The sequence below is a fragment of the uncultured Microbacterium sp. genome (genome assembly GCF_964244775.1).
GTDB lineage: Bacteria > Actinomycetota > Actinomycetes > Actinomycetales > Microbacteriaceae > Microbacterium.
On the sequence record NZ_CAXTJR010000001.1, the window covers coordinates 988,561 to 1,045,181 of the forward strand.

A 56,621-nucleotide genomic window follows, 5' to 3' on the forward strand; every position below is an offset into this window, starting at 1 on the left:
CACCGCGAGTGGACGGATTGACGCCGAGTGAACGGCATCCCGACGTCGTGGAAGCCGTGCGCTCGGCGTCAACCCGTGCACTCGGGGGTATCGCCTCGACTCGGGGGGGGTCGACGCGGGCGGTCGGGGACGGGCAGCGACGCGATGAGGGCCGCCCCGCATCGCGGGACGGCCCTCATCGAGGAAGTGCGTCGACTACACGCGACGGTACTGGGCGACCATGTTGCACTCGAACGGGTCGCGCGCCGCGAGTCCGACCTTGTTGAGGTACTGGATGACGATCCAGTACGACTTCAGCATCGTCGTCTCGGTGTAGGGCACGCCCAAAGTCGCGCAGTGTTCACGCACGATGTCACGAGCGCGGGCGAGATGCGGCCGGGGCATGTTCGGGAACAGGTGATGCTCGACCTGGTAGTTCAGGCCGCCCATGAGGATGGTCGCCCACCAGCCGCCCGAGATGTTGCGCGACGTGCGCACCTGCTTCGTGAAGAAATCGAGCTTGGCATCGGCGTCGATGATCGGCATGCCCTTGTGGTTCGGCGCGAACGAGGCGCCCATGTAGATGCCGAAGACGGCCATCTGCACGCCGATGAACGCGAAGGCCATGCCCAGCGGCAGGAAGAGGAAGATCGGGGTGAACAGCACCGCGAAGCGCAGCGCGATCAGTCCGAGTTCGACCCAGCGGCCCTTGACCTCGCCGCGCTGCGTCAGGTGGCGGATCGCGATCCAGTGGAGGTTCAGCCCCTCGAGCGTGAGCAGCGGGAAGAACAGCCAGCCCTGGCGCCGGGTGATCGCGCCCATGATGCCGGAGGTCTTGGCGGCATCCTCTTCGAGGAACCGGATCGTGTCGACCTCGATGTCGGGGTCGCGGCTGACGCGGTTGGGGTTCGCGTGGTGGCGGGAGTGCTTCGAATCCCACCAGCCGTAGCTCATGCCGACGACGCCGTTGCCGAGGATCATCGCGAGCCGCTCATTCGCCGGACCCGACGCAAGGATCTGCTTGTGCGCGGCCTCGTGCGAGAGGAACGCGACCTGAGTGAAGAGCAGACCGAGCGCTGCGGCGATCAGGAGCTGGAACCAGCTGTCGCCGAGCAGAACGAAACCCGCGGCCGCTCCGCCGAAGGCGAGCAGGAGTGCTCCGCCGACGAGGGCGTAGAAGCCCTGGCGCCTGTTGAGCAGGCCGGTCTCACGCGCGAGCTGCGAAACCTCGGTGTACGCCTTGGTCAACCGGGGGAAGTCACCGGTTCTCGCATACGTGGAGCGGACCGGGCCGAGGCGGCTTTCAGGAACATTGACAGCGACGATGAGACACCCACTTTTCTGCTAACCCGCTGAGGCGAGTCGGAAGCCGTAAGCCAAAGGCGTCTGCCGATCGCTGGGGCTCATCCTACGCAGGAGAACATGCCAGGGCGGGGATGTACGCCACATGTGCATACAACCCGCAGGCGACGCCCAGCCGGCCCGATGCCGGACTCAGGGTGCGGTCAGGGTGCGGTCACCTTGACCGTGAAGCTCACATCCTGGATACCGCCGTTGCTGTTGCTCAGCACGATCTTCGTCGTGCCGACGGCGAGAGCGTCCACGCCGGGGTTGAACGTCGTGTCGCCATCGACCCGGCCCTGCACGAACTCGGCGACCGTCGGTTCGTCGACGACGCCCGTGTAGCTGTCGACGGCGAGGTCGCCCGTGTTGATGTCGAGCACTTGGCCGACGCGGAGGTCGACGGTCGCGCCCTGCAGCGCACCGGCGTCTTTCACGACCGGCGTGATCACCGGGCTGACCGAGGGAGCGCACGCGCTCAGGCCGAGACCCAGCACGAGGACGGCGCTTGCGGCGAGCAGTTTCACGAGCTTCACGCCGCCAGTATCGCAGGCGGCCACCGCGGCGCATCACCCTCGTCTGTGGATAAGTCCGCAGCGACACGCGGGGCACGGCTACGGTGGTGGCGTGAAATCACGGCTCTCGATCGTCGCCCTCGCTCTGGCAGCGGTGATCATGAGCGGATGCTCGGGCCAGCCCGACCCCGTGGCCTCGACGCCCGCGTTCACGAGCGAAGAGCAGGCGTTCGCCGCGGCCGAGCAGACCTATCGCAACTATGTCGACGCGCTCAACCAGGTCGACCTCAGCGATCCGCAGACCTTCGAGGCGGTGTACAGCTGGACCACGGGCGATGCGAATGCTGCGGCTCGAAAGAGCTTCACGCAGATGTCCGCAGACCACTGGACCGTGTCTGGAAAGAGCGTGGCCAGCACCGTAGCGCCGATCCTAGCGGGGGATGAATGGATGGATTCCGTCGCGTTGGCCGTATGCCTGAATGTGTCTGACGTGGACGTCGTCGACGAATCCGGACAATCGAAGGTGAGCGCGACTCGAGGCGCCGTACAGAGCATGCGAGTTTCATTAACCTCCTCGCACGCCAGTCCAACTCGGTGGCTCGTAAGCACAATAGAAGGCCGAGAAGGTGATCCCGTTTGCGAGTCCTAAAGGGATTCGCAGTCGTCCTACTTGCACTCGCTGCTGTCGCCGTCGAGTCGACAGCCGCCCACGCGGAGCAATGCGAGGGAGTTGGCTGGACCGAATATTGCGAGGTGTCCAACTCGGGCACCAGCGTCGACATCGGCGGTTCGCTCACGAACCCGGGCAGCGGTGGCGGGGAGGACGACATCACGGCACCCGGTGACGAGGACGCCGCTCCCCCGCCCGCGACCGACGACTCGTGTCCGCTCAACCGCTGCAACATGCTGCTCGAAGTCGAGGTGCTCCGCGAGGTGACCCTCGCCGACCTGGCGTCGTTCGTGCCCGCCCGTCCCACGCTCACCGGAGAACCGGCCGGTCTCGGCGTCGTGGGGATGCCGACGAACCTGGTGGCGACAGCATCCACTCAGCTCCTGTCCGGCCGCCTGTTCGACCGTGACGTCGTGGTGCGATTCACTCCGTCGGCGTTCCGGTTCGACCACGGCGACGGCACCTCCGCGACGGCCCCCACGGGCGGCGCGAGCTGGGCGACCCTCGGGCAGGCCGACTTCACGCCGACCGCGACCACCCACGTGTACGCCGCGCGCGGCACGTACCCGGTGGCGGTGACCGTGCTCTACAGCGCGTCGGTCGACTTCGGGACGGGATGGCGCCCGGTCGCGGGATTCGTGCAAGCGTCGACGGGCGGCTATGACGTCAGGGTCGTCGAGGTGCGCACCGCGCTCGTCGACAAGACATGCCTGGAGAATCCGTCCGGCCCGGGCTGCTGACCCGCAGGCGGTGCTGGCAGGATGAGCGCATGCCCGACCGACTCATGCTGCTCGACAGCGCCTCCCTCTACTTCCGCGCCTTCTACGGTGTGCCCGACACCGTGAAGGCGCCCGACGGCGCTCCGGTCAACGCGGTCCGAGGCTTCCTCGACATCATCACGCGCCTGGTCACCACCTACCGGCCCACCCACCTCGTCGCCTGCTGGGACGACGACTGGCGCCCACAGTGGCGCGTCGATCTCATCCCGACCTACAAGACGCACCGCGTCGCCGAGGTCATCGAGGTCGGGCCCGACATCGAGGTCGTGCCCGACCCGCTCGAGGTGCAGGTGCCGGTGATCCGCGAGGCACTCGGCGCGCTGGGGATCACGATCGTCGGCGCCGCCGCGCACGAAGCAGACGACGTCATCGGCACCCTGGCGACGAAGGCCACTCTCCCGGTCGACATCGTGACCGGCGACCGCGACCTCTTCCAGCTCGTGGACGATGCGACCGGGGTGCGCGTGATCTACACGGCACGCGGCATGAGCAACCTCGAGATCGTCACCGACGAGGTCGTCGTGAAGAAGTACGGCGTGCTGCCCAGTCAGTACGCCGATTTCGCCACCCTCCGCGGCGACTCGTCGGACGGGCTGCCCGGCGTCGCGGGCATCGGCGAGAAATCGGCGGCCACACTGCTTGCGGCGCACGGCGACCTGCGCGGCATCATCGCCGCAGCCGAGGCCGGCGAAGGCATGTCGGCCGGAGTGCGCGCGAAGATCCTCGCCGGACTCCCCTACCTGGAGGTCGCACCGACCGTCGTCGAGGTCGTGAAAGACCTTCCCGTCCACGAGTTCGACGCGCGCCTGCGCCCCCTCACCGGCCACGAGCGAGCGGATGCTGTCGCCCTCGCCGAGCGGCGGGGCCTGGGCACCGCGATGGAGCGCATCCTCACCGCGCTCGACTCGGTCGGCTGAGCCGCACCGCGCTCACCGACCCGCCCGCGCCATACTCCCCCCGAAGTATCCACGCCCACTCCCGCGGTCAGACGCCTCCCCGCGGCCACCGGCGTACGATCGAGCCCATGCCGGGCGCCGAGTGGAACCGATCGGCGCTGGATCAGGCGCCGCGCTTCCAGCCCCCTCCGGCCATCACCCTCCTCGTTCCGGTCGCGATCGCGTTCATCGTGCAAGTGCCCGCGACCATCGCGGTATCGGTCTGGCAGCACGTCGGGCCGCTCAACGTCTCCATCAATGCGCTGCTGGCCGCAGCATCCGCTCTCGCCCTGCTCGCTGCCCGCCGCTGGCCGGGCGTCACGGTCGCGATCGTCGCGGCGCTGACCACGATCGACCTGTTCGTACCGCCCGATGCCGGCCCGCCCTTCATCGCCCTGGCGTTCGCGATCATCGGCGCTGTCGTGCGCGGAGCCCGCGCCTGGGCTCTGGTCTCAGTCGGTGCGGCGTGGGTCGTGGCGGTGGTGGCTGCGGGAATCGTGGGCGAGAGCTGGCACCCGTTCCGCATCGCCCTCACGACAGTCGGGCTCGCCTTGTGCTTCGTGATCGGCGAGGCAGTCCGCTCGCGCTCCGCGCATGCGGCCGCCCGTCGCGAGCAGCTCGCCGAGCGCCGGCGCGTGACCGAGCAGGAGGAGCGCGCCCGCATCGCCCGCGAGCTGCACGACGTGCTGGCCCACTCGCTCAGCCAGATCGCTGTGCAGTCCGGCGTCGGCCTGCACCTGTTCGACCGCGAGCCCGAGCGGGCCCGCGAGGCACTCGCCAGCATCCGATCGCTCAGCGCCACCGGGCTCGACGAGGTGCGTGGGGTACTGACCTTCCTCCGCGGCGACGACGCAGGCGCGCCGAACACCGCGCCCCTGACCCCCCAGCCGCAGCTGGCCGACCTCGCTCCCCTGGTGGCGCAGCGCTCGAGCATGGGCCTGACCGCGATCCTGGACGACCGCCTCGCCGGCGAGGTACCGCGCAGCGCCGTGCAGACCACCGCGTACCGGATCGCCCAAGAGGCGCTCACCAACATCGTCCGTCACTCCGCCGCTGCCACCGCCACCGTGTCGCTGTCCCGCAGCGGCACCGACCTGGTCGTCACGATCGAGGATGACGGCACGGGCCTGGACGCGACGCGCGGCGAGGGTGGCGGCATCCGCGGCATGCGCGAGCGCGCCGCACTCGCCGACGGCACCCTCGCGATCGAGCCGGGCGCGCGCGGTGGCACGATCGTGACCGCGCGGCTGCCGTGGGACGGACCCCGAATGAGAACAACGCCGTGATCCGCGTCGCCCTCGCCGACGACCATCAGCTCGTGCGAGCGGGCTTCCGCGCCCTGCTCGACTCCGAGCCCGACATGCAGGTGGTGGCCGAGGCATCCGGCGGCGAGCAGCTGCTCCGCGAGCTGCGTCGCACACCGGTCGACGTGGCACTCCTTGACATCCGGATGCCGGACGGTGACGGCCTGTGGACGACCGAGCAGATCGCGGCCGACGCGCACCTCGACGGCGTCAAGGTGGTCATCGTCACCACGTTCGAGCTCGACGAGTACGTCGCCCGGGCGATCCGCGCGGGCGCGAGCGGGTTTCTCCTCAAAGACACCGAGCCCGTGGAACTGATCCGTGCGGTGCGGGTCGTCGCCGAGGGTGATGCCCTGCTGTCGCCGCGCGTCACGCGCCGGCTCCTCGAGCGGGCCGCGATAGGGCTGCGGGATGCCGAGACTCCGCGCGAGCTCGGAGAGCTGACCAGCCGCGAGACCGAGGTGCTCAGGATGGTGGGGAGGGGGCTGACGAACGATGAGATCGCGGCCGAGCTGTTCCTGTCTCCCCTCACGGCGAAGACCCATGTGTCGCGCGTCATGCAGAAGCTGCACGCGCGCGACCGCGTGCGTCTCGTGGTCATCGCGTACGAGTCCGGCCTCGTCGCGCCGGGCTGGCAGTAGCCCTCTCCTGGCACTACTCCCGCGGAAGCATCCCGGTTCGCTCCCCGCGGCGGATTCGCGGATCCCGCCGACGGCGTTGACTCGAGGCATCTGATCGGGAGGCGACCGCCGCCCGGTCCTGACCGAGAGGATCAGCAATGTCATCGACTCTTGCCACCGTGGCGCCCACGATCGGCGCCCATTTCGGACCGTGGGGATGGGGGCCCGGACCCTGGCTGCTGCTCATCCCGCTCTTCTGGATCATCGTGTTCGGCATCATCTTCGCGATCTTCGGCCGCCGGTGGCGCCGGTCCGCCCGTGAGAACGGCTACGGCCGCGGGAGCGCGTCGGGTCAGGCGGAGGTCACGCTCGCAGAGCGGTTCGCGAAGGGAGACATCGACGAGGTCGAGTACCGCGCCCGCCTCGAAGTGCTTCGGGCGAACGCCGCGCGCTCGTCGTGATCCGCGGGGTACCGGGCATCCTCCGGACGCCCGGTGCCCGCGCCCGTGCACTCCCGGGGTCAGCGCGTGCGTCCGGTCCACTCGCGCAGGCGCTCGAGCGTCCACGTCGTGACGATGCGCTGCGCCGGAACCCCCGCGCGCTCTGCGCGCTCGGCGCCGTAGTCGATCAGTGACAGCTGGCCGGGCGCGTGCGCATCGGAGTCGACCGAGAACAGGCATCCCTCATCCAGCGCGATCGCGATGAGGTCGTCGGGCGGATCCTGCCGCTCGGGGCGCGAGTTGATCTCGACCGCCACGAGGTGCTCGGCGCACGCGGCGAACACAGTGCGGGCCTCGAGCGTCGAGGGTGGGCGCGTGCCGCGGGATCCCTCCACGAGACGCCCCGTCACGTGCCCGAGCACATCGACTTTTCCGCTGGAGACCGCTCGCACGAGCCGCCGGGTCATCGGGCCGCGCTCCATCCGGAGCTTCGAGTGCGCCGAGGCCACCACGATGTCGAGTTCGTCCAGGAGCTCCGGCTCCTGATCGAGCCCGCCGTCCTCGAGGATGTCGACCTCGATCCCGGACAGGAGGGTGAATCCTCCTCCGCTCATTCCGGCCACGATCTCGAGCTGCGACCGCAGCCGTTCGGGCGAGAGGCCGTTGGCCACACGCAGCCGCGGCGAGTGGTCGGTGAGAGCGAGGTACTCGTGGCCGAGCGCGCGCGCCGCCTCGACCATCAGGTCGATCGAGGTGAGACCGTCCGACCAGTCGCTGTGACTGTGCAGATCGCCGCGCAACAGGGGCCGCAGCGCCGACGCGCGCTGCACGCCGGCCCGTTCCCGCAGGTCGACCAGATAGGCCGGCACCTCGCCGGCGAGCGACTCCTGGATGACCGCGAACGTCGAGTCGCCGATTCCCTTACGGCGACGGAGGGATGCCGCATCCTGCAGCTGCTCGTCGCTCAGACCGGCGATCGCCTCGGACGCGGCACGGAACGCCTTCGATTTGTACCGCGACGACCGCTCGCGTTCGAGCAGTGTCGCGATCTCGTTGAGGGCGTCGAGGGGGTGCACGGCTCCAGCTTACGAAGGCGCTCCGACGCGGGTATCGGGTCGTGCGGCAGGCGGCTACGCGCCCGCGAGCTCCTGCGTGACCGCGACCCATTCGTCGAGCTTCGCCTCGGCCGCGCCGCCGTCGATCGCGGCTGCCGCAGCATCCTGCGCGTCGGCGAGCCGCTCGAGGATCGGCCGCTGCACCTGCGTCGCATCCTGCGCGAGCTGATACGCGACGAGGCCCGCCGCGGCATTCAGCACGACGATGTCGCGGACAGCGCCGCGCTCGCCGGCGAACACGCGCCGCACGATCGCCGCATTGTGTGCGGGCTCGCCGCCGAGCAGATCGTCGATGTCGGCGAGCGGGATGCCGAGGTCGCGCGGGTCGAGGTCGTGCTCGTGCACGTCACCGCGACTGATCTCCCACAGCCGGCTGTGCCCGGTGGTCGTCAGTTCGTCCAGGCCGTCGTCGCCGCGGAAGACCAGCGCGGTCGCGCCGCGGGTGCGGAAGACGCCGGTGATGAGCGGCACGCGGTCGAGGATCGCGACGCCGACCGCGTTCGCCTCAGCCCTGGCCGGGTTGCACAGCGGCCCCAGGATGTTGAACACCGTCGGTACGCCCAGCTCGGCCCTGGTGGGGCCGGCGTGACGGAACCCGGGGTGGAACGCGAACGCGAACGCGAACGCGATCCCGGTGCGCTCCAGGCTCGTCGCGACCGCCTCGGGCGAGATCGTCAGATCGACCCCGAGGGCGGCCAGCACATCGGACGAGCCGGACGACGAGCTCGCGGCCTTGTTGCCGTGCTTGAGGACGGGGACCCCGGATGCCGCGGCCACCACTGCCGCCATCGTCGACACGTTCACCGTGCCGAAGCGGTCACCCCCCGTCCCGACGATGTCGAGCACATTCGGGTCGACCGGCAGCGGCACCGCGGCCTCCAGGATCGCGTCGCGGAAGCCGACGATCTCGTCGACCGTCTCGCCCTTCGCCCGCAGCGCGATGAGGAATCCGGCGAGCTGCGAGGGGCTCGCAGCGCCCTGCATGACCTGTCGCATCGCCCACGACGACTCGGACACGCTCAAGTCGCGGCGGCCCAGAAGTGTGGTGAGAACATCCGGCCACGTGTACAGCTCTGCCATGAGCAACGATCCTACTCAGGGCCGCTGTCGCAGTTCTCCAAAGTCCGAATGGGGCCAAATCGATGTCTCGGAATGGGAAGCTCATGCTCCGAAGTCGGTCATAATGGCTAGTGTGACGACCACGCCAGCGACCTACTCCCAGGCGATGCGCTCCGTCAAGCGACCCGATCCGGTCGCTGTCGGAACCATCGTGTGGCTCGGCAGCGAGGTGATGTTCTTCGCGGGCCTGTTCGCGATCTACTTCACCCTCCGCAGCACGTCCCCCGAGCTGTGGGCTGATCAGTCCCAGCTCCTGAACGTGCCGTACGCGTTCGTCAACACGATCGTCCTGGTTCTTTCCTCGGTGACCTGCCAGATGGGTGTGTTCGCCGCCGAGCGATTCCAGCCGTACACGGTCAAGTCGAACTCGTTCTGGCAGCGCTGGGGCATGGTCGAGTGGTTCTACCTCACCTTTGCCCTCGGTGCGATCTTCGTGTCGGGTCAGGTCTGGGAGTACGCCCAGCTGGTGACCGAAGGGATGCCGATCGACGCGAACTCGTACGCGTCGGCGTTCTACCTCACGACCGGTTTCCACGCCCTGCACGTGACCGGTGGACTCATCGCCTTCCTCCTCGTCATCGGCCGCGCCTTCGCGGTGAAGAACTTCGGTCGCAAGGAGATGACCACGGCCATCGTCGTGTCGTACTACTGGCACTTCGTCGACGTCGTCTGGATCGCCCTGTTCGCCGTCATCTACTTCCTGAAATAGAGCGGAGCAATCCTCGAATGACACGAGAGCACAAGCGTCGCTCCGGCGGACGTCGCAGCCCCCTCGCAGCCGCCGCTCTGATCGGCATCGGTCTGCTCCTGACCGGCGGGATCTATGCCGGTGCGTCCGCGGCGATGGCCGCCACCAACGAGCCTGCGGTCACCTCGACGCTCACCGCCGGCGACGGCAAGAAGCTTTTCCAGGCGAACTGCGCGACATGCCACGGTCTGGCCCTGCAGGGCACCGAGAACGGTCCGTCGCTGTACGGCGTCGGTGAGCTCGCCGTGCACTTCCAGGTGAGCACCGGCCGCATGCCCCTGCAGAATCAGGGGCCGCAGGCGCCGCAGAAGCCCGTCCAGTTCACGGAAGACGAGATCGCCGCGATGGCCGCCTACGTGCAGTCGCTCGCACCCGGACCGACCTTCCCTGCCGCAGAGGTCACGGACGGCAACGGAGACGTCGCCAATGGCGGCGAGCTCTTCCGCGTCAACTGCGCGATGTGCCACAACGTCGCCGGCGCCGGCGGTGCGCTCACCGAGGGCAAGTACGCCCCCGACCTGCACACCGTCACGCCGCTGAACATGTACGCCGCGATGGTCACCGGGCCGCAGAACATGCCGGTGTTCAACGACATGAACCTCACGAAGGAGGAGAAGCGCGACATCATCTCCTACCTCGTATACCTGCAGAACAACGAGTCGCCGGGTGGATACGCGCTCGGATCGCTCGGGCCCGTGTCCGAAGGTCTCTTCATCTGGATCTTCGGGATCAGCGCGCTGATCGCGCTCACGGTGTGGATCACCGCGAAGTCCAACTGATCGACGACAACAGACCGGAACGCACGAGGAGCACCATGGCACACGAGGACGACGCACTCGAGCACGAGAGGGCTTCCTGGAAGCCCTCCGCGGGGCTCGCTGTCGCAGTCACCGATCCGGTGCAGCCGCCTGCCCTTCCGCCGCACCGGGAGCGGATCACCGATAAGGACCCTGCGGCGATGAAGCGTGCCGTGCGCACGGTCTACACGCTGTTCTACCTGTCGGTCGCCGCGAGCATCTGGGCTGTGGCCGCGTACATGATCTTCCCGATCGAAGACGGCCAGATCGTCAGCATCCGCCAGAACAATCTGTTCATCGGACTCGGGATCGCCCTGGCGCTCCTCGCGATCGGCATCGGCGCGATCCACTGGTCCAAGGCGGTCATGTCGGACAGGGAGTTCATCGAGCCCCGTCACGCCACCCGCGGTCGCGACACGACGCGCGCCGCGGTCGTCGAGGCCTTCAGCGTTGCGAACGAGGAGTCCGGCTTCGGACGCCGCGCGCTGATCCGCAACTCGCTGTTCGCCGCACTCATCGCCTCCGTCATCCCCGGAATCACGCTCTTCCGCGGTCTCGCCCCGCAGAACGAGAATCCCGTCGAGCTGCTCAGCCACACGATGTGGAAAGAGGGAATGCGCCTGGCGCACGACCCGTCGGGCGAGCCCATCCGCGCCGCCGACGTCACACTGGGCTCCGCCGTGCACGTCATCCCGGAAGAGCTCGCGTCGCTCGGTCACTCCGAGGGCTACCTCGATCAGAAGGCGAAGGCGATCGTCCTGCTCATGCGCATGCTGCCCGAGCAGATCACCGAGTCTGCGGACAAGAAAGACTGGTCGTACGACGGCATCGTCGCGTACTCCAAGGTCTGCACGCACGTCGGATGCCCTGTCGCGCTCTACGAGCAGCAGACGCACCACCTCCTGTGCCCGTGCCACCAGTCGCAGTTCGATGTGGCCGACGGCGCCGCGGTGATCTTCGGGCCCGCCGCACGTCCCCTGCCTCAGCTGCCCATCACGATCGACTCCGAGGGCTACCTGATCGCCCGCAGCGACTTCCTCGAACCCGTCGGCCCAAGCTTCTGGGAGCGCCACTGATGACCACCGCATCTGCCGCCGGCCCGGCCTTCACCACCGAGACCGGTACAACCCGCTTCCAGTCCACCGTCAAGGAGGCACCGCTCGGCGGGCGCTTCGTCGGTGCGACGGCGAACTACATCGATGAGCGCACCAGCGTGTCGGGGTTCGTCAAAGAACTCGGTCGCAAGATCTTCCCCGACCACTGGTCGTTCATGCTCGGTGAGATCGCGCTGTGGAGCTTCGTCGCGGTACTCCTGTCCGGCACGTTCCTGACGTTCTTCTTCCAGGCCTCGATGGTGCCCACGCACTACACCGGCGCCTACATCCCCATGCGCGGCATCGAGATGTCGGCGGCGCTGCAGTCGACCCTGAACCTCTCGTTCGACATCCGCGGTGGCCTCCTGGTCCGTCAGATCCATCACTGGGCTGCGCTCGTGTTCGTCGCCGGCATCGGCGTGCACATGCTGCGCGTCTTCTTCACCGGCGCCTTCCGCAAGCCTCGCGAACTCAACTGGGTGATCGGCTTCATCCTGTTCATCCTCGCGATGGGCGAAGGCTTCACCGGCTACTCCCTCCCCGATGACCTGCTCTCCGGCAACGGCCTGCGCATCATCGACGGAATGATCAAGGGCATCCCGCTCATCGGCACCTGGACCTCGTTCCTGCTCTTCGGCGGCGAGTTCCCCGGCGAAGCGATCGTCGGACGCCTGTACACGCTGCACATCCTGCTGCTGCCCGCGATCCTCGTCGGATTGCTCGTGCTGCACCTGATGCTCATGGTGATCAACAAGCACACGCAGTTCGCCGGGCCCGCCCGGACGAACAGCAACGTCGTCGGCTACCCAATGATGCCGGTCTACATGTCGAAGATGGGAGGCTTCTTCTTCATCACGTTCGGCGTGATCGTGCTGATCGCCTCGCTCTTCACGATCAACCCGATCTGGGCATACGGGCCATACGACCCATCGCCGGTCTCGGCCGGTACGCAGCCCGACTGGTACATCGGCTTCGCCGACGGGATGCTGCGCCTGATCCCCCCGCATCTGGAGAGCGTGTTCTGGGGTCACACCTGGTCGTGGAACATCCTGATCCCGCTCGGCATCATCGGCGTGTTCATCGTCCTCGTGCTGATCTACCCCTTCATTGAGGCATGGGTGACCGGAGACACGCGCGAGCACCACATCGCCCAGCGTCCTCGCAACGCCGCCACCCGCACCGCGATCGGTGCGGCCGGCGTCACGATGTACGCGGTCATGTGGGCCGCAGCATCCTCCGACATCATCGCCACGCATTTCCAGCTGACGATGGAGGGGGTCATCCACACCCTCCAGGTGCTCCTGATCCTCGGCCCGATCATCGCCTACTTCGTCGCGAAGCGCATGGCGCTCGCGCTGCAGAAGAAAGACCGCGAGATCGCGCTGCACGGCTACGAGTCGGGCCGCATCGTGCGCCTCCCTGGCGGGGAATACATCGAGGTCCACCAGCCCGTCGACGAGTACGACCGGTGGAAGCTCGTCGGTCACGACGCCAACGAGCCCCTCGTCGTCCGTCCGAACGCGCAGGGCCGCATCCCGTGGCACGAGAACCTGCGCGCGTCGATCTCACGGTGGTTCTTCGAGGATCGCATCATCCCGCTCACCCAGAGCGAGCTCGACGCGGCCGTGGCGCACCAGCACCACGAGCTGGAGCACATCGCGCACGATGAGGACGAGGAGCTGCAGGGCGCTCACGAGCGCGCCGGGGTACCGGATGCTCCGCACCACCCGATCGACGACGGTCACTCGTCCGAGACCGCGGTGCGGCCCTCGAACGTCATCATCTCGGACGAGAAGGACACGAAGCCGAAGGCCTGAGGTCGCATCGGCAGGAATCGAGCGACGCGTGACCGCGCGCGGTGCCCGGTCGAGGCGGCCCGGCCAATAGCCTGAACGCATGACCACCGCCCTCGAGTACTTCACCGCCAAGCTCACCCACGAGACCGACGCATCGGACGTCTACGCCGCACAGCGGGCCGGCGATGCGTTCGTGCGCGGCGACGAAGCCTGGGCGCAGGGCCGGGTCTCGGGCGCCATCCACATCCCGCACGCCGAGATCGCGCGCCGAGCGCCACTCGAGATACCCCGCGACATGCCCGTGGTCGTCTACTGCTGGAGCCCCGGGTGCAACGGCGGCGCACGGGGTGCACTCGCCTTCGCCGAGCTCGGCTACAGCGTGAAAGAGATGATCGGCGGCTACGAGTACTGGGTGCGCGAGGGCCAGCCCGTCGAGAACGACGAGGGCGCGCTCCCCCGCACGTTCGACTCCCAAGTGATGGTCGTCAGGGTGCCGACCGGCGGCTAGGCCGACTCGAGCTCCTCCCGGAATCGCACCGCCGCCGAACCGGCGAACTCCGGGCGGTCGCGGTCGGGAGCGCCCCGTTCGACATCGCAGACCACCGCCGTGACGTTGTCGCGCGAGCCCGCCTCGAGCGCGAGCCGCACGAGCGCGTGCGCCGCGTGCGCGACCGTCTCGGATCGCGCGAGCGTACCGGCGAGATCGGCCTCGGGAACGTAGTCCGAGACGCCGTCACTGCACAGCATCCACCGGTCTCCGACGAACGCGTCGTGCTCGGTGACGGTGACCGTATCGGTCTCACCGCCGTGGAGCGACGCGGTGATGATGTTGCGGCGCGGGTGGGATGCGGCATCCGCCGCCGACAGCAGCCCGCGGTCCACGAGCTCCTGCACGTACGAATCGTCACGCGTCTCCCGGGTGAGCACCCCGTCGCGCAGTCGATACCCGCGCGAGTCGCCGGTGTGTGCGACGATCAGCTCGGACTTCTCGCCGACGAACAGCCCGGTGAACGTCGTCGCCATGCCCGCCAGCGCGGGGTCACGGCGCGCATGCGCGCCCACGTCCCAATTCGCCTCGCGGACGCGGACAGCCAGGTGGAGCGCATCGCGGATGTCGCCGTTCCCGGCCACGAGCCGGTGCACGAGGGCCGCAGACGCCAGATCTCCGGCCGGACCACCGCCGACACCGTCCGCGACGCCGGCACCCCAGGTCGCGGCGAACGCCGCATCCTGGTTGACGTGCCGGTACGTCCCGGCGTCCGACGCGGCCGCCGCTCTCAAACGCAGCACAGAATCAGCGAGCGAAGTATCCGCGGTAGTACTCGTACACCCAGCCGACGATCGCGACGAGGAAGATGGCGATCCCGATGGGCAGCATCCACGCACCGACCGCGAGACCGATCATGCCGACTGCGGCCGAGAACGCGAGCACGATAGGCCACCACGACCAGGGGCTGAACTCGCCCAGCTCGGGATCGCCGTCATCGATGTCGGCGGTCAGGATGTCTTCCGGCAGCTCGCCGCCCTGCGCCATGTGCACGCGCTGCACGTAGAACGCGATCAGCGAGCCCATGAGCGCCGTGAAGAGCAGTGCGACGCTGCCGACCCACTCGATGCCGTGGTACCAGGGCACATCGGGGTGCGCAAGGATGCTCCACACCGTGTAGGTGACGAAGACCAAGAAGAAGAAGCCGCTCAGCAGCCACCACAGGCCCACATTGGTGCGCACTTACTTCACCTCTCCCGCGGCCACGTCGACGACGGGCGCATCCGGAGCGTCCTTGGCAGGCCCGACACCCACGGGGACGCCCGCCTCGGGGTGGTTGAGGTCGAACGCGGGACGCTCGCTGCGGATGCGCGGGATCGACGTGAAGTTGTGCCGCGGCGGCGGGCACGAGGTCGCCCACTCGAGCGACGCACCGTAACCCCACGGGTCGTTGACCGTGACTCGGGGCGCCTTGCGCGCGGTGATCCAGACGTTGAAGAGGAACGGGATCATCGATGCGCCGAGGATCATCGCGCCGATCGTGGAGAACTGGTTCTGCCAGGTCCACCCGTCTGCTGTCGAATAGTCGGCGTAGCGTCGCGCCATGCCGTCCACACCCAGCCAGTGCTGGATGAGGAAGGTCATGTGGAACCCGATGAACAGCATCCAGAAGTGCACCATGCCGAGGCGCTCGTTGAGCATCTTGCCGGTCCACTTGGGCCACCAGAAGTAGAAGCCGGCGAACATCGCGAACACCACGGTGCCGAACACCACGTAGTGGAAGTGCGCGACCACGAAGTACGAGTCGGACAGCGCGAAATCCAGCGGCGGGGAGGCGAGGATGACACCAGTCAGACCACCGAACACGAACGACACGAGGAAGCCCAGCGCGAACATCATCGGCGTCTCGAAAGTCACCGAGCCTCGCCAGAGCGTGCCTATCCAGTTGAAGATCTTCACGCCCGTCGGCACGGCGATCAGCATCGTCATGAGCGCGAAGAACGGCAGGAGCACCGCGCCGGTCACATACATGTGGTGAGCCCACACGGCAACCGACAGCGCGGCGATCGCGATCGTCGCGTAGACGAGCGTCTTGTATCCGAAGATCGGCTTCCGGCTGAACACCGGGAAGATCTCGGACACGATGCCGAAGAACGGCAACGCGATGATGTACACCTCGGGGTGCCCGAAGAACCAGAACAGGTGCTGCCAGAGCAGCACTCCGCCGTTGGCCGGGTCGTAGATGTGCGCACCGAGAACCCGGTCGGCAGCGGCGGCGAGGATCGCGGCGGCGAGCACGGGGAAGGCCATCAGGACGAGGATGCTGGTGATCAGCGTGTTCCACGTGAAGATCGGCATGCGCCACATGGTCATGCCGGGCGCACGCATCGTGATGATCGTCGTGATGAAGTTCACCGCACCGAGGATCGTCCCGAATCCGCTCATGCCGAGGCCGAGCATCCAGAGATTGCCGCCCGCACCCGGTGAGAACGTCGCACTCGCCAGTGGTTGATACGCGAACCAGCCGAACCCGGCGGCACCCTGCGGTGTGAGGAAGCCCGACACGGCGATCGTGGAGCCGAACAGGAACAGCCAGAAGGCGAACGCGTTCAAGCGCGGGAAGGCGACGTCAGGGGCGCCGATCTGCAACGGCATGATCACGTTGGCGAAGCCGGCGAACAACGGCGTCGCGAACATCAGCAGCATGATCGTGCCGTGCATCGTGAACAGCTGGTTGTACTGCTCCTTGGTCGGGACGATCTGCATTCCCGGCTCGAACAGCTCGGCACGGATGATGAGGGCCATCACCCCGCCGAGCATGAAGAACAGCACCGAGGCGATCAGGTACATGTACCCGATGGTCTTGTGGTCAGTGGAGGTGATCCACTTGACGATGATGTTGCCTTTCTGCTCGACGCGGGTAGCGCTGAGCAGGGCGGCCTGCCTCGGTGGCAGAGTGGTCGGCCGGCCGGAAGTCTTCTCCTGCAATGGAAGCGTCGTAGCCATCACTCGCCACTCTCGTTCGTCGTCGCCCCGGTGCCCGGCAGGTTCGTCAGGCGGTCATAGGCCTTGTTGATGTCGCCGGTCTGCCCTGCGGCGCGCAACGTGCCGAGGTACTTCTCGTACTCCGCGTCGCTCACGACCTTGACGTTGAAGAGCATGGCGGAGTGGTATTCGCCGCACAGCTCGGCGCACTTGCCGGCGTACGTGCCCTCTCGCGTCGGGGTGAACGACCAGTAGTTGTCGCGCCCGATGAACATGTCTTTCTTGTACAGGAAGTCGATGATCCAGAACGAGTGGATGACATCGCGGGACTGGAGCTTGATCTTCACCGTCTTGTCGACGGGCAGGTAGAGCGTGGGCAGCTTCGCCTGGTCGATGTCGCCGTTGGCGGCGGGGACGGCCTGGACGCCCATGGTCCACACGGTGTCGGAGGCGTCCTTCTGCGTGCCGTCGTACTGGAAGTCCCACGCCCACTGCTTGCCGATCGCGATGATGGAGACATCGGGATTCTCGGTCTGCGTCTCGAGGACGGCCTGATCTCGAGCGGTGAAGGCGAAGAAACCGATCACGAGGATCAGCGGCACGATCGTGTAGAAGATCTCGATCGGCATGTTGTAGCGCAGCTGCACCGGGAGCCCGGACTGGCCGCGGCGGCGGCGGTACGCGATGGCCGCCCAGCCCATGAGGCCCCACGTGATGATGCCGACGATCAGCAGCACGATCCAGGAGTTGACCCACAGGCCTGCGACCATGTCGGTGCGGTTGGTGGCGGGGACACCGTCGTCCGTGAAGCCGGGGAGGAAACCATGCAACTCCGTCGTCGAGCAGCCCGCGAGAGCGAGCGCCGCAGCGAGGCCGATGGGGAGTGCGGCCCAGCGGAGGCGGCGTGTGGAGGGCGCTCGATTCGAGGGCACAATGCACCTTTCCGGACGTGGAACTGACGCCCTCAGTCTAGAGCAACCTCCCACCGGATTCAGGCCATCCGCTCAGGTCTGCTCGTGTCGCGAACCCCTTCCGCGGGCCCTCCGCCGTGCGCGCACCGCGACGACGAACGGCGCCTCGCGCGATGCGCGGGCGCCGTCCGGGAGACGCGGAAAACCGGGTCTGTGAGCCTATGGAGTGTCAGTGGAAGCTGTCGCCGCAGGCGCAGCTGCCGGCCGCGTTGGGATTGTCGATCGTGAACCCCTGCTCGGAGATCGTGTCCTTGAAATCGATCGATGCGCCGTCGAGGTACGGGACGCTCATGTCGTCGATGATGACCTCGACGCCGTCGAAGTCGACCGTCTTGTCGCCATCGAGATAGCGCTCGTCGAAGTAGAGCTGGTAGATCAGGCCCGAGCATCCGCCGGGCTGCACGGCGACGCGCAGGCGAAGGTCTTCGCGGCCTTCCTGCGCCAGGAGGCTCTTCACCTTGGTGGCGGCCGTAGCGGTCAGCAGCACGCCGTGTTCGCGAACGGACGGGTTCGTCGACAGTGCGGTGTCGGTCATGGCTCTCCTCGAAGGCGTGGTCGTACTGGGGCTGCTTAGATTCTACGCCCGACCGCGCGGGATCGGCTCAGCGCGCGTTCAGACGGTGCGCGCGTCGAGCTTCTCCAAGAGCAGCGCCTCCGAGATCACCGCGTGGCGGAACGTGTCGATGTGCAGGGATTCGTTCGGGCTGTGGGCACGCGTGTGCGGGTCTTCCACGCCGGTGACGAGGATCTGCGCGCCGGGGAACTCGCGCACGAGATCTGCGATGAACGGAATCGAGCCGCCCACCCCGATATCGACCGAGTCGACGCCGTATCCCTCGCCCAGAGCATCCCGTGCCGTCTGAACGGCCCAGCCGCTCGTGTCGACGAGGAATCCGTCGCCGAGATCGACATCGGTGAACTCGAGCTGCGCGCCGAAGGGCGCGTGCGCCTCGAGGTGGGCCCTGATCGCGTCGTACGCGTCGCTCGAGGCCTGACCGGGGGCGACGCGCGCGCAGATCACCACCGCGATCGAGGGTGCGAGGGTGTTGGATGCTGCGGCCACGCTGGTCGCATCGATCCCGGTGATCGTGATCGAGGGCTTGTTCCAGATCCTCCCGAGGATCGCGCCCGTGCCGATCGGCTGCACGCCGCCCGGCAGGCCGGCCTCTTCGCGGAGCGTCGCTTCGTCGTAGGCGGGGGTCGCCGCATCCCGAGCATTCATGCCTGCGACGGCGACTGCACCGTCGGCGTCCCAGAGGGTCGCGAGCAGTGTGACGGTCGCGAGCATCGCGTCGGGCACGGCGCCGCCGAACATGCCGGAGTGCGACGCGTGATCGAGCGTGCGCACCGTGAGGGTGAAGCGAGCGTTGCCTCGGAGTGAGACCGTGAGGGCGGGGGTCGCGAGGTCCCAGTTGCCGGAGTCGGCCACGACGATCACATCCGACCGGAGCGCATCGGCGTTGTCGGCCAGGAACTGCGCGAAAGAACGGGATCCGTACTCCTCCTCGCCCTCGATGAAGAGCGCCAGCCCCAGATCGAAGTCGTCGCCCAGCGCATCCTTGAGCGCACGGATGGCGGCGATGTGCGCCATCACGCCCGCTTTGTCGTCGGCGGCGCCGCGGCCGTACAGCCGGCCGTCGCGGACGGTCGGCTCGAACGGCGGGGTCTCCCAGAGCGCGTCATCACCGGTCGGCTGCACGTCGTGGTGGGCGTACAGAAGCACCGTCGGCCGGCCGTTCCTCGCGGCCCGCGTGGCGAGCACCGCCGGCTGGCCGCGCTCGGCCGTGCCCGGGATCGCCGCCGTGGTCACCCTGACCCGATCGAAGACCCCGGTGCCCTCGGCGAGGGCCGCCACCGCTTCGGCACTGCGCTGCACCTCGGTCTGGTCGAACGCCGGCCAGGCGATGGACGGGATGCGGACGAGGGCGCCGAGATCGGCGAGGGCGACGGGGATGCCGGAGGCAGCGGCCTCGCGAACGGATTCAGTCCGGGACAGGTCAGAGCTCATGCGGGTAATCTTAAGCGACAGGCACTTTTGGCCTGCCTTTCCGCCCCGATCGAGGTTCCCCGTGGCCAAGTCCCCTGAAGCACCCGCATCCAACGATGCACCCTCCGAGGGGACGGTCCTGAACGGCGTCCCGGTCGCTCCCGCGACGAAGGGACGTGCGACACCGACCCGGGCCGAGCAGGAAGCGGCACGCAAGCGTCCGCTCGTCGCCGACACCAAAGAGGCGAAGGCTCGCGCTCGCGCCGAACTGGCCCGGCAGCGCGACAAGGCACGGGTGGGCATGGCCGCCGGCGACGACAAGTTCCTCCCCGCGCGCGACAAGGGACCGCAGCGGCGGTTCGTCCGTGACTACGTGGATGGCCGACTGCACCTCGGCGAGGCCGTGATGCCGGCGATGGTGCTCGTCATCCTCGCGACGTTCGTACCCCTGACTGCCGTGCAGTACTGGTCGTTCATCGGCCTGTGGATCTTCATCATCTTCGTCATCGGCGACATGGTTCTGCTCTCGATCCGGGTCAAGGCCGCCGCCCGCGAGAAGTTCGGCGCCGACCGCATCGAGAAGGGTCTCGGCTGGTACGCCTCGATGCGCACGATCCAGATGCGCTTCATGCGTCTGCCAAAGCCGCAGGTCAAGCTCTGGAACAGGGCCGCCTGATCGCTCTTCCCGCGTTCAGCCGGCGCGGAGTCCGCGGTTGATCTGACGGGCCCAGAGCGGGCCGCGGTAGATGAACGCGGTGTAGCCCTGCACGAGGGTGGCCCCGGCATCCAGGAGCGCCCGCACGTGGTCGGCGGTCTCCACTCCCCCGACCCCGATGATGCAGAACTGCGGATCGGGTGCGGCCGCACGGGCGAGTTCGACCACGCGCACGGCGCGCGCACGCATCGGCGCTCCGGACAGTCCGCCCGCCCCGGCGGCCTCGACGGTGGTGGCATCCGTGATCAGACTCTCGCGCGAGATCGTCGTGTTCGCCGCGATCAGTCCCGCGAGCCCCAGATCGACGGCGAGCCGCGTGATGGCCGAGATCTCGTCGTCGGCGAGATCCGGGGCGATCTTGACGAGCATCGGCGTCGACCCCGCCGCGTCTTTGACCGCCGACAGGAGCGGAGCGAGGGTCTCGACCGCCTGGAGCGTGCGCAGGCCCGGGGTGTTGGGCGATGACACATTGACCGCGAGATAATCCGCGAGGGGGGCGAGCAGCGTGGCGCTGCGCACATAGTCGGCGGTCGCGTCGTCGACATCGACCACCCGGCTCTTCCCGATGTTCGCGCCGACCACCGGGCGTTGCGTGCGCATGCGTAGCGCGCGCAGGCGGCGGGATGCCGCATCCGCACCACGATTGTTGAAGCCCATGCGGTTGATCAGCGCGCGATCCGGGACGAGCCGGAACAGCCGGGGCTTCGGATTGCCCTCCTGCGGGATGGCAGTGACGGTGCCGATCTCGACGTGACCGAAGCCGAGCGCGCCCAGCCCGTAGGCGCCGACGGCGTTCTTGTCGAAGCCGGCGGCGATGCCGAAGGGCGACGAGAAATCGAGGCCGAGCGCGCTCGTGCGCAGGGAAGGGTCGGGGCGGGTGAGCGCGCGCGCGGCCCAGGAGAACGGCCAGATTCCCACGAGGCGGATGATCAGCATCCCCGCGTGATGGGCGGTCTCGGGGTCGAACCGCGTCAGGATGCTGCGGAAGAGGAGGGGATACATCCCCGCCAGGCTATCGGGCGAGAGTGTCGGGCGCAGATTCGGGCTCGGGCGCGCTCGGGTGGCGCGCACGGTGGTCGGCGCGGAGCTGGCCGATCGCGGATTCGAAGTCGTCGAGCGAGTCGAACGCCTGGTAGACGCTCGCGAACCGCAGGTACGCGACCTCGTCGAGTTCGCGGAGCGGCCCGAGGATCGCGAGCCCGATGTCGTTCGTGTCGACCTGTGATGAGCCGGTCTGACGCACCGTCTCCTCGACGGTCTGGGCGAGGAGGGCGAGGTCGGCGTCGGTGACGGGGCGGCCCTGGCACGCCTTGCGCACGCCCGACATGACCTTCTCCCGGCTGAACGGCTCGATGACGCCCGAATGCTTGACGACGTTGAGGCTCGCGGTCTCGACGGTCGAGAATCGTCGGCCGCAGTTGGGGCACTGACGGCGACGGCGGATGCTGAGACCGTCGTCGCTGGTGCGCGAATCGATGACACGCGAATCGGGGTGTCGGCAGAAGGGGCAGTGCATAGCACCGACAGACTACCTCGGCCGTCCATGCGCACCCGGGCAATCGAGGGTGCATTGCGACGATCGAGGGTGCATTGCGGGTCAGGCGTCGAAGCGGGCCTGGACGGCCTCGCCGTGCGCGGGCAGCGCCTCCGCGTTCGCCAGCGCGACGATCCGGTCGCGCACCGCCGCCAGCGCGGCCCTGTCGTACTCGATGATCTGCTGCGGCCGCAGGAAGGTCGACGCCGAGAGACCCGACGAGTACCTGGCCTGCCCCCCGGTCGGGAGCACGTGGTTGCTGCCGGCGAGGTAGTCGCCGAGGCTCACCGGCGAGTTCTCGCCGACGAACACGGCCCCGGCGTGCACGAAGTCTTCGGGGCGGGGCTGGTCGAGGTGCAGTTCGAGGTGCTCGGGGGCATAGGCGTTGCTGAACGCAGTCGCCGCGGCGAGATCGTCGACGAGCACGATCGCCGACTGCGGACCCGAGAGCGCAGCGGCCACCCGCTCGGCGTGCCGCGTCAACGGGGCGCGCACGGCGGTTGCGCGCGCGACCTCGTCGGCCAGCGCGACCGACGCGGTCACGAGCACCGCCGCCGCCTGCTCGTCGTGCTCTGCCTGGCTGATCAGATCGGCCGCGACCAGGCGCGCGTCGGCGCTATCGTCGGCGACGATGAGGATCTCGGTGGCGCCGGCCTCGGCATCCGTTCCCACCAGACCCGCGACGGCGCGCTTGGCGGCCGCGACGAAGTTGTTCCCCGGTCCGGTGACCACGTCGACGCCTTCGAGTCCGATCGCCTCGACCCCGTGGGCGAACGCGCCGATGGCTCCCGCGCCGCCCATCGCGTACACCTCGTCCACGTCGAGCAGCCGGGCTGCGGCGAGGATCACGGGGTGCACGCGACCGTCGAACGCCCGCTGCGGAGGAGACGCGAGCGCGATCTGCGCGACACCGGCCACCTGGGCGGGTACGACGTTCATCACGACGCTGGACGGGTAGACGGCCTTGCCGCCCGGCACGTAGACACCCACACGCCGGACGGGCTGCCAGCGCTGCACGACGCGCGCGCCCGGCTCGAGCTCGGTCACGACCGATGGAGGAACCTGAGCGGCGGATGCTGTCCGCACACGCCGGATCGCCTCCTCCAGCGCTTCGCGGACGACGGGATCCAGCCCGCCAAGCGCCTCGTCGAGATGCGCAGCGGGCACCCGGATGGCGTGACCGCTCACGCCGTCGAAACGTTCGGCTTGGGCGCGGAGCGCCGCCTCGCCCTCGCTCGCCACATCGGAGACCAGCGCCGCGGCGGTGCTGAGAGCCTCCTCGCGCGCGGCGGTGGCGCGGGGAACGGTGGCGAGCAGCTCGGCCGGAGACAGGCCGCGACCGCGCAGATCGATCGTGCGAAGCATCCGTCCAGGGTACCGGTCCGGCGGAGGGCCCCGGTCGGCGTCAGCCTCGCGTGACCCCCGACACGTCGTGGAGGAATCCGACGGTGCCGTCTTCATGACGGACGACGAACGAGGATCCGCGGTCTTCGATCACGAGCGCCCACGCGGTGGGCCCCACCCGGAACAGCGGGGCGCCCTGCTCGTCGACGACATCGCGTTCGACCGGAGAGAGCGCCCAGAATGCCTGGTGGCTCACGGTCGGCTGCGGCTCGGTCCCGTAGACCGGCTCGTAGGTGCCGCGCGTCGATGCAGGGGTCCACTGCTCGTCCGCACCGGCGACGGCCTGGTCGAACGGGGCACCGGTGCGCGCGTCGACCGAGCGGTCGATGGCGATCGTGTCGGATTCGGCCGCACCGGCGGGAGCCGCGCCGTACGCGGAAGCGTCGTATGCGGAGCCGTCGTGGGCAGGAGCCGCCGCGGGCCGCGGAGCGCGGGCCGGTCGGGCTGTCACAGGACGAATCGGGCGGGCGTTGCGGTGCGCGGGAACCTCTCGGCGATCCTGGAAGTCCTCCTCGAACGGCGGGATGACCGACCCGAACACGGTGAGGACCACGCCGGCCAGCATGAGCACGAGCTCGACCCACATGACCCAGGAACGCACCCAGGGGCCGCCCGCGACGACGATCGCGACGGTCTCCCAGAGCAGCTGGACCCACAGCACCGCCGACACCGAGAAGGCGACCGAGGCGAACTGGTCGATGCCGAGCGAACCCACCCGCCGGATGCCGTCGGGCGAGAGGCGGCGCAGCACGATCAGGAACACGGCGGCCGTCGGGACGGCGATCGTGAGGATCCAGAGCAGCCCTGACGTCCACACGGAATCGAACCGGAGCGTCGTCACCGAGAAGAACGACACGATGAAGGCGATGACCCAGATGCCGAGGAGCGCGACCTCGCGGACCGAGAACGGCCCGACCCCGTACTGCGGCGGCGCGCTCTCATCCACCTGCCGCGAGTCCACCCCGAGTGCGGTCGATTCGGGAGTGGTGTCCTGGTCCAGTTGTTCGTCGGTCACGATCATCCTTCCGGCTCGGGCGCCATCGCGCACGATGTCCGATACTACCCGCGAGGGCTTTGCGCGTCAGGTGTCAGCCGAGGCACTGCGGCCCCAGCAGCCCCTTCAGCTCGCCGTACAGGTCGGCGGTCACGCGCACCGGGTGCGGCACGTCGAACACCTTGGAGGTCGACCCGGAGTGCAGCTTCACGGTGACCTCGGTGTCGCCCCTGTGTCGCTGGAGGGTCTGGAGCAGTTCGGCCACCAGAGTCTCGCTCGCACGCCGCTCGGGCATGACGAGCACCAGCGGTCCGGAGGCGTCCACCGCGCCCAGATCCGGCGTGAACGCCGACTGCGCGTGCAGGTTGAGACCGTCGTCACGCCGCGACACGCGTCCGCGCACGACGAGGATCGAATCGCCGACGAGGGAGGAGGCGAACTCGGTGTACGTGCGGCCCATGAACATGACCGTCACCTCGCCGTTGAAGTCTTCGATCGTGATCATGCCGTACGGGTTGCCGCTCTGCTTGGCCACCCGATGCTGCACGCTCGTGACGAGCCCCGCGACGGTGACCTGGTCGCCATCGCTCACGTCCTCAGACGACAGCAGGTCGTGGATGCTCGTGGATGAGTGCTTCGCGAGCGGGATCTCGAGTCCCGCCAGCGGGTGGTCGGACACGTAGAGCCCCAGCATCTCGCGCTCGAACGCCAGCTTGTCTTTCTTCGTCCACTCGGGGCGTTCGGGCACCTTCACCGGGACGACCTCTTCGGTCTCGTCGTACAGGCTGTCGAAGTCGAACCCGATCGCTCCGGTCGCGGCCTTGCGCTTGATCTCGACCGCGGCCTCTGTCGCGTCTTCGTGGATCTCCATGAGCGCACGCCGGGTCGCCCCCAGCGAATCGAAAGCGCCTGCCTTGATGAGCGATTCGACCGTGCGCTTGTTCGCGACGTTCGTCGGGACCTTGTCGAGGAAGTCGTGGAACGACGTGAATCGTTCGTCGGCCCGTGCCTCGACGATCGACTCGACCACGTTCGAACCGACGTTGCGCACCGCGCCCAGCCCGAAGCGGATGTCGTCGGAGACGGCCGCGAAGTACTTGATCGACTCGCCCACATCGGGGGGGAGCACCTTGATCCCCATGCGGCGGCACTCGTTCAGGTACACGGCGAGCTTGTCCTTGGCATCGCCGACGCTGGTCAGCAAGGCAGCCATGTATTCGGCGGGATAGTGCGCCTTGAGGTAGGCCGTCCAGTACGCGATGAGTCCGTAGGCGGCTGAGTGCGCCTTGTTGAAGGCATAGTCCGAGAACGGCAGCAGGATGTCCCACAGGGTCTTGACCGCAGCATCCGAATAGCCGTTCGCGTGCATTCCCGCTTCGAAGCCCTCGTACTGCTTGTCGAGCTCGGACTTCTTCTTCTTTCCCATCGCGCGCCGCAGGATGTCGGCCTGCCCGAGGGTGAAGCCGGCCACCTTCTGCGCGATCGCCATCACCTGCTCCTGATAGATGATCAGGCCGTAGCTGGTGCTGAGGATCTCGGCGAGCGGCTCTTCCAGTTCGGGGTGGATGGGCGTGATCTCTTGTTGGCCGGTCTTGCGCAACGCGTAGTTGATGTGCGAGTTTGCCCCCATGGGCCCGGGTCGGTACAGGGCGATCACGGCCGAGATGTCTTCGAAGTTGTCGGGCTTCATGAGGCGAAGCAGCGACCGCATCGGGCCGCCGTCGAGCTGGAACACGCCGAGCGTATCGCCGCGCGACAGCAGCTCGTACGCGGGCATGTCGTCGAGGGCGAGCTCTTCCAGGACGAGCGGGATCCCCCGGTTGGCCGCGATGTTGTCGAGGGCGTCGTTGATGATCGTGAGGTTGCGCAGCCCGAGGAAGTCCATCTTGATCAGGCCGAGCGCCTCGCACGACGGATAGTCGAACTGCGTGACGATCTGGCCGTCCTGCTCGCGCTTCATGATCGGGATGATGTCGATCAGCGGTTCGCTCGACATGATCACGCCGGCCGCGTGCACGCCCCACTGGCGCTTGAGGTTCTCGAGTCCGACGGCGGTGTCGAAGACTGTCTTGGCCTCGGGGTCCGTCTCGATGAGCATCCGGAACTCGGACGCCTCCTTGAAGCGCGGGTGAGCCTTATCGAACATGCCCTCCAGCGGCATGTCCTTGCCCATCACCGCAGGCGGCATCGCCTTGGTGAGCTTCTCACCCATGCTGAACGGGAAGCCGAGTACGCGACCGGCGTCTTTGAGCGCCTGCTTGGCCTTGATCGTGCCGTACGTGACGATCTGGGCGACGCGCGCGTCACCGTACTTGTCGGTGACGTACTGGATCACTTCGCCGCGGCGACGGTCGTCGAAGTCGACGTCGAAGTCGGGCATCGAGACGCGGTCGGGGTTGAGGAACCGCTCGAAGATCAGGCCATGCTGCAGCGGGTCGAGGTCGGTGATGCCCATGGCGTACGCGGCCATCGAGCCGGCACCCGAACCGCGACCCGGCCCGACGCGGATGCCGTTGTCCTTGGCCCAGTTGATGAAGTCGGCGACGACGAGGAAGTATCCCGGGAACCCCATCTCGGTGATCACCTGGGTCTCGTATACCGCCTGCGCGCGCACTTCGGTCGAGATGCCCCCGGGGTAGCGCTTCTGCAGGCCGGTCTCGACCTCTTTCACGAACCACGATTCCTCGGTCTCGCCGTCGGGCACGGGGAAGCGCGGCATGTAGTTGGCGCTCGTGTTGAATTCGACCTCGCACCGCTCCGCGATGAGCAGCGTGTTATCGCACGCCTCGAGGTTGCCACGGAAGATCTGGCGCATCTCGGCCGGGGTCTTGACGTAGTACCCGTCGCCGTCGAACTTGAACCGCTTCGGGTCGTCGAGGGTCGATGCCGACTGCACGCACAGGAGCGCCGCGTGACTCTGCGCGTCGTGCTGGTGCGTGTAGTGCAGGTCGTTCGTGCCGACGAGCGGGATGCCGAGGTCTTTCGAAATCTCCAGGAGGTCGGTCATCACGCGACGCTCGATGCTGAGCCCGTGGTCCATGATCTCGGCGAAGTAGTTGTCCTTGCCGAAGATGTCTTGGAACTCGGCCGCCGCAGCGCGCGCGGCGTCGTACTGACCGAGCCGCAGGCGCGTCTGCACCTCACCCGATGGGCACCCCGTCGTCGCGATGAGGCCGGCCGCGTACGTCTGGAGCAGTTCGCGGTCCATCCGCGGCTTGAAGTAGTACCCCTCGATGCTCGCCTTGGACGACAGGCGGAACAGGTTGTGCATGCCCTCGGTCGTCTCCGACAGCAGGGTCATGTGCGTGTAGGCGCCCGAACCCGAGACGTCGTCGCTGTTCTGCTCCGGCGTGCCCCACCGCACGCGTGCCTTGTCGCTGCGGTGCGTGCCCGGGGTGACGTAGGCCTCGATGCCGATGATCGGCTTGATGCCGGCGTCCTTCGCGGTCTTGTAGAACTCGTACGCGGCGAACGTGTTGCCATGGTCGGTGACGGCGATCGCGGGCATGCCCTGGCGCACCGCCTCCTGCACGAGCGGGCCCACGCGGGCAGCGCCGTCGAGCATCGAGTACTCGCTGTGCACGTGCAGGTGAACGAAGGAGTCGGATGCCACGGATCGAGGCTACCCGCCATCGCAGACACCCGGACCCGGGCGCGCGGATCGTCGGCCGGCCGAGGTGCGCGCCTCTACGGTGGAGGCATGGCGACCCCCGAATTCATCCTCGAACTCCGACGCCACGTCGGGCACACGCCGCTGTGGATCGCGGGAGTGACCGCGGTGATCGTGCGCGAGGGCACGGTGCTGCTCGGCAGTCGCAGCGACAACGGCGCGCTGACCCCGATCACCGGGATCATCGACCCGCGTGAGGAGCCGGCGGATGCCGCAGCGCGAGAAGCGCTCGAAGAGGCGGGTGTCGTGGTCCGCGTCGACCGGCTCGCCTGGACCCACGTGATCCCCCGGGTCGTCTACGAGAACGGCGACCAGAGCGACTACCTCGACATCACCTTCCGCTGCTCGTGGGTGCAGGGCGAGCCCTACCCCGCCGACGGAGAGATGACGGATGTCGGGTGGTACGCGCTGGACGAACTCGACGGCCTCGATCGCCTCGACGACGAGATGCGCGCCCGGATCGCCCATGCGCTGGCAGACGGCCCGGCGGCGTTCGAGGGCGGCCGCTAAGGTCCGGCGGTCAGTCGGCGCGCAGCACCTCGAGCGCGTGCGCCAGGTCGGCGGGATAGGGCGAGGCGAATTCGACCCGGTCGCCCGTCGCCGGGTGGGCGAAGGCGAGTCGGTGGGCGTGCAGCCACTGCCGCGTCAGGCCCAGCCGGTCCGACAGCGTGGGGTCGGCTCCGTAGAGCGGATCGCCGACGCACGGATGTCGATGCGCCGCCATGTGGACGCGGATCTGGTGCGTACGCCCCGTCTCCAGATGGATCTCGAGCAATGATGCGCCGGGAAACGCCTCCAGGGTCTCGTAGTGCGTCACCGAATCCTTGCCCGTGGGCGTGACGGCGAACTTCCACGAGTGCGTCGGATGGCGGCCGATCGGCGCGTCGATCGTGCCGGCGAGCGGATCGGGGTGCCCCTGCACGACCGCGTGGTAGATCTTCTCCACCTCACGCTCCTTGAACGCGCGCTTGAGCGCGGTGTACGCGTTCTCTGACTTCGCGACGACCATCAGCCCGCTCGTGCCGACATCGAGGCGATGCACGACGCCTTGGCGCTCTGCCGCGCCTGTCGTGGCGATCCGGAAGCCCGCCGCGGCGAGGGCCCCGAGCACGGTAGGCCCCTCCCACCCGAGGCTCGGATGAGCGGCGACGCCGGGGGGTTTGTCGACCACCACGATGTCGTCGTCGTCGTACACGATCCCGAGTCCGGGCACCGCGATCGGCACGATCTCGGGGTCGCGCTTGGGTTCCCACGACACCTCGATCCAGGCGCCGCTGCGCAGGCGATCGGACTTGGAGAGCGCACGCCCGTCCATGCTCACATCACCCGCGTCCGCGACCTCGGCCGCGAACGTGCGCGAGAATCCGAGCATCTTGGCGAGCGCAGCATCCACTCTCACCCCGTCGAGCCCGTCGGGCACGGGGAGTCCGCGGGACTCCACGTCAGTCCTTCGCGGGGTCTGCGGAGGCTGGGGCCTCGTCGGGTGCGGCGGCGTCGGGCGAGGCCTCCTCAGCCGGGGCCTCCTCAGCCCGGGCCCCCTCAGCCGTGGCGCGCGACTCGCGGGTTCCGTCGAAACGCAGGCCGGTGAAGACGAGGACCGCGACGCCGATCATCATGGTGACGATGAACATGTCGGCCACGTTGTAGATGGCGGGCATCATCCACGGCGTGTTGATGAAGTCCACCACGTGACCGACGCCGAAGCCCGGTGCACGCAACAGGCGGTCGGAGAGGTTGCCCAGCACGCCGCCCAGCAGCAGGCCGAGCACGATCGCCCACGCCCGGGAGCGCACGCGCGTGATCATCAGCCAGATGATGGCGATCGCCACTGCCGCAAGGGCCAGCGAGAAGATCCACGTGACGTCCTCGCCGAGCGAGAACGCCGCACCCGAGTTGCGGATCAGATAGAAGATCAGGAAGTCGCCCAGAATGTGGACCGGCTGTTCGGGGGGAAGATTCTGGATCGCGAAATGCTTGGACAACTGGTCGGCGGCCAGCACCAGGATCGCGAGAACCGCGATGATGGTGCCGGCCGCCGCCGCTCGAAGGGGGGCTCGGCGTGTCAAAGAGCCGGCCTAGAGGCCGATAGCCGAGACCGGCGTGGCACCGGAGGTCGTCGAGGTCGTCTCGAGATCGCGGAGCTTGCCCTCCATCCAGCTGCGCAGCTGGGTGCGGTAGTCGCGCTCGAAGTTGCGGAGCTCGGTGATGCGGGCCTCGAGGGTGCCGCGCTCCTTGTTGAGGCGCTCGAGCTCTTCGCGTCCGCGCGCTTCGGCCTCGGCGACGATCGATGTCGCCTGGGACTGCGCTTCGGAGATGAGCTGGTCGCGCTGGGCGATACCCTCGGCGACGTGCTCGTCGTGCAGGCGCTGAGCGAGCTCGATGATGCCGGCGCTCGCGGCAGCCGGCGCGGTAGCCGACTCGAGGGCCGGCGCGTTCTGCTCGGGCGCGGCGGCGGCAACCGGGGCGGCCTCGATGGCGGCGGGAGCGGGAGCGGCTGCCGGAGCGGCACTCCCGGACTCGAGCGCGGCCACCTTCGCCTTGAGCTCGTCGTTCTCGGCGATCGTCTTGCGCCACTCGACGACGATCTCGTCGAGGAAGTCGTCGACCTCGTCGGGGTCGAAGCCCTCCTTGAAGCGGACGTGCTGGAACTGCTTGGTGACTACGTCATCCGGGGTCAATGCCATGGTGTTTCCTCTTTCGAGAGTTCAGGTCGAGGACCGATGTCCGGGCTGATCGACCCGTTCCGGGCGACCGTACCACGCAAGCATAGTCGCCCGACTTTGAGGTCGCGAGAGACCGCGTCACACGCGGATCCGACTCAGATGAAGGCCCGTGTGATGCCGAGGAGCACGAAGCACAGCAGCATCGTGATCGCGAAGGCGAAGTCGATCGCGATCGCGCCCACACGGAGCGGCGGGATGAGACGGCGCAGGAGCTTGATGGGCGGATCGGTCACCGTGTAGACGATCTCGGCGACCACGAGCCCCGCGCCCCGGGGACGCCAGTCCCGATTGAACATCGGGACCCAGTCGAGGATGAGGCGCACCAGCAGGACCAGAACGAAGATCAGGATCAGCGCGTTGAGGATCTGAGCGACAACGCTGACGAGGTTCACCTGGTCAGTGCTGCGCGAACGGGACCGACTCGGGGTCGGCCTGCGCGACGGCACCCTCGCCCGATACCGCGACGTTCTCGGGCGAAAGCAGGAAGACCTTGCTGGTCACCCGCTCGATGCGCCCGTAAAGGCCGAGTGAGAGGCCGCTGGCGAAGTCGATGAGACGGCGCGCGTCGGCGTCGCTCATCTGAGACAGATTGATGATGACCGGGATGCCGTCGCGGAAGTTCTCGGCGATGACCTGTGCATCGCGATACTGCTTCGGGTGCACGGTCAGGATCTCGCTGATCATCGCGGGCGCGGGCTGGCGCACCACTGTGGGACGATGCAGCGGCACGACCGGTGCGGCCACCTTCTCGACCGCCTGCGCGCGTCGCCCGGTGGGCTGCGCAACAGGCTCTTCGTACACCTCTTCCTCGTCTGCGAGGCCCAGGTACACCATGGTCTTTTTGAGTGGGTTCGACATCGGATCCTCCGTTCGAGCGTCTGTTTCGAGATTAGTCGCGGGCGGGCCTCGGGCCCGTGATTGCCGAGCCGATCCGCAGGTGTGTCGCGCCGCATGAGATCGCCTCGGGGAAGTCGGCCGTCATCCCGGCCGAGATCCACTCCGCGCCGGGTGCCACGGCGCGCAGGCGCCTGGAGTACTCGGCCAGGCGCGCGAACGCAGCCGCCGGCTCTTCGTCGAGCGGTGCGACGGCCATGACGCCGCGCAGGCGCAGGGTGCGGCATCCGCTCACATGCTCCGCGAGCGCCTCCAGGCCATCCGGGCGGACCCCTCCGCGCGCCGGATCGTCTGTCAGGTTCACTTGGATGAGCACGTCCAGAAGCGGTGGAGCTTCTGCGTCGTCCGCGGTGCCTGCCGCCTCGAAGGCGTCGGCGATGCGCTCCCGATCGATCGAATGCACGACGGATGCGGCGGCCCTGATCGCGCGCGCCTTATTGGCCTGCGCCTGCCCGATGAAGTGCCAGCGCAGTGGCGCCTCGAGCACGTGCCGCAGTTCCGCTGCTTTGCTCGAGAGCTCCTGCTGCCGGTTCTCACCGACGTCGCGCACACCGAGCGCGGAAAGCTGTTCGACGAGCGACGCAGGATGGAATTTCGTCACCACGATCCGCGTGAGGTCAACGGGATCGCGACCGGAGCGCCGTGCGGCGTCGTCGATGCGGGCATTGACATCGCCGAGGCGAGCGGTGAGTGAGGGATCGGAGTCGACCACGCGGTCTCCGTGGGCTGCGACGGCTACTTCAGGAAGTCGGGGATGTCGAGATCGTCGTCGCCGAAGGCCGAGTCGTAGCTAGAATCGGGCAACGCCGCACCGACCGGCACCGATTCCTTCGATGCGGTCTCGGCATCGAGCTCGCGCGCCGCGTCCGCCGCCGGGATGACGGGGACGAGGGGCGCCGATGCGGCGCGGGCGGCCGTCACCGGGTCGATGCGCAGCGAGGGCTCGCCACCGTCGAAGCCTGCGGCGATCACGGTCACGCGCACCTCGTCGCCCAGCGTGTCGTCGATCACGGTGCCGAAGATGATGTTCGCCTCAGGGTGTGCCGCCTCCTTGACGAGCTGCGCGGCGTCGTTGATCTCGAAGATGCCGAGGTTCGATCCTCCCTGGATCGACAGCAGCACGCCGTGCGCACCCTCGATCGAGGCCTCGAGCAGGGGGGATTCGACCGCGAGCTCGGCAGCCTTGATCGCGCGGTCGGCCCCGCGGGCGGAGCCGATGCCCATCAGAGCCGAGCCGGCACCCTGCATGACCGACTTGACGTCTGCGAAGTCGAGGTTGATGAGACCCGGCGTCGTGATGAGGTCGGTGATGCCCTGGACACCGGCCAGGAGCACCTGGTCAGCCGTGGCGAACGCCTCGATCATCGAGATGCCGCGGTCGCTGATCTCTAGCAGCCGGTCGTTCGGGACGACGATGAGGGTGTCGACCTCTTCCTTGAGCTTCGCGACACCCGCCTCGGCCTGGCTCTGCCGGCGGCGGCCTTCGAACGAGAACGGCTTGGTGACGACGCCGATCGTGAGGGCGCCGATCGACTTCGCGATCTTGGCGACGACAGGCGCGCCGCCCGTGCCGGTGCCACCTCCCTCGCCGGCGGTGACGAAGACCATGTCGGCACCGCGCAGGGCCTCTTCGATCTCTTCGGCGTGGTCGTCGGCGGCGCGGCGGCCCACCTCGGGGTCTGCGCCGGCACCGAGGCCGCGGGTGAGCTCGCGGCCGACGTCGAGCTTGACGTCGGCGTCGCTCATCAGCAGCGCCTGCGCGTCGGTGTTGATCGCGATGAACTCGACACCCCGGAGGCCGAGGTCGATCATGCGGTTGACGGCGTTGACGCCGCCGCCACCCACACCGACGACCTTGATCACGGCGAGGTAGTTCTGGTTCTGGCTCATGCCGTCCTCCGTTGTGTCCGAACTCGTGTCATACCCTCCATCGAACCTTCAACCTCAACTAGAGGTGTAGAGTGTCGCCGAGTATGCAATTCCTGAGTCGAAAGTATGCGGCGGACGAGGCGCCGCCCGGAGAATCGCGGCGTGTCGCGATTCTGTGCGCGGAAGTCACTTCGACCCGAGGTTGAGAGTCTTCAGCGGACGACGATTGCGTGCGGCGACGAGACGTCGTAAAGGCTCACGGATGCCGGTGGCCGCGCGCGTATCGTCGTCTCGAGGACGACGGCCTTCAGTGCCGAGTCGTCGGCGTTACCCCACACGACCTGGGTGGTCCCACCGAGCGTGAGGGTGACATCGTCGGGGCTGGACGCGGTCACGGCCGTGACCTGCGCTCTGATCGCGTCGGGCAGGGCCCGAAGGACGCGGCCCGCCGCAGCGAACGCGGGCGCATCGGTGCCCCCGGTGATCGTCAGCAGGGGCAGGCCCGCGGGCATCGCCGCACTCGTGGACAGTGCGACCCCCGCCGCATCGACCACGCTGAACCCGGCACGCGTCTGGACGACTCCCACCGGAGTGCGCTCCACGATCCGCACGATCAGCTCGTGCGGGGGCCGTGCCTCGAGCGTGTAGGTCTCCACGAGCGGGAAGCCGATCAGCGCTGCCTTCACCGCACTCTGGTCGACGCGCGGTAGCGGCGTGCCCAGCTGGCTGCTCAGCGCGTCCTGCACAGCCTGCGGGTCGAGCTGCGAGGTGCCGACGACGCGGATCTCCTCGACGGCGAACAGCGGGCTGTAGGCCGCACCGAGGGTCGCGAGGATCAGCACGGCCATCGCCGAAGCGGAGCCGATCCAGATCGCGCGCCGCCGACGCTGGCGCCCGGTAAACCGGCGCACCTCCGCCCTGAGGGCCTTGCGGCGCGCGCGGGAGGCGCGCCACACGTCGCGCAGGCTCAGGGGCGGGTCGGGCTCGGTGCTCACCGGGAGCGCGGCTGTGCGGGGGGCGGGTGCGCGGAGCGCGGTCAGCACTCCCCCGGCGGCCGTTGCAGCGTGATCGACCGAGTCGGTCGCGACGCCGTCAGTCGCGGCATCCTCATCCGTGACGGTCGCAGGCGGGGGCTGCCGGCCCGGATCCGGTGCGGGAGGCGGTATGGGCAGCGGAGAGGGCCGACGCATCGGGCGCTACCCCCCGGCGCGAACGGAGGCGCTCGAGCGCTCGAGCGCGTCGAGCACCTGCGGGATGATCAGATTCACGTTGCCGCAGCCCAGGGTGATCACGAAGTCGCCGGGGACCGCCACCGATGCGGTGTAGTCCGCGGCCTCCTGCCAGTCGGCGACGAAGTGGACGTGCCCGGGATCATCGAACGCCGAGCTCACGAGCTCGCCGGTGACGCCGGGGATCGGATCCTCGCGCGCGCCGTAGACATCCAGCACGACCGTGTGATCGGCGAGCTCCTCGAGCACCGCGGCGAACTCCCCCGCCATCTGCTGCGTGCGCGAATACGTGTGCGGCTGGTGCAGCGCGATGATCCGGCCGTCTCCGATCACGGTGCGGGCGGCCACGAGAGCGGCGGCGACCTCGGTCGGGTGGTGCGCATAGTCGTCGTAGACGCTGACTTCGCGCTCGACGCCGCGCAGCTCGAAGCGGCGTGCCGTGCCCTCGAAGCCCTCGACGGCCCGCACGGCGGGCTCGAGTTCGTAACCTAGCGTGAGGAGCACGGCGACGGCTCCTGCGGCGTTGATCGCGTTGTGCGCGCCGGGGATCGAGAGGCGTGCCTCGACGGATGCTGCGCCCGCCGTGATCGTGAACCCCGCGCCGCCGTCGGTATGGATGTCGTGCACGCGCACGTCAGCAGCATCCGCCGTTCCGAAGGTGCGGACGTTAGGGTGCGACAGCCGCGCGGCGACCTGCGCAGCGCCGGGGTCGTCGGCCGAGATCACCACGGCATCGCGCGCCTCGTCGGCGAAGCGTGCGAACGCGTCGACGAAGGCGTCGTCGGTGCCGTAGTGGTCGAGATGATCGGGGTCGACATTCGTGATGAGCGCCACCGACGTGTCGTAGAGGAGGAACGTGCCGTCGGACTCGTCCGCCTCGATCACGAAGAGTTCGTCGGCGCCGCTCGCACTCGAGACGCCGAGCTGCGCGATGACGCCGCCGTTCACGAATGACGGATCGGCGCCCAGCGCCCGAAGCGCGGTGACGATCATCCCCGTCGAGGTCGTCTTGCCGTGCGCACCGGCGATCGACACCAGCCGGCGCCCGCCGATCAGCCAGTGCAGGGCCTGGGAGCGGTGGATGACCGGCATCCCACGCTCTTTCGCGGTGACGAACTCGGGGTTCTCGGGCCAGATCGCGCCGGTGTGGATGACGGTGTCGGCGTCGCCGAGATTCGCGGCGTCGTGACCGACGTACACGCGCGCCCCGAGCTCGGCCAGCTGACGCAGGCCCGCGCTGTCGGCGCGATCGGATCCCGACACCCTGATGCCGCGCGCGAGGAACATGCGCGCGAGCCCCGACATCCCGGAGCCGCCGATGCCGATGAAGTGCGCGGCCTCGATGTTCTCGGGCAGAGGAAGGCTGAGGTCGGGTCTGATCATGACCCGTCAATCCTAAGTTGGAGCGGTGCGGCGAGGGCTCCGGCGCGCTGAGGGCCGGGCTCGGAGCGACCCCGGCATCGACGAGCAGCTCAGGCGCCCAGCGCCTCGTCGATCAATCCGATGACGTTCGCGGTGCCCGAACGCGTGCCGACGGATGCCGCGGCCTGCGTCATCGCCGTGCGGCGGGGCTCGTCGGCCAGGAGCGCGACGATCTCGGCGCGCACCCGGTCGGGCGTGAAGTCGCCATCGGCGATGAGGACGGCCGCGCCCGCGCGTACGGCGGACGCGGCATTGAGCGCCTGCTCGCCGTTGCCGACGGCGTAGGGGACGTAGACCGCGGGAATCGCCAGCGCGCTGATCTCGCTCACCGTCGCCGCGCCTGCGCGGGAGACGATGAGATCGGCCAGCGCGAATGCCAGATCCATCCGGTCTACATAGCGCCTCAGCGCGTAACCAGGTGCACCGGGGTCGGCGAGCTCGGACCGCTCGCCCGTGACGTGGATCAGCTGCCAGCCGGCATCCAGGATGTCCTGCCACGACTCGGCAAGGGCCTCGTTGAGCCGCTGCGCACCGAGCGAGCCCCCGAAGACGAGCAGCGTCGGCACGTCGGCGTCGAGGCCGAAGTGGTCGGCGGCTTCGCGGCGCAGACCGGCGCGATCGAGTTCCACGATCTCCCGGCGAAGCGGCATGCCCACGACGCGTGCGCCGGCAAGCGGGGTGCCGCCGAACGCAACGCCCACGCGCGACGCTCTGCGCGCACCGAGGATGTTGGCCAGGCCCGGCTTGGCATTGGCTTCGTGCACGACGATCGGCACCCCCTCACGGCGCGCGGCGACGTAGGCGGGCGCAGAGGCGTAGCCGCCGAAGCCGACCACGACATCGACGGCGTGCGCGCGGATGTGCGCGCGGACCTGCGCCACGGCGCGCTGGAACTGGGTGGGGAATCGCACCGCGGCCGCGTTCGGCCGGCGGGGGAAGGGCACCTTGTCGACGAACAGCAGCTCGTATCCCCGCAGCGGCACGAGGCGCGCCTCTAGCCCTTCGCGGGTGCCCACGACGAGGACGTCGGCTGCGGCATCCCGTTCGCGCAGTCCGTCGGCAACGGCCAGCAGAGGATTCACGTGACCGGCGGTGCCGCCCCCGGCGAGCAGATACGTCGTCACCCTGAGACTTTACCGACCCTCCGTCCAGAGGCGCTCAGGATGCCGGGACGCGGGGCGCGCGCGTTCGCTCCCGTGGCACGGCTGAACGCGTGGGGAGGGAACGCGCGGGCAGAGATCTCGCGAACGACAGCAGCACTCCCGAGGCCACCAGCACGGACAGCAGTGACGTGCCGCCCTGCGACATGAACGGCAGCGGCACACCGAGGACCGGGAACACACGGAGCACGACACCGACGTTCAGGAGCGCCTGCCCGACGACCCAGACGGTGATGCCGCCCGACACGATGCGGACGAAGGGGTCGTTCGTCTTGCGGATCACGTGGAACGCTCCGACTGCGAACAGCGCGAACAGGGCGAGCACCACGGCGCAGCCGATGAGTCCCAGCTCTTCGCCGACGATCGCGAAGATGTAGTCGTTGGCGGCGGCGGGCAGCCAGTCGTATTTCTCCTTGGAGTTTCCGAGCCCGAGCCCGAACAGGCCACCGCCGGCGAGACCCCAGATCCCGTGCAGGGGCTGGTAGCAGTCGTTGTAGTAGTCCGCGAGGCAGTTCGAGTTGAGGAAGCTGAGGATGCGGCGCATGCGGTCGGGGCTGGTGACGGCGAAGTAGTACACCGCGACACCCGCCGCGATGAGCGGGAGGATGAAGATCCGCAGCTTCACTCCGGAGAAGAACAGCGCGCCGAGCGCGATGAGGGCGAGGATCATCGCGGTGCCGAGGTCGTGCCCCGCCATCACCGTCGCGATCACGAGCGCTGTGACGGGCACCAGCGGGATGAACACGTGCCGCCACAGACCGAGCAGGGTCTGCTTGCGGTACAGCACGTAGCCGATCCACAGCGCGAGCGTGAGCTTGAGGAACTCGGCGGGCTGCGCCTGGAAACCCGCGATCTCGATCCAGTTGCGGTTTCCGTTGGCTTCGACGCCCAGCCCCGGTACGAACACCAGCATCTGGAACAGCGTCGCGCCGATCAGTGCCGGCCACGCGATCCGCTTCCAGAAGGTGAGCGGCAGGCGACTGGCCACGAACATCAGCGGGATGCCGATGACGGCGAACACGCCCTGCTTGATGACGGCCTCGTAGGGCGGCTGCCCTGCGGCAGTTGCGGTCGCCGAGGTCGCGGAGAGAACCATGACCAGCCCGAAGCCGGTCAGCAGCAACGCCGTCGAGGCGATCAGCAGGAACTCGCTGGGGACGGGTGCGAACACGCGGCCGAGCGAGACGCGCGCGGCCAGACCGCGCTTGCGCGGTGGGTCAGCCAGTTCCCGCGGACGCGTCGGGGGCGCCGTGGTCGTGGTCGCCATGGTCCCCCCTCTCGATCCGATCGCGCACCGCGGCGGCGAAGCGGCGGCCGCGGTCGGCATAGGACGTGAACTGGTCGAAGGATGCCGCGGCGGGGGCCAGTAGAACGACGTCCCCGTCACGGGCAACCCCGGCGGCCAGTTCGACCACCCGCGCCATGACCTCTTCAGTCTCCGGGTGCGCGACCTCGAACAGCGGCACTTCGGGCGCGTGTCGCTGGAACGCCGCGACGATCGGAGCACGCTCGCGGCCGATGACGATCGCCGCCGTCACGCCCCTGCCCCTCGTGGCGACCAGCTCGCCGATGTCGACGCCCTTCAGAAGGCCGCCGACCACCCATACCGCGCCCGGATACGCCGCGAGCGACGACGCCGCGGCGTGCGGGTTGGTGGCCTTGGAGTCGTCGACCCACGTCACCCCTCCGGCCACGGCGACGACCTCGATGCGGTGCGGGTCGAGGTGGAAATCGCCGAGCGCGTCGCGGATCGCGGCCGGAGCCACGTCGAGGGATCTGGCCAGGGCCGCGGCGGCGAGGATGTTCGAGACGATGTGCGGGGCGGCCAGCCCCACCTCGGCGAGGGCCTCGACCGTCGTGATCTCGAGGGCGCTCGTCTGCCGATCGTCCAGGAACGCTCGGTCGACGAGGATGCCGTCGACCACCCCCAGGTCGCTCGGCCCCGGGATGCCCAGGTCGAAGCCGATGGCACGGGCTCCGTCGACGACCTCAGCCTCTTCGACCATCCGCCGGGTCGCCGCATCCGCTTTGCTGTACACGCACGCGACGCGGGTGCGGGCATACACGAATGCTTTCGCCGCGCGGTACGCCTCGAACGACCCGTGCCATTCGAGGTGGTCGTCGGCCAGGTTGAGGCAGACCGCCGCGTGCGGCGAGAGCTGGTCGGGTCCGCTCTGCAGCGAGAGGTACCAGAGCTGATGGCTGGAGAGCTCCACGACGAGCACGTCGAAGCCCTCGGGGTCACGCACCGCGTCCAGCACCGGCACGCCGATGTTGCCGCACGGCACGGCGCGCAGGCCGCCCGCCATCATCATGGTCGCCGCGAGCCGGGTGGTGGTGGTCTTGCCGTTCGTGCCGGTGACCAGCATCCACTCCGCCGGCGTCCCGTCCGGCCGCAGCACCTTGTCGCGCACCCGCCAGGCCAGTTCGACATCGCCCCACAGGGCGATGCGCGCGTCCCGCGCCCATTCGATCACGGGATGCCGGGGCGAGAAGCCCGGCGAGGCGATGACGACCTCGGGCGCGAAGTCGGTCAGCGCCGCCGGCACCTCATCGAGCGCGCCTGTCCAGAGCGCGACCCCGAGCACGGGAAGGATCCGCCGGTAGTCGTCGTCGGCCGTCTCGGAGACGACGAGGACCTCGGCGCCGAGTTCGGCGAGGGTATCGGCGACCGAGAACCCCGTCACCGACATCCCGAGCACGGCCACCCGGAGCCCCGACCAGTCGGCGTGCCAGCTCGTCAGCGCGTCCAGGCGCGACGCGCTCATGTGAGCGAGAGCCACTCGACGTAGAACAAACCGACTCCCGAGATCGCCAGCATCCCGGAGATGATCCACATCCGCACCACGATCGTGATCTCCGGCCAGCCGCGCATCTCGAGATGATGGTGGAACGGACTCATGAGGAACAGTCGTCTTCCCCTGGTGAGCCTGAAGTAGACGCGCTGGGCGATGACCGACCCCGAGGCGAGGGCGTACACGCCCGCGATGACCACCAGCAGGATCTCGGTGCGGGTCAGGATCGCGAGCGCCGCGACGACGCCGCCGATGCCCATCGATCCGACATCGCCCATGAAGATGTCGGCCTTCGGCGCGTTCCACCAGAGGAAGCCGATGAGAGCGCCCGCGAACGACGCACCGACGATCGCGAGGTCGAGCGGATCTCGCGTGTCGTAGCAGGCGGAGAGGTACTGGGGCATCTCGGTGCAGGCCTGCTTGAACTGCCAGAACGCGATGAGGCTGTACGCGCCGACCATGAAGGTGCCGGCACCGGCGGCCAGGCCATCGAGTCCGTCGGCGACGTTGGCGCTGTTGGAGGCGGCGACTCCGATGAGCGAGATCCACGCCAGGTACAGCAGCCACCCGAGGATGGGGCCGAGCGCCATGAACGAGAGCACGGGCAGATCGCGGAACACCGAGACGTAGGCTGCCGCCGGCGTCTGACCGACGCGGTTGGGGAAGTTCAGCGCGATGATCGCGAACGGGACGAGGACGATGATCTGCCCCACGACCTTCGGCCAGCCGCTGAGCCCCAGGCTGCGCTGGCGGTGCACCTTCATGTAGTCGTCGATGAACCCGACCGTCCCGAGCCCCACCATCATCCAGATGACCAGCCACCCCGACACCGTGGGCGGGTTGTTGCCCGTATACGCCCCGACCAGGTAGCCGACGATCGTGCCGACGATGAAGATCGTCCCGCCCATCGTCGGGGTGCCGCGCTTGGCGCCGTGCGACGGGTTGCGGATGTCTTCGGGCGTGCGGATGACCTGGCCCCAGCCCCACTTCCGGAACAGCCGGATGAACACCGGCGTCAGGAACAGGGTGAACGCCAGCGAGATCGCGGCTGCCGTCAAGAGGGATCTCACGAGAACGATCCTCCCAGACGATCGCCGAGGAACCGGAGCCCGGCGGCGTTGGACGACTTGACGAGCACCCGGTCGCCGTCGCGCAGCTCGCCGATCAGATAGTCGTAGGCCTCGTCGGCTGTCGCGAAGAAGACCGCTTCGCTGTCCCAAGAACCTTGGCTGACGGCCTCGAGGTACATGCGGCGTGCGTCGGCTCCGACCACGACGATGCGCTGGATGCCGAGGCGTACGGCGAGGAGCCCCACGCGGTCGTGCTCCTCGCCGGCGTATTCGCCGAGCTCGCTCATCGCGCCCAGCACGGCCACCGTGCGCTCGCCCTCACCGGTGATCTCGGCGAGCGTGCGCAGCGCCGCAGCCATCGAATCCGGGCTCGCGTTGTAGGCGTCGTTGATGATGCGGACGCGATCGGAGCCGAGGGGCTGCATCCGCCAGCGCTCGGCGAGCTCGACCGTCTCGAGCCGCTCGATGCAGGCCGCGAGCGACACACCCAGTGCCGTCGCCGCGGCGATCGCGGCGAGGGCGTTCATGACGTGGTGGGCGCCCAGCACGCGAAGTCGGAGCGTCAGGCTCTCACCGTCGACGGTGATCGTGCTGACGGTTCCGGATGCTGTCACCTCGACGTCGTCGGCACGCACGTCGGCGCCGGCGCCCCGGCCGAACCAGCGCACCGACTGCCCGCGCGATGCGGCGATCGGCGCCATCGCCGCCACACGCGGGTCGTCGGCGTTGAGGACCGCGATCGCGCCGCGCCGCGTGACGCGCACGAGCTCGGACTTCGCCTCGAAGGTCGCCTCGATGCCGCCGAACCCGCCGGCATGGGCCATCCCCACCATGAGCACGACGGCGATGTCGGGCTCGACGAGACCGGCGAGCCGTGCGATCTCGCCGGGGCCGCTCGCGCCGAACTCGCTGACCAGGTAGCGCGTATCGCTCGTCACCCGCAGCATCGTGAGCGGAGCACCAACCTCGTTGTTGAACGACGCCCGAGGTGCGACCGTCTCACCCTCGGCTTCGAGGATGCGCGCGAGGAGGTTCTTGGTGGTGGTCTTGCCGTTCGACCCGGTGATGCCGACGATGCGCAGCCGGCCCCCCTCGCGCACGCGGGCGACGACCTCGCGGGCGAGGTCGGCGAGGGCCGCGATCACGTCGGCGACCACGATCTGAGAGACGGATGCCTCGACCGGCCGCTGCACGAGCGCGACGGCTGCCCCTGCTGCCGCGGCGGCCTCGACGAAGAGGTGCCCGTCGCTCTGCGCGCCCGGTTTCGCGACGAAGATGTCGCCGCTGCCGATCAGCCGCGAATCGGTGTCGACCGCGCCCGAGACGAGCGTGTCGGGCGTGTCGGCGCCGTCGAGGCGGAGTTCGCCGCCGACGACGTCGGCGAGCTGAGCGAGAGTGAGGGCGATCATCGGAGTCTCCGGCCGTGTGGCGGGTCAGTCGGCGCGGATGCTCACCCGAATTTGGGGAGCAGCGTGGGCTGCGCGGTCGAAGGCATGACGCGATACGTCTTGAGGACCTGGGTCATCGCCTTCTGGAACGCGGGCGCATTGGCCGAAGACGAGGTTACCGTGGTCGGCTCATCGAGGGTGACCGCGACGATGTACTTGGGGTCGTCCGCAGGCGCGAACCCGATCATGGTGGTGAAGTACACGCCGACCTTGTAGTGGCCGTTGCCGTCGCTCTTCTCACCGGTTCCGGTCTTGGTCGCGATGCGGTACCCGGGCACCGCGACCTGGTCTGCGTACGAGGCCTGAAGCGCGACGTTCTCCAAGAGCGTGCGCATCTGCGCGGAGGTGTCGGGGCTCATGACCTGCTCCGGGGCGGGCAGGGTGGGGGTCACCACCGTGCCGTCGGCCTCGGTGCACGATTGCACGAGCGAGAGCGGCATCCGCGTGCCGCCGTTCGCGATCGCGTCGTAGGCGCCGACGAGCTCGGGGACGGTCGTGGTGAGACCCTGGCCGAAGGCCGTGTTGTAGGTCTGCTGGTTGTCCCACTGATCGGGCGGGACGACGAGGCCCTTCGACTCGCCCTCGAAGCCGACGGCACTGCCGGATCCGATCCCGAATCGCTGAAGGTAGTCGTAGCGCGTCTGGGTGCTCACGGTCTCGCTGAATCGCGAGATCCCGGCGTTGGACGAGTCGATCAGCACACCGGCGAGCGTGTAGTCGTAGGCGGGATGCGGGAACGAGTCGTACACGCGGGCGCCGTTCGCGAACTCCTCCGCCCCCGACACGGTCACCGTCGAGTTCACGGTCTGACCACCGGCATCCAGCACCGTCGACGCAGTGAGTCCCTTGAACGTGGAACCCGGCTCGAACGTGTCGCTGAAGATGTGGCTGTAGCGGTTCTGCGGCTCGGCCGCATCGACGTTGTTGGGATCGACGCTCGGATATTCGGCAGCGGCGCGGATCTTGCCCGTGGCCACCTCGACGACGGTGATGGTGCCGCGAAGGGCGCCCATGTCCTGCGTCTGCTGGCCGATCAGCTGCTGCAGGTACCACTGCAGGTCGCGGTTGATCGTCAGCTGCAGGGTCCCTCCGTCGACCGCGGGCGTCTGCCGCTCGGTGCCCGGGATCATGACGCCGTCTTTGCCCTTCTCGTACGACGCGCTGCCGTCGGTCGAGGCCAGGCACGAGTTCTGCGTCATTTCCAGGCCCGCCAGCGGCTGGGCGTCGCTCCCCATGAAGCCGACCAGGTTGCCGGCGACGGCGCCGTCCGCGTAGGTGCGCGCGGGATGCTGATCGAAGTAGATGAAGGGCAGCCCCAGATCCGCGAGGGCGCGATATTCGGCGGTCGAGATGCCCTTCTTCACATACGCGAACTGCGAGTTCGGATCGGTGGCTAGAGCATCCGTCACGATCTTCTCGATGTCCGCGGGAGTCTGACCGGTCACCGCACCGATCTGAGCGGCGATGTCGCTGAGCGGCACGGCGACCTGGTTGCCGTCGTCGTCGGTGCGTTCGTAGTTCGCGGCGTTGGACGGACTGAGCTGCGCGTCGTACTGCAGGACGCTGCCGGCGAGGGTCTGCCCGGTCTCATCGACGATCGAGCCCCGGGTGCCGTAGAGGGCTCGCGAAGCGCCGAGACTGTACGACTGCGCCTGCGCCATGTTCTCGTCGGCGTTGACGACCTGGATGTCGACCAGGCGCACGATGAAGCCGGCGAGCACCGCCAGCACGACGGCGAGGGCGATGACGGTCCTGCGGCGAGGGCTGCGGGTGGCTCGTGTCGTCATGCTGTCAGTGTGTACTCGGAGTCGGCAGACCGTCGGTGAGCGCGGGTGGCGTGTTCGATACCGGCGCTGCGCCCGGACCCGGCGTCACGACGGGTGCAGGCGGCATGCCCTGGATCGTCGCGGCGGGATCGGTCACGAGCGGCGTGTCGGTGATGAGGGCGTTCGGCACCGTCGCACGCCCGATCGCGTCGACCGATGAGGCCCCCACTGCCGCCTGACCCGAGCCGAGGATCGCCCCGTCGCTCAGCCGGAGATAATTCGGCGACTCGTCGATGACCATCCCCAGGGCCGACGCGTTCGCGGCGAGGTACTGGGGCGAGCTCAGCCCGACCACGTCGTCGCTCAGGATCTGCTTCTGCCAGGTGAGCGCGCGCTGCTGCTCGCTCAGGCTCGACAGCTCGTACGAGCCTTGCGTGGTGATGATCGACAGCGCCATCTGTGCGCCCACGATCGCGAGCGCTCCGGCGAGTGCGACGATGCCGTACGCCAGGCGGGGGCGCCGCCGTGCGCGAGTGGACTCGACGACCTGGAACCGGCGCTGGGGCACCTCGAACTCGGTGAGGAGCGGGGTGGGCTGGGCCGCTCCGACGGCGGTGACGGCGCTCACGCGGCTGCTCGCAGACGCTCGGCGGCACGCAACCGCACGGGGGTGGCGCGGGGATTGCGCGCCATCTCGTCGTCCGAGGCCTGCTCGGCGCCCTTCACGAGGAGCCGGAAGCGGGGCGCGTGCTCGGGAAGCTCGACCGGCAGGCCCACGGGAGCCGTGGATGCTGTCGCATCCGCCAGCACTCGCTTGACGAGGCGGTCTTCGAGCGATTGGTAAGACATCACGACGATGCGGCCTCCGACCGGGAGCAGGTCGAGCGCGGCGGGAATCGCCCGCTCGAGTGCGCCGAGCTCGCCGTTGACCTCGATGCGCAGCGACTGGAAGACGCGCTTGGCGGGATGCCCGGCCTGCTTGAGCGCCGCGGGCGTGGCGGCCTGCAGGATCTCGACGAGACGGCCCGACCGGTCGATCGGCGCCTCGGCGCGCGCGGAGATGATCGCGTGGGCGTAACGGCCCGCGAGCTTCTCCTCGCCGTACCGCTCGAAGATCCGGCGGAGCTGCCCCTCGCTGTACGTGGCGAGGATGTCTGCGGCCGTCGTGCCGGCACTCTGATCCATTCGCATGTCCAGCGGCGCGTCCTGCGCGTAGGCGAAACCGCGGTCGGCGACGTCGAGCTGGAGGGACGAGACGCCGAGGTCGAACAGGATGCCGTCGGCGGATGCGGCTCCTGCGCCGTGCAGAGCGTCGGCGATGCCGTCGTACACGGTGTGCACGAGCGTGACCCGCTCACCGAATCGGGCCAGGCGCTCACCGGCGATGCGGAGCGCGTCCTGATCGCGGTCGAGTCCGATCAGACGGATGCGGGGGAAGCGCTCCAGCAGTGCCTCGGAGTGTCCGCCCATGCCGAGGGTCGCGTCCACGAGCACAGCGCCGTCGTCCACCAGCGCGGGGGCGAGCAGTTCGACGCAGCGCTCGAGGAGCACGGGGGTGTGGATGTCGTTGAGGCTCATGATGTCGGAGACCCGGGTCCTCCGCCCTGATCCCCATCCGCTCGACCTGGCACCGGGGAAGTGTGTCAGGGCGTGAGCGGCTGGGAGTCACGGCCGAGGAATCAGAACAGGCCCGGAATCACCTCCTGCTCCATCTCGGAATAGCTGTCTTCGTTGCCCTCCGCGTAGGCGTTCCACGCGTCGGCGTTCCAGATCTCGGCGTGTGCGCCGACGCCGGTGACGACGAGATCGCGCTCGAGGCCGGCGTAGGTCCGCAGTGCGGGCGGGATGGTGATGCGGTTCTGGCTGTCGGGCTTTTCGGCGCTGGCTCCCGACAGGAACATGCGCAGGAAGTCGCGGGCCTGCTTGTTGGTGAGCGGAGCCTCGCGGATGCGCTCGTGGGTGCGCTCGAACTCCTCCGCGCTGAACACGTACAAGCAGCGCTCCTGACCGCGGGTGACCACGATTCCGGCACCGAGGTCGTCGCGGAATTTCGCCGGAAGGATGACGCGGCCCTTGTCGTCGAGCTTGGGAGTGTGCGTGCCCAGCAGCATCCGAACACCACCCCCTCCGACCGGCCCCCCGGGATATCCACCACTTTACTCCACTTCCCTCCACTTCACCATCCCATTCCGCACGGCCGCACGAAAAAAAGCACCGACCCGAAGGTCGGTGCTTTTTGGTCGCCGCGCCGTCAGCGCGGCCGGATCTCTGGCGTCAGGGCTCTTCCCGGCGCCGATCCCATCGATCGTTCATCCGGTCCATGAAGGACGCGGACGATTTCTGCTTGGAGGGGCGACCCGGCTCCGCCTCGACGTGGCCGATGCCACGCGTGGGCGTCACCGCGAGGATCACACCGCCCAGCATCACGAGGAAACCGAGAACGCCGACGATGATGATGCCGGTCGAGACGCCGACGACGAGCCCACCCAACCCGGCGAGCACCAGGATGGCGCCGTAGACGATGTTGCGGTAGCTGAGCGTGCGGCCATCGCGGGGCGCGCTGACGACGTCGGCGTCGTTGCGCATGAGATGGCGTTCCATCTCGTCCAGCAGACGCTGCTCCTGTTCGGACAGTGGCATGCATCCCCCCTCTTACGTGTCTGGCACTGGATGTCGCAGACGGCTCGATTGTACGCGTGCCGTCGATCACTAGGCTAGGCCCGTGATGCCCCCACCGGATGCGATCGAGGCTGTTTCTCAGCGTCTGGACAAGTTCTTCTCGATGAGACGGTCCGAGGCGGCCGATTGGGGCCCCGAAGCGGCGTCCCTGATCGAGGCTGCGGCGGGCGCCCTGCGCGGCGGGAAGCGCCTGCGGGCGAGGTTCTGCCTGACGGGCTGGCGCGCGGTCGAAGAGGCGCCAGGCGTCCGCAGCGACGCGGCACCGGCATCCGCTGTCATCTCCGCCGCCGCCGCGCTGGAGGTCTTCCACGCCGCGGCTCTCGTGCACGACGACATCATCGACAACTCCGATACGCGACGCGGTCGGCCCGCCGCGCATCGCGCCCTCGAACGGCTCCATCACGACGCCGGATGGGTCGGCGACGCCGCCGCGTTCGGCCGCTCGGGCGCGATCCTCCTCGGGGATCTGCTGGTGGCGTGGAGCGACGACCTCTTCGAGGAGGGGATGGATGCGGCATCCGCTGCGGTATCCGCCGCCACCGTGGCTCGCACCGAGTACGGCCGGATGCGCCGCGAGGTCACGGTCGGGCAATTCCTCGACGTCGCCGAGGAGGCCGCCTTCCGATCCGAGCCCGATGAGCGCCACGCCGACCGCGCGCTGCGCGTCGCATCGCTCAAATCCGCCAGGTACAGCGTGCAGCAGCCGTTGCTGATCGGTGCGGCTCTGGCCGGAGCCGATGCGGCGCAGCTCGACGCCCTGGCGGCGTTCGGGCATCCGCTGGGCATGGCGTTCCAGCTGCGCGACGACGTGCTCGGCGTGTTCGGCGACGAAGCCGTGACCGGAAAGCCGTCGGGCGACGATCTGCGCGAGGGCAAGCGCACCGTCCTGGTCGCGTTCGCCCGCGAGCGGCTCGCGCCCTCGGCGCGGCGCGTGGTCGATGAGCTCATCGGCGACCCCGAGCTCGACGAGGTGCAGATCGCCGCGCTGCAGCGCACGATCCAGGAGTCGGGTGCGCTCGAACGGGTCGAGGCGCTCATCAGCGACTACTCGCGGCAGGCCGAGCGTGCGCTCAACGGTGCACGCCTGGGCAACGCCGCGGTCGGCGACCTGCGCGACCTCGCCCGTGAGGCGACGGCCAGGGCGGCCTGACCCCGCTGGCCTGATCCCGCTGGCCTGACTCCGGTGGCCTGATCCGCTCAGCCGATCGACTGTGCGACGCGTCTGACCTCGCTCTTGCGGCCGGCGCGCAGCGCGTCGATCGGCGACATCCCGATCGACTCCTCCGGCTCGAGCAGCCAGTCGATCGCCTCTTCGTCGCTGAACCCGGCATCGTGGAGCACGAAGATCGTGCCGCGCAGCGACGACAGGGGCGCGTCGTCGACGAAGAACACGGCGGGGATGCGGAACGTGCCCTCGCGCATCGCTCCGACGAGCTGCTGCTCGTCCAGCATCCTGCGCACACGCCCGCGCGTGATGTCGAGCATCTCCGCGATCTCGGGCAGCGTGAGCCATTCGGTCTCGGTGCGAGGCGTCGTCTCTCCGGTCACGATGCAACTATCTCATCTCCGCCCGGGCCTGCGCGATTGCCGGGCGTCACCGACCGCGCCCTGAGTGCGCGCCTGGAAGCGTCGTGCGGAGGGTGAGCCGCTCCCCGGGCGCGCGCCCCGCCGTCCGTAGAATCAAGGAGTGAGCACGAGTCAGCAAGCCGATCCCCTCATCGGGCGGCTTGTCGACGGCAGGTACCGCGTGCGCGCCCGCATCGCCCGTGGCGGCATGGCGACGGTCTACGTCGCCACCGACCTTCGCCTGGAGCGACGGGTGGCCCTGAAGGTCATGCACGGCCACCTCAGTGACGACTCGGTGTTCCAGAGCCGGTTCATTCAGGAGGCGCGCTCGGCTGCCCGACTCGCCGACCCCCACGTGGTGAACGTCTTCGATCAGGGCCAGGACGGCGAGACCGCCTACCTCGTGATGGAGTACCTCCCGGGCATCACCCTGCGCGAGCTCATGCGCGAGCAGCGGCGCCTGACGATCCCGCAGACCGTCACGATCATGGATGCTGTGCTCTCGGGCCTCGCCGCCGCGCACCGGGGCGGCATCATCCACCGTGACGTCAAACCCGAGAACGTGCTCCTCGCCGAAGACGGACGCATCAAGATAGGCGACTTCGGGCTCGCCCGCGCGACTACGGCGAACACGGCGACCGGGCAGATGCTGCTCGGCACGATCGCCTACCTCGCGCCGGAGCTCGTGACCCGCGGCACCGCCGACGCGCGCAGCGACATCTACGCCCTCGGCATCCTGCTGTACGAAATGCTCGTCGGCGAACAGCCGTACCAGGGCGAGCAGCCGATGCAGATCGCATTCCAGCACGCCACCGACTCGGTCCCGCGGCCGAGCGTGAAGAATCCGGGGGTGCCCGAGCCGCTGGACGAGCTCGTCCTGTGGGCGACCGAACGCTCGCCCGACGACCGCCCGTCGGACGCGACCGAGATGCTGAACCGGCTCCGCGACATCGAGCGCGAGCTCGGCATCTATCCGCAGGTCTCCCGGGCGGTCGCCGCCGCAGGCCCGGCGCTCGACGACGGGATCGACTCCGGCGCCTTCGACAGCATGGGCGTCACGAGCGTGCTGCCCTCGACGATGACCACGCCCACCACCGCGGTCGACGCCACCGACAACGCGACGCGGCTGCGGCGCAGCGCCCGGCGCCGCTCGGCGAAGGGCGCATGGATCTTCACGGTCGTCATCCTCCTCGCCGCGCTCGCAGGCGGCATCGGCTGGTGGTTCGGCTCGGGTCCGGGATCGATGGTCGCGGTGCCCACCGTCACGGGCATGAGCCTCGATCAGGCGCAGCAGGTTATCGCCGCGCAGAACCTGCAGTCGACGGCCACTGATCAGTACAGCATCGACGTGCCCGCGGGCACCGTGCTGGGGACGGATCCCGTGGAGGGGACCCGTCTGGACAAGGACTCCACCGTGGCGATCTTCGTCTCGGCCGGCGCCGCACCGCACGATATCGCGGCTCTCGCGGGCAAGGATGCCGGCGAAGCCAGGCAGATCCTCGACGCCGCCATGGTCACGGTGGGCGACAACGTGTCGATCTTCACGGAAGATCCCGCCAATTCGGTGATCTCCGCCTCGGTCACCCAGCGCTCCGACGGTGCCGTCATCGACTGCACCCAGGGCTGCGCGCTGCACGAGGGCGACACCGCGGTTCTCACGGTCTCGCTCGGGGCGGTGCCGGATGTCACCGGACAGAGCGCCGACGCTGCCACCGGCATCCTGAACGGGGTGAATCTGCAGGTCGCCGCAGATAAGCCGACGGAGTTCAGCGACGACATCGCCGAGGGCGAGGTCATCCGCATCGCCGATCGCGACGGGGGCGGCAACTGGCGGCCCGGCGAGACCGTGACGCTCATCGTCTCGAAGGGCCCCGAGCCCGTGCGAGTTCCAGACGGAATCATCAATCAAACGGTCCGCACCGCTGTCGAGAAGTTGGAGGCAGCGGGGTTCAAGGTCAATGCGAATATCGACGACACCACGCTCCTACTCGGCTTCAAGGCCTGGGATCTCTACTACGTGCGGAGCATGACACCCAAGTCGGGTGAGCTGGTCGCACCTAGTACGACCATCAACCTCACGGCTGGACCCTGACCGGCGAGCCGTCGGAGATGTCGCGCCCCCGCGACATCCATCGGACATTCGAGGCGGCTCGCGGCACCCACAGAGCGGGATGCCGTGCTCGGGCGTCGAACGATCTTCCATCGAGCGCGCGCCGCACGCGCTGGGCGAGTGCGACCGAACCCGGGCCCGGGTTCGGTCCGAACCCTGATGCTCGAGCAGCAGCCGCGAATCCGGCTGTCCATAGGCGTCACTGAGCCGTCGCAGATGTCGCTCACCGAGCGGCTCGTCCGACATCCGCGACGGCTCGCGCACAGGAGACGTCGCGAGCCGCGAGAGCATCGGATGCCGCGGCATCCGATGCCCGGCGGGCTAGACCTTCTCGAGCTCCTCGGCGACGAGGAACGCGAGTTCCAGGCTTTGCATGTGGTTCAGGCGCGGGTCGCAGAGCGACTCGTAGCGCGTCGCGAGGGTGGCCTCATCGATCATCTCCGAGCCGCCGAGGCACTCGGTCACGTCGTCGCCGGTGAGCTCGATGTGAATGCCGCCCGGGAAGGTGCCCACCGCGCGATGCGCGTCGAAGAACCCGCGCACCTCGTGGACGACGTCGTCGAAGCGGCGCGTCTTGTACCCCGTCGGGGTCGTCATGCCGTTCCCGTGCATCGGGTCGGTGACCCACAGCGGGGTGGCGCCCGAGTCGCGCACCGCCTCCAGCAGCGGGGGAAGCGCGTCGCGGATCTTGCCCGCGCCCATGCGGGTGATGAACGTCAGACGCCCGGGTTCGCGCTCCGGGTCAAGCTTGTCGATGAGCGCGAGGGCGTCGTCGGGAGTCGTCGAAGGGCCGAGCTTGACCCCGATGGGGTTGCGGATCTTCGAGAAGTAGTCGATGTGCGCACCGTCGAGGTCGCGTGTGCGCTCGCCGATCCACACGAAGTGCGCCGACGTGTTGTACGGCGTGCCGGTGCGCGAGTCGATACGGGTCATCGGTCGCTCGTAGTCCATCAGCAGGCCCTCGTGGCCGGTGTAGAACTCGACGCGGCGCAGCTCGTCGAAGTCGGCGCCCGCGGCCTCCATGAACTTGATCGCCCGGTCGATCTCGTGCGCGAGGCGCTCGTACTGCTGGTTCGCGGGGTTCTCTGCGAATCCGCGGTTCCACGAGTGCACCTCGCGCAGGTCGGCGAAGCCACCCTGGGTGAACGCGCGGATCAGATTGATCGTGGATGCCGCGGTGTGGTACCCCTTCAGCAGCCGCGCGGGGTCGGCCACGCGTGAGGCCTCGGTGAAGTCGAACCCATTGACGATGTCGCCCCGGTAGGCGGGCAGCGTCACGCCGCCGCGGGTCTCGGTGTCGCTCGAGCGGGGCTTCGCGAACTGCCCCGCCATCCGGCCCATCTTCACCACCGGCATGGATGCGCCGTACGTGAGCACGACCGCCATCTGCAGCACCGTCTTGATGCGGTTGCGGATCTGCTCGGCGGTCGCGCCGGCGAAGGTCTCGGCGCAGTCTCCGCCCTGGAGCAGGAATGCACGGCCGGATGCTGCGCGCGCGAGGTGTTCGCGGAGGTTGTCGACTTCGCCGGCGAACACGAGCGGCGGAAGGGTCGCGATCTCGGCCGAGACGGCGGCCACCGCGTCCGGATCGGGCCAGGATGGCTGCTGTTTGATCGGCAGATTCCGCCAGTGGTCGAGAGAGTCGGGCTGCTGAGGCATCCGTCCAGTCTATTGGCGGCGGTAGCCGCCCGGCCCCACCCTCACCCGTCCTTCTCAGACCGATGGCGTCTTCACGCTCGCCACGCGGTCCTTCACGCTGGACGCGTAGACGTCGTCGTACTCCTGCTCGCCGAGGCGCTGCAGCGCGACGATGATCTCATCGGTGATCGAGCGGAGGATGAAGCGATCGCCCTCCATGCCGGCGAAGCGGGAGAAGTCCAGCGGCTCGCCGATCACGATGCCCACACGCACGATGCGCGGGATGGTGCGACCGATCGGCAGCATCGTGTCGGTGTCGACCATCACGACGGGGACGACCGGCACATGTGCCTCCAGCGCCATGCGGGCAAGGCCCGTACGGCCGCGGTAGAGCTTGCCGTCGGGGCTGCGGGTGCCTTCGGGATAGATGCCCAGCAGATCGCCGCGGCCCAGCACCTGCAGGCCCGTGTTCAGGGATGCCTCGGACGCTTTGCCGCCCGAACGGTCGATCGGGATCTGTCCCGTCGCCTTCATGAACATCTTGGTCGCCCAGCCTTTGAGGCCCCGGCCCGTGAAGTAGTCGCTCTTGGCGAGGAACGAGATCGGCCGATCGATCATGAGCGGCAGGAAGATCGAGTCCATCACCGAGAGGTGGTTGCTGGCCAGGATCGCGGCGCCCTCGACGGGGACGTTGCGGCGGCCGACGACCCACGGCCGCCAGATGGCCTTGACCAGCGGACCGATCACGATGTACTTCATCAGCCAGTAGAACATCGCTATCTCGCCCGCATCGCGACGGCGACGGCGTCGTCGGCGTCGGCGTCGGCGACCGCGTCGGCGGCGACCGCGAGATCTGCCGCACCGATCAACCCGGCGTCGTTGCCGAGCTGCGCGATCGCGAACTCGGCGATCGGCCGATCTCCGTAGCCGGGGAGCGAGGTCTCGTACGCGATGCGGACGGGCTCGAGGAGGACCTCGCCCAGCTGCGCCACTCCCCCGCCGATCACGAAGAGCTGGGGGTCGAGCACGGCCTGGAAGCCGCCGCACGCCTCGCCCAGCGCGGTCGCCACGCGGCGGAGCGCCTCGAGCGCCCCGGGATCGCCGGCGATGATCAGTCGCGAGATCGCCGGACCGTGGAGCACCCCCTTCTCCGCGCGGAGGTCGGCAAGCGCCGCTCCGATCCCTCCGGAGTCGGCGATGTCGTTCGCCTCGCGCTGCAGTGCCCTACCGGACGCATACTGCTCGAGGCATCCGTTCTGCCCGCAGCCGCACGGGCGCCCATCGCGGATGAAGCGCAGGTGGCCCAGCTCGGCGGCGATGCCGTGACCGCCGCGGAACAGCTCGTGGGAGGAGACGATCGCGCCGCCGACACCGGTGCCCATCGTGAGCATCACCATGTCGTCGACGCCACGCCCTGCGCCGAAGCGGAATTCCGCCCATCCGGCCGCGTTCGCGTCGTTCTCGATCGTGACCGGCGCATCGATGCGCGCCTCGAGGATGGCCCGCAGCGGCTCGTTGCGCCAGGCGATGTTGGGCGCATGGATGAGGGTGGCGCGGTCCTTGTCGACGAAGCCGGCCGCAGCGACGCCCACGGCGCCGACGTCATGGCCCGCGGAAAGGTGTCGAGCCATGTCGACGACGGCATCGGCCAGCGCGCGGATGTCTGCGGGGGTGTCGACGCGCAGCTTCTCGACGATGCTCCCGTCGCTGTCGACGACGCCTCCGGCGATCTTCGTCCCGCCGATGTCGATTCCGACTTTGAGCACCCGCGATCCCCTTCCGGCCGACGCGGCGCGCGGCGTTCTGCAGTCTAGCGGGGGCCGCGGCATCCACACGGCTGGGGGCTCCGAGGCGGCAAAGGTTAGACTCGATGTCGCCCGAAGATGTACGCCATCGGTACCGAAGGAGTTGCCGTGATCCAATTCGAAGTGCCCGCCATCGTGCCCGCAGACCCTCAGGCCAACGTGACGGACCTGCTGGTCGATCGAGTGAAGGCCACCCCGGATCTTGCTCTGTTCGCCGTACCCGAGGGGAACGGATGGCGCGACATCTCCGCTACGCAGTTCCACCGCCAGGTCGTGGCCCTTGCGAAGGGCTTTGCGGCAGCGGGCGTCGAGCCCGGCGACAAAGTGGGGTTCATCGCCCGTACGACATACGAGTGGACACTCGTCGACTTCGCGCTTTTCTTCGCCGGCGCGGTCATGGTGCCGGTGTACGAGACGAGCTCCCCCTCGCAGATCCAGTGGATCCTCTCCGACTCCGGAGCCACCGCCGTCATCGCGGAGTCGGTCGATCACTCGGCGCGCCTCGACGAGGTGCGCGCCGACCTGCCGCTGATCCGTTCCGTGTGGTCGATGCATCTCGGCGACCTCGCCAAGCTCACCGCGCAGGGCGCGGGGATCACGGACGAGGAGATCGAGCGCCGCCGCAACATCTCCAACGGCGCCGACATCGCGACCCTGATCTACACCTCGGGCTCGACGGGGCGCCCCAAGGGCTGCGTGCTGACCCACAGCAACTTCGTCGAGCTCGTGCGCAACTCCTCGCTCGCGCTCAGCGAGGTGCTCACTGCGCCGGGGGCCTCGACCCTGCTCTTCATCACCACCGCGCACGTGTTCGCACGGTTCATCTCGATCCTCGACATCCACGCCGGGGTCAAGACCGGCCACCAGCCCGACACGAAGTTCCTGCTTCCCGCCCTCGGCTCGTTCAAGCCCACGTTCCTGCTGGCCGTTCCCCGCGTCTTCGAGAAGGTCTACAACTCTGCTGAGCAGAAGGCAGAGGCCGGTGGCAGGGGCAAGATCTTCCGGTCCGCCGCGCAGACGGCGATCGATCACTCCATGCGTCTGCAGGACGGCCAGAAGATCCCGTTCGGCATGAAGGTCAAGTTCGCCCTGTTCGACCGGCTCGTCTACAGCAAGCTGCGTGAGGCGATGGGCGGCCGCGTGCAGTACGCCGTATCGGGCTCGGCGCCCCTCGGGCAGCGCCTCGGCCACTTCTTCCACAGCCTCGGCGTCGTGATCCTCGAGGGCTACGGCCTCACCGAGACCACCGCGCCGGCCACCGTCAACCTCGCCACGAAGTCGAAGATCGGCTCGGTAGGACCCGTACTGCCGGGTGTCGGCGTGCGCCTGGCCGACGACGGTGAGATCCAGGTCCGGGGCGTCGATGTGTTCAAGGAGTACTGGCGCAATCCCGAGGCGACCGCGGCAGCCTTCGACGGCGACTGGTTCAAGACCGGCGATCTCGGCTCGTTCGATGACGAGGGCTTCCTGTCGATCACCGGTCGCAAGAAGGAGATCATCGTCACCGCCGGCGGCAAGAACGTCGCTCCGGCGGCGCTCGAAGACCCGATCCGCGCGAACCCGATCGTCGGCCAGGTCGTCGTCGTCGGCGATCAGAAGCCGTACATCTCCGCGCTCATCACGCTCGACTCAGACATGCTGCCCACCTGGCTCGCCAACAACGGGCTGTCCGCCGATATGTCGCTCACTGCAGCCGCGGAGAACCCCGCCGTCCGCGCCGAGGTGCAGCGCGCGATCGACATCGCCAACAAGTCGGTCTCGCGCGCGGAGTCGATCCGCAGGTTCACGATCCTCCCCACCGAGTGGACGGAGGCCAGTGGCCACCTCACGCCGAAGATGAGCATCAAGCGGAACGTGATCATGTCGGACTTCGCCGACGACGTCGAGGCCCTCTACACGGTGCCCGTCAACACGACGAACGTGTCGCTCGCCTAGAACTGGCAGAGAACCGGCTTAGAACCACGCGCTCTCACGGACCTGGCGCATGGCGGTGCGCCGGGTCTCGGGGGGCAGGCGATCGAGGTAGAGCCTGCCGTCGAGGTGATCGGTCTCGTGCTGGAGCGCCTGAGCGAGGAGGCCGTCGCCTTCCAGCACGATCTGCTCGCCGTCCAGATCGATGCCGATCACCTTCGCGTGCGGGTAGCGCACCGCGTCGTGCCAGAGTCCTGGCACCGACAGGCAACCCTCACCCACCTCGACCGGCTGGCCCGAGACCTCGACGAGTTCGGGATTGAGGATATAGCCGACGTCGCCGTCGATGTTGTAGCTGAACGCCCGCAGCCCCACACCGATCTGCGGTGCCGCCACGCCCGCGCGGCCGGGCAGCTCGACCGTGTCGATCAGATCTTGCACAAGGGCTCGGACGCCGTCGTCGATCTCCTGGATGGGGGCGCTGACGGCGCGCAGAACGGGGTCGCCGAAGATGCGGATGGCTCGAACGGTCATCGG

Annotated in this window: 55 protein-coding genes; 16 read left to right on the forward strand and 39 right to left on the reverse strand. The window is 68.6% G+C overall.

Annotation, left to right across the window (positions count from 1 at the left end):
• Positions 1-195: 195 nt before the first annotated feature.
• Together ACFE6Z_RS04775 and ACFE6Z_RS04780 are read right to left on the reverse strand one after the other, a co-directional pair.
• Complete coding sequence (locus ACFE6Z_RS04775) at positions 196-1,305, reverse strand: fatty acid desaturase family protein (protein WP_375384657.1); 1,110 nt, start codon at positions 1,303-1,305, stop codon at positions 196-198.
• 179 nt (positions 1,306-1,484) lie between these two features.
• Positions 1,485-1,856, reverse strand: a complete 372-nt coding sequence (locus ACFE6Z_RS04780) for a hypothetical protein (protein ID WP_375384521.1) — start codon at positions 1,854-1,856, stop codon at positions 1,485-1,487.
• Positions 1,857-1,947: 91 nt separating this feature from the next.
• On the opposite strand from ACFE6Z_RS04780, the gene ACFE6Z_RS04785 reads away from it, so the two are divergent.
• From ACFE6Z_RS04785 to ACFE6Z_RS04810, 6 genes are all read left to right on the forward strand, one after another.
• Positions 1,948-2,484: a hypothetical protein gene (locus tag ACFE6Z_RS04785; RefSeq protein ID WP_375384522.1), complete on the forward strand. Its 537-nt coding sequence runs from the start codon at positions 1,948-1,950 to the stop codon at positions 2,482-2,484.
• 104 nt (positions 2,485-2,588) lie between these two features.
• A complete protein-coding gene (locus ACFE6Z_RS04790; RefSeq protein WP_375384523.1) occupies positions 2,589-3,245 on the forward strand; it encodes a hypothetical protein in 657 nt (218 codons plus the stop codon).
• Between the two features lie 29 nt (positions 3,246-3,274).
• Positions 3,275-4,201, forward strand: a complete 927-nt coding sequence (locus ACFE6Z_RS04795) for a 5'-3' exonuclease H3TH domain-containing protein (protein WP_375384524.1) — start codon at positions 3,275-3,277, stop codon at positions 4,199-4,201.
• A gap of 107 nt (positions 4,202-4,308) precedes the next feature.
• Positions 4,309-5,505: a sensor histidine kinase gene (locus tag ACFE6Z_RS04800; protein WP_375384525.1), complete on the forward strand. Its 1,197-nt coding sequence runs from the start codon at positions 4,309-4,311 to the stop codon at positions 5,503-5,505.
• A complete protein-coding gene (locus ACFE6Z_RS04805) occupies positions 5,502-6,164 on the forward strand; it encodes a response regulator (protein ID WP_375384526.1) in 663 nt (220 codons plus the stop codon). Before ACFE6Z_RS04800 ends, ACFE6Z_RS04805 begins: the two co-directional genes overlap by 4 nt.
• 137 nt (positions 6,165-6,301) lie before the next feature.
• Entirely contained in the window at positions 6,302-6,604 is a 303-nt protein-coding gene (locus ACFE6Z_RS04810; RefSeq protein WP_375384527.1) for an SHOCT domain-containing protein, read from the forward strand.
• Positions 6,605-6,663: 59 nt separating this feature from the next.
• On the opposite strand, the gene ACFE6Z_RS04815 is transcribed toward ACFE6Z_RS04810, so the two are convergent.
• On the reverse strand, positions 6,664-7,659 hold the full coding sequence (locus ACFE6Z_RS04815; protein ID WP_375384528.1) for a PHP domain-containing protein: 996 nt from the start codon (positions 7,657-7,659) through the stop codon (positions 6,664-6,666).
• 54 nt (positions 7,660-7,713) lie between these two features.
• On the reverse strand, positions 7,714-8,778 hold the full coding sequence (trpD, locus tag ACFE6Z_RS04820) for an anthranilate phosphoribosyltransferase (RefSeq protein WP_375384529.1): 1,065 nt from the start codon (positions 8,776-8,778) through the stop codon (positions 7,714-7,716).
• 103 nt (positions 8,779-8,881) lie between these two features.
• On the opposite strand from trpD, the gene ACFE6Z_RS04825 reads away from it, so the two are divergent.
• From ACFE6Z_RS04825 to ACFE6Z_RS04845, 5 genes are all read left to right on the forward strand, one after another.
• The gene (locus ACFE6Z_RS04825; RefSeq protein WP_375384530.1) at positions 8,882-9,526 is read left to right on the forward strand and encodes a heme-copper oxidase subunit III; all 645 of its coding nucleotides are present in this window, start codon (positions 8,882-8,884) and stop codon (positions 9,524-9,526) included.
• A gap of 17 nt (positions 9,527-9,543) precedes the next feature.
• A complete protein-coding gene (locus ACFE6Z_RS04830; protein WP_375384531.1) occupies positions 9,544-10,344 on the forward strand; it encodes a c-type cytochrome in 801 nt (266 codons plus the stop codon).
• Between the two features lie 35 nt (positions 10,345-10,379).
• Complete coding sequence (locus ACFE6Z_RS04835) at positions 10,380-11,438, forward strand: Rieske 2Fe-2S domain-containing protein (RefSeq protein WP_375384532.1); 1,059 nt, start codon at positions 10,380-10,382, stop codon at positions 11,436-11,438.
• Positions 11,438-13,273, forward strand: coding sequence for a cytochrome bc complex cytochrome b subunit (locus ACFE6Z_RS04840; RefSeq protein ID WP_375384533.1), 1,836 nt, complete (start codon positions 11,438-11,440; stop codon positions 13,271-13,273). Before ACFE6Z_RS04835 ends, ACFE6Z_RS04840 begins: the two co-directional genes overlap by 1 nt.
• 79 nt (positions 13,274-13,352) lie before the next feature.
• Complete coding sequence (locus ACFE6Z_RS04845) at positions 13,353-13,760, forward strand: rhodanese-like domain-containing protein (RefSeq protein ID WP_375384534.1); 408 nt, start codon at positions 13,353-13,355, stop codon at positions 13,758-13,760.
• Here ACFE6Z_RS04845 and ACFE6Z_RS04850 read toward each other — a convergent pair.
• The 6 genes from ACFE6Z_RS04850 to ACFE6Z_RS04875 all read right to left on the reverse strand — a co-directional run bounded on the left by ACFE6Z_RS04850 (position 13,757) and on the right by ACFE6Z_RS04875 (position 19,703).
• Positions 13,757-14,542, reverse strand: a complete 786-nt coding sequence (locus ACFE6Z_RS04850; protein ID WP_375384535.1) for a PP2C family protein-serine/threonine phosphatase — start codon at positions 14,540-14,542, stop codon at positions 13,757-13,759. The two genes, ACFE6Z_RS04845 and ACFE6Z_RS04850, sit on opposite strands and share 4 nt — an antisense overlap.
• Positions 14,543-14,546: 4 nt before the next feature.
• Positions 14,547-14,981, reverse strand: a complete 435-nt coding sequence (locus ACFE6Z_RS04855; protein ID WP_375384536.1) for a cytochrome c oxidase subunit 4 — start codon at positions 14,979-14,981, stop codon at positions 14,547-14,549.
• Entirely contained in the window at positions 14,982-16,745 is a 1,764-nt protein-coding gene (ctaD, locus tag ACFE6Z_RS04860; protein ID WP_375384537.1) for a cytochrome c oxidase subunit I, read from the reverse strand.
• Positions 16,745-17,659, reverse strand: coding sequence for a cytochrome c oxidase subunit II (gene coxB / locus ACFE6Z_RS04865; protein ID WP_375384658.1), 915 nt, complete (start codon positions 17,657-17,659; stop codon positions 16,745-16,747). The genes ctaD and coxB overlap by 1 nt, the downstream gene beginning before the upstream one ends.
• Positions 17,660-17,864: 205 nt before the next feature.
• Positions 17,865-18,230, reverse strand: coding sequence for a HesB/IscA family protein (locus tag ACFE6Z_RS04870; RefSeq protein WP_375384538.1), 366 nt, complete (start codon positions 18,228-18,230; stop codon positions 17,865-17,867).
• A 78-nt stretch (positions 18,231-18,308) separates the two neighbouring features.
• Positions 18,309-19,703 (reverse strand): dipeptidase, encoded by a 1,395-nt coding sequence (locus ACFE6Z_RS04875; RefSeq protein ID WP_375384539.1) that lies wholly within the window; start codon positions 19,701-19,703, stop codon positions 18,309-18,311.
• 61 nt (positions 19,704-19,764) lie between these two features.
• Here ACFE6Z_RS04875 and ACFE6Z_RS04880 point away from each other — a divergent pair, with 61 nt between their 5' ends.
• Positions 19,765-20,358 (forward strand): DUF3043 domain-containing protein, encoded by a 594-nt coding sequence (locus ACFE6Z_RS04880; RefSeq protein WP_375384540.1) that lies wholly within the window; start codon positions 19,765-19,767, stop codon positions 20,356-20,358.
• Positions 20,359-20,373: 15 nt separating this feature from the next.
• Here ACFE6Z_RS04880 and ACFE6Z_RS04885 read toward each other — a convergent pair whose 3' ends face one another.
• From ACFE6Z_RS04885 to dnaE, 5 genes are all read right to left on the reverse strand, one after another.
• A complete protein-coding gene (locus ACFE6Z_RS04885) occupies positions 20,374-21,399 on the reverse strand; it encodes a quinone-dependent dihydroorotate dehydrogenase (RefSeq protein ID WP_375384541.1) in 1,026 nt (341 codons plus the stop codon).
• 10 nt (positions 21,400-21,409) lie between these two features.
• Positions 21,410-21,913, reverse strand: a complete 504-nt coding sequence (nrdR, locus tag ACFE6Z_RS04890; RefSeq protein WP_375384542.1) for a transcriptional regulator NrdR — start codon at positions 21,911-21,913, stop codon at positions 21,410-21,412.
• 81 nt (positions 21,914-21,994) lie between these two features.
• On the reverse strand, positions 21,995-23,296 hold the full coding sequence (hisD, locus tag ACFE6Z_RS04895; protein WP_375384543.1) for a histidinol dehydrogenase: 1,302 nt from the start codon (positions 23,294-23,296) through the stop codon (positions 21,995-21,997).
• A 40-nt stretch (positions 23,297-23,336) separates the two neighbouring features.
• Positions 23,337-24,356, reverse strand: a complete 1,020-nt coding sequence (locus ACFE6Z_RS04900) for a hypothetical protein (protein WP_375384544.1) — start codon at positions 24,354-24,356, stop codon at positions 23,337-23,339.
• A 67-nt stretch (positions 24,357-24,423) separates the two neighbouring features.
• Positions 24,424-27,894 (reverse strand): DNA polymerase III subunit alpha, encoded by a 3,471-nt coding sequence (gene dnaE / locus ACFE6Z_RS04905; protein WP_375384659.1) that lies wholly within the window; start codon positions 27,892-27,894, stop codon positions 24,424-24,426.
• Between the two features lie 135 nt (positions 27,895-28,029).
• Between dnaE and ACFE6Z_RS04910 the strand changes: the two genes are divergently transcribed.
• On the forward strand, positions 28,030-28,509 hold the full coding sequence (locus ACFE6Z_RS04910; RefSeq protein ID WP_375384545.1) for an NUDIX domain-containing protein: 480 nt from the start codon (positions 28,030-28,032) through the stop codon (positions 28,507-28,509).
• 10 nt (positions 28,510-28,519) lie between these two features.
• Here the strand turns inward: ACFE6Z_RS04910 and ACFE6Z_RS04915 are convergent, their stop codons facing one another.
• The 19 genes from ACFE6Z_RS04915 to ACFE6Z_RS05005 form a co-directional block, all read right to left on the reverse strand.
• Complete coding sequence (locus ACFE6Z_RS04915) at positions 28,520-29,440, reverse strand: RluA family pseudouridine synthase (protein WP_375384546.1); 921 nt, start codon at positions 29,438-29,440, stop codon at positions 28,520-28,522.
• A gap of 1 nt (position 29,441) precedes the next feature.
• Positions 29,442-30,005, reverse strand: a complete 564-nt coding sequence (gene lspA / locus ACFE6Z_RS04920; protein ID WP_375384660.1) for a signal peptidase II — start codon at positions 30,003-30,005, stop codon at positions 29,442-29,444.
• Between the two features lie 69 nt (positions 30,006-30,074).
• Positions 30,075-30,683 carry a DivIVA domain-containing protein gene (locus ACFE6Z_RS04925; protein WP_375384547.1) on the reverse strand — a complete coding sequence of 203 codons (609 nt, stop codon included), beginning with the start codon at positions 30,681-30,683 and terminating at the stop codon, positions 30,075-30,077.
• 134 nt (positions 30,684-30,817) lie between these two features.
• Positions 30,818-31,114, reverse strand: a complete 297-nt coding sequence (locus ACFE6Z_RS04930) for a YggT family protein (protein ID WP_375384548.1) — start codon at positions 31,112-31,114, stop codon at positions 30,818-30,820.
• A 4-nt stretch (positions 31,115-31,118) separates the two neighbouring features.
• On the reverse strand, positions 31,119-31,580 hold the full coding sequence (locus ACFE6Z_RS04935; RefSeq protein ID WP_375384549.1) for a cell division protein SepF: 462 nt from the start codon (positions 31,578-31,580) through the stop codon (positions 31,119-31,121).
• 31 nt (positions 31,581-31,611) lie between these two features.
• Complete coding sequence (locus ACFE6Z_RS04940) at positions 31,612-32,328, reverse strand: YggS family pyridoxal phosphate-dependent enzyme (protein WP_375384550.1); 717 nt, start codon at positions 32,326-32,328, stop codon at positions 31,612-31,614.
• Positions 32,329-32,351: 23 nt separating this feature from the next.
• A complete protein-coding gene (gene ftsZ / locus ACFE6Z_RS04945; protein ID WP_375384551.1) occupies positions 32,352-33,506 on the reverse strand; it encodes a cell division protein FtsZ in 1,155 nt (384 codons plus the stop codon).
• A gap of 191 nt (positions 33,507-33,697) precedes the next feature.
• On the reverse strand, positions 33,698-34,675 hold the full coding sequence (locus ACFE6Z_RS04950) for an FtsQ-type POTRA domain-containing protein (protein ID WP_375384552.1): 978 nt from the start codon (positions 34,673-34,675) through the stop codon (positions 33,698-33,700).
• A gap of 6 nt (positions 34,676-34,681) precedes the next feature.
• Positions 34,682-36,097: a UDP-N-acetylmuramate--L-alanine ligase gene (murC, locus tag ACFE6Z_RS04955; RefSeq protein WP_375384553.1), complete on the reverse strand. Its 1,416-nt coding sequence runs from the start codon at positions 36,095-36,097 to the stop codon at positions 34,682-34,684.
• A gap of 89 nt (positions 36,098-36,186) precedes the next feature.
• Entirely contained in the window at positions 36,187-37,260 is a 1,074-nt protein-coding gene (locus ACFE6Z_RS04960; RefSeq protein ID WP_375384554.1) for a glycosyltransferase, read from the reverse strand.
• Between the two features lie 34 nt (positions 37,261-37,294).
• Complete coding sequence (gene ftsW / locus ACFE6Z_RS04965; protein WP_375384555.1) at positions 37,295-38,563, reverse strand: putative lipid II flippase FtsW; 1,269 nt, start codon at positions 38,561-38,563, stop codon at positions 37,295-37,297.
• Positions 38,514-40,064 (reverse strand): UDP-N-acetylmuramoyl-L-alanine--D-glutamate ligase, encoded by a 1,551-nt coding sequence (gene murD, locus ACFE6Z_RS04970; RefSeq protein ID WP_375384556.1) that lies wholly within the window; start codon positions 40,062-40,064, stop codon positions 38,514-38,516. The genes ftsW and murD overlap by 50 nt, the downstream gene beginning before the upstream one ends.
• Positions 40,061-41,161 carry a phospho-N-acetylmuramoyl-pentapeptide-transferase gene (gene mraY, locus ACFE6Z_RS04975; RefSeq protein ID WP_375384557.1) on the reverse strand — a complete coding sequence of 367 codons (1,101 nt, stop codon included), beginning with the start codon at positions 41,159-41,161 and terminating at the stop codon, positions 40,061-40,063. Before mraY ends, murD begins: the two co-directional genes overlap by 4 nt.
• Positions 41,158-42,570 carry a UDP-N-acetylmuramoyl-tripeptide--D-alanyl-D-alanine ligase gene (murF, locus tag ACFE6Z_RS04980; protein WP_375384558.1) on the reverse strand — a complete coding sequence of 471 codons (1,413 nt, stop codon included), beginning with the start codon at positions 42,568-42,570 and terminating at the stop codon, positions 41,158-41,160. Before murF ends, mraY begins: the two co-directional genes overlap by 4 nt.
• A 41-nt stretch (positions 42,571-42,611) precedes the next feature.
• On the reverse strand, positions 42,612-44,396 hold the full coding sequence (locus tag ACFE6Z_RS04985; RefSeq protein WP_375384559.1) for a peptidoglycan D,D-transpeptidase FtsI family protein: 1,785 nt from the start codon (positions 44,394-44,396) through the stop codon (positions 42,612-42,614).
• 4 nt (positions 44,397-44,400) lie between these two features.
• Complete coding sequence (locus ACFE6Z_RS04990) at positions 44,401-45,003, reverse strand: hypothetical protein (protein WP_375384560.1); 603 nt, start codon at positions 45,001-45,003, stop codon at positions 44,401-44,403.
• Positions 45,000-45,953, reverse strand: coding sequence for a 16S rRNA (cytosine(1402)-N(4))-methyltransferase RsmH (rsmH, locus tag ACFE6Z_RS04995; protein ID WP_375384561.1), 954 nt, complete (start codon positions 45,951-45,953; stop codon positions 45,000-45,002). Before rsmH ends, ACFE6Z_RS04990 begins: the two co-directional genes overlap by 4 nt.
• Positions 45,954-46,054: 101 nt before the next feature.
• Positions 46,055-46,486 carry a division/cell wall cluster transcriptional repressor MraZ gene (gene mraZ / locus ACFE6Z_RS05000; protein ID WP_375384562.1) on the reverse strand — a complete coding sequence of 144 codons (432 nt, stop codon included), beginning with the start codon at positions 46,484-46,486 and terminating at the stop codon, positions 46,055-46,057.
• Positions 46,487-46,649: 163 nt separating this feature from the next.
• The gene (locus ACFE6Z_RS05005; protein ID WP_375384563.1) at positions 46,650-47,015 is read right to left on the reverse strand and encodes a DUF3040 domain-containing protein; all 366 of its coding nucleotides are present in this window, start codon (positions 47,013-47,015) and stop codon (positions 46,650-46,652) included.
• A gap of 85 nt (positions 47,016-47,100) precedes the next feature.
• Between ACFE6Z_RS05005 and ACFE6Z_RS05010 the strand changes: the two genes are divergently transcribed.
• Positions 47,101-48,204, forward strand: coding sequence for a polyprenyl synthetase family protein (locus ACFE6Z_RS05010; protein WP_375384661.1), 1,104 nt, complete (start codon positions 47,101-47,103; stop codon positions 48,202-48,204).
• A gap of 47 nt (positions 48,205-48,251) precedes the next feature.
• Here ACFE6Z_RS05010 and ACFE6Z_RS05015 read toward each other — a convergent pair whose 3' ends face one another.
• On the reverse strand, positions 48,252-48,602 hold the full coding sequence (locus tag ACFE6Z_RS05015; RefSeq protein WP_375384564.1) for an Rv2175c family DNA-binding protein: 351 nt from the start codon (positions 48,600-48,602) through the stop codon (positions 48,252-48,254).
• A 139-nt stretch (positions 48,603-48,741) separates the two neighbouring features.
• Between ACFE6Z_RS05015 and pknB the strand changes: the two genes are divergently transcribed.
• Positions 48,742-50,712, forward strand: coding sequence for a Stk1 family PASTA domain-containing Ser/Thr kinase (gene pknB, locus ACFE6Z_RS05020; protein WP_375384565.1), 1,971 nt, complete (start codon positions 48,742-48,744; stop codon positions 50,710-50,712).
• A 339-nt stretch (positions 50,713-51,051) separates the two neighbouring features.
• On the opposite strand, the gene ACFE6Z_RS05025 is transcribed toward pknB, so the two are convergent.
• Genes ACFE6Z_RS05025 through ACFE6Z_RS05035 form a run of 3 tightly spaced genes read right to left on the reverse strand, consistent with a single transcriptional unit; the run spans position 51,052 to position 54,134 of the window.
• On the reverse strand, positions 51,052-52,389 hold the full coding sequence (locus ACFE6Z_RS05025; protein ID WP_375384566.1) for a class II 3-deoxy-7-phosphoheptulonate synthase: 1,338 nt from the start codon (positions 52,387-52,389) through the stop codon (positions 51,052-51,054).
• A 54-nt stretch (positions 52,390-52,443) separates the two neighbouring features.
• Entirely contained in the window at positions 52,444-53,142 is a 699-nt protein-coding gene (locus tag ACFE6Z_RS05030; RefSeq protein ID WP_375384567.1) for a lysophospholipid acyltransferase family protein, read from the reverse strand.
• A 2-nt stretch (positions 53,143-53,144) separates the two neighbouring features.
• A complete protein-coding gene (locus ACFE6Z_RS05035; protein ID WP_375384568.1) occupies positions 53,145-54,134 on the reverse strand; it encodes an ROK family glucokinase in 990 nt (329 codons plus the stop codon).
• Between the two features lie 147 nt (positions 54,135-54,281).
• Here ACFE6Z_RS05035 and ACFE6Z_RS05040 point away from each other — a divergent pair, with 147 nt between their 5' ends.
• The gene (locus tag ACFE6Z_RS05040; protein WP_375384569.1) at positions 54,282-56,108 is read left to right on the forward strand and encodes an AMP-dependent synthetase/ligase; all 1,827 of its coding nucleotides are present in this window, start codon (positions 54,282-54,284) and stop codon (positions 56,106-56,108) included.
• A gap of 18 nt (positions 56,109-56,126) precedes the next feature.
• Here the strand turns inward: ACFE6Z_RS05040 and def are convergent, their stop codons facing one another.
• Positions 56,127-56,618 (reverse strand): peptide deformylase, encoded by a 492-nt coding sequence (gene def / locus ACFE6Z_RS05045; protein WP_375384570.1) that lies wholly within the window; start codon positions 56,616-56,618, stop codon positions 56,127-56,129.
• Positions 56,619-56,621 lie beyond the last annotated feature (3 nt).

Excerpts from the sequence above, each read along its gene's own strand:
- ACFE6Z_RS04830 (WP_375384531.1), top strand. The coding sequence starts at position 9,544 with ATGACACGAGAGCACAAGCGTCGCTCCGGCGGACGTCGCAGCCCCCTC.
- ACFE6Z_RS04800 (WP_375384525.1), top strand. The coding sequence starts at position 4,309 with ATGCCGGGCGCCGAGTGGAACCGATCGGCGCTGGATCAGGCGCCGCGC.
- ACFE6Z_RS04910 (WP_375384545.1), top strand. The coding sequence starts at position 28,030 with ATGGCGACCCCCGAATTCATCCTCGAACTCCGACGCCACGTCGGGCAC.
- ACFE6Z_RS04935 (WP_375384549.1), bottom strand. The coding sequence starts at position 31,580 with ATGTCGAACCCACTCAAAAAGACCATGGTGTACCTGGGCCTCGCAGAC.
- murC (WP_375384553.1), bottom strand. The coding sequence starts at position 36,097 with ATGATCAGACCCGACCTCAGCCTTCCTCTGCCCGAGAACATCGAGGCC.
- ACFE6Z_RS04900 (WP_375384544.1), bottom strand. The coding sequence starts at position 24,356 with ATGATCGTGACCGACGAACAACTGGACCAGGACACCACTCCCGAATCG.
- def (WP_375384570.1), bottom strand. The coding sequence starts at position 56,618 with ATGACCGTTCGAGCCATCCGCATCTTCGGCGACCCCGTTCTGCGCGCC.
- ACFE6Z_RS04885 (WP_375384541.1), bottom strand. The coding sequence starts at position 21,399 with ATGTATCCCCTCCTCTTCCGCAGCATCCTGACGCGGTTCGACCCCGAG.
- ACFE6Z_RS04870 (WP_375384538.1), bottom strand. The coding sequence starts at position 18,230 with ATGACCGACACCGCACTGTCGACGAACCCGTCCGTTCGCGAACACGGC.
- ACFE6Z_RS04840 (WP_375384533.1), top strand. The coding sequence starts at position 11,438 with ATGACCACCGCATCTGCCGCCGGCCCGGCCTTCACCACCGAGACCGGT.
- ACFE6Z_RS04825 (WP_375384530.1), top strand. The coding sequence starts at position 8,882 with ATGGCTAGTGTGACGACCACGCCAGCGACCTACTCCCAGGCGATGCGC.
- ACFE6Z_RS04845 (WP_375384534.1), top strand. The coding sequence starts at position 13,353 with ATGACCACCGCCCTCGAGTACTTCACCGCCAAGCTCACCCACGAGACC.
- ACFE6Z_RS04795 (WP_375384524.1), top strand. The coding sequence starts at position 3,275 with ATGCCCGACCGACTCATGCTGCTCGACAGCGCCTCCCTCTACTTCCGC.
- ftsZ (WP_375384551.1), bottom strand. The coding sequence starts at position 33,506 with ATGAGCCAGAACCAGAACTACCTCGCCGTGATCAAGGTCGTCGGTGTG.
- ACFE6Z_RS04950 (WP_375384552.1), bottom strand. The coding sequence starts at position 34,675 with ATGCGTCGGCCCTCTCCGCTGCCCATACCGCCTCCCGCACCGGATCCG.
- murF (WP_375384558.1), bottom strand. The coding sequence starts at position 42,570 with ATGATCGCCCTCACTCTCGCTCAGCTCGCCGACGTCGTCGGCGGCGAA.
- ACFE6Z_RS04875 (WP_375384539.1), bottom strand. The coding sequence starts at position 19,703 with ATGAGCTCTGACCTGTCCCGGACTGAATCCGTTCGCGAGGCCGCTGCC.
- hisD (WP_375384543.1), bottom strand. The coding sequence starts at position 23,296 with ATGCTTCGCACGATCGATCTGCGCGGTCGCGGCCTGTCTCCGGCCGAG.
- ACFE6Z_RS05030 (WP_375384567.1), bottom strand. The coding sequence starts at position 53,142 with ATGTTCTACTGGCTGATGAAGTACATCGTGATCGGTCCGCTGGTCAAG.
- nrdR (WP_375384542.1), bottom strand. The coding sequence starts at position 21,913 with ATGCACTGCCCCTTCTGCCGACACCCCGATTCGCGTGTCATCGATTCG.
- ACFE6Z_RS04835 (WP_375384532.1), top strand. The coding sequence starts at position 10,380 with ATGGCACACGAGGACGACGCACTCGAGCACGAGAGGGCTTCCTGGAAG.
- murD (WP_375384556.1), bottom strand. The coding sequence starts at position 40,064 with ATGAGCGCGTCGCGCCTGGACGCGCTGACGAGCTGGCACGCCGACTGG.
- ACFE6Z_RS04985 (WP_375384559.1), bottom strand. The coding sequence starts at position 44,396 with ATGACGACACGAGCCACCCGCAGCCCTCGCCGCAGGACCGTCATCGCC.
- ACFE6Z_RS05005 (WP_375384563.1), bottom strand. The coding sequence starts at position 47,015 with ATGCCACTGTCCGAACAGGAGCAGCGTCTGCTGGACGAGATGGAACGC.
- ctaD (WP_375384537.1), bottom strand. The coding sequence starts at position 16,745 with ATGGCTACGACGCTTCCATTGCAGGAGAAGACTTCCGGCCGGCCGACC.
- ftsW (WP_375384555.1), bottom strand. The coding sequence starts at position 38,563 with ATGGCGACCACGACCACGGCGCCCCCGACGCGTCCGCGGGAACTGGCT.
- rsmH (WP_375384561.1), bottom strand. The coding sequence starts at position 45,953 with ATGAGCCTCAACGACATCCACACCCCCGTGCTCCTCGAGCGCTGCGTC.
- ACFE6Z_RS04925 (WP_375384547.1), bottom strand. The coding sequence starts at position 30,683 with ATGGCATTGACCCCGGATGACGTAGTCACCAAGCAGTTCCAGCACGTC.
- ACFE6Z_RS05010 (WP_375384661.1), top strand. The coding sequence starts at position 47,101 with ATGCCCCCACCGGATGCGATCGAGGCTGTTTCTCAGCGTCTGGACAAG.
- ACFE6Z_RS05025 (WP_375384566.1), bottom strand. The coding sequence starts at position 52,389 with ATGCCTCAGCAGCCCGACTCTCTCGACCACTGGCGGAATCTGCCGATC.
- trpD (WP_375384529.1), bottom strand. The coding sequence starts at position 8,778 with ATGGCAGAGCTGTACACGTGGCCGGATGTTCTCACCACACTTCTGGGC.
- dnaE (WP_375384659.1), bottom strand. The coding sequence starts at position 27,894 with ATGCTCGACGGCGCTGCCCGCGTGGGCCCGCTCGTGCAGGAGGCGGTG.
- mraZ (WP_375384562.1), bottom strand. The coding sequence starts at position 46,486 with ATGCTGCTGGGCACGCACACTCCCAAGCTCGACGACAAGGGCCGCGTC.
- ACFE6Z_RS04810 (WP_375384527.1), top strand. The coding sequence starts at position 6,302 with ATGTCATCGACTCTTGCCACCGTGGCGCCCACGATCGGCGCCCATTTC.